The organism is Curtobacterium sp. MCBA15_004, from assembly GCF_001865055.2.
Taxonomy (GTDB): domain Bacteria; phylum Actinomycetota; class Actinomycetes; order Actinomycetales; family Microbacteriaceae; genus Curtobacterium.
The window spans coordinates 3,195,716-3,248,046 of sequence record NZ_CP126266.1 but is presented as its reverse complement, the minus strand read 5'-3'; the positions used below and the strand labels follow the sequence as shown (position 1 = coordinate 3,248,046).

Genomic DNA, 52,331 nt, shown 5'->3' with positions numbered 1-52,331 from the left:
GTCGCCCGGCTCGTCACCGAGGCGGGACTGCGGCTCGCGATGCCGATCGAGCGGTCCGGCGAGGAGTGGTTCCAGCTGGAGTACGGCGACGACTGGGTCGCGCACGTCGACGCGTTCGACCCCGACCTCGTGAAGGTGCTCGTCCGCGACAACCCGGCCTTCGACGCCGAGGAACGCCGCGGTCAGGCCGAGCGGCTCGCCGAGGTGTCCCGCACCCTGCACGACGCCGGACGCACGTTCCTGGTCGAGCTGCTCGTCCCGGGCACCGACGAGCAGCAGGCCGCGACGGACGACTACGACCGCGACGTCCGGCCGGGACTCGTCGTCGCGTCGATCGGGTACCTGCAGGAGCACGGGGTGGAGGCCGACGTCTGGAAGCTCGAGGGTCTCGACCGCACCGAGGACGCCGAGCGCGTCGTCGCAGCCGCCCGCGCCGGCGGTCGCGACCACGTGCAGTGCATCGTGCTCGGCCGCGACGCCCCCGAGGAGCAGGTCGACCACTGGCTCCGGACGGCCGCGCCCGTCGACGGGTTCGTCGGCTTCGCGATCGGTCGGAGCAACTGGCAGGAGGCCCTCGACGAGGTCGTGCAGCAGGGCCTCGACGACGAGGCGGCCGAACGGCAGATCGCCGCGAACTACCGGCACTTCGTCGACATGTGGCTCGAGGCGCGGCCGGACGTCGTGGACGGGCTCGACGCCGGCGGGCGCTGACGCCCTTGCCTGCTGACCCCGATCAGCGCTGACCCCGGCGAGCACGAGCATCGGTCTGCGCGCAGGGGTCGGTGCTGACCCGGTGCTGACCCGGTGCTGCCCCGGTGCGGCTCAGGTGCGGACGAGCGGCTCCACCGCCGCGAGCTCGTCGCCGATGCCCACGTCGACCAACTCGACCCGACCGGCGAGGGTCGCTCCCGGCCCGCGGAGCAGCCCGGCCTTGACCCCGCCGAACGTCACCGTCACGTCGGCGTGCAGCACGTGCTCGTCCGCCACACCGCCGGTGTCCGGGTCGACGCCGCTCGGCAGGTCCACCGCCACCACGAACGGCGCCCGCTGGTCGCGGGCGAGCTCGCGGACGGCGTCGACCACATCGCGCGCGGGCGAGCGCAGGGCCACCGGACCCGACGCCCCGATCCCGAGGATGCCGTCGAGCAGCACGTCGGCCGCCGCAGCGGCCTCGGTCACGACGGCCGCGAGCCGCGGCCCGTCCGGGACCGCTGCGGCGCGGAGCACGTCCGCCGCCCCGGCGTCGGCACGCGACGGACCGGGACCGGCCAGGAGGCGCGCCCCGGCGTCCAGCGCCGCTGCCAGGCCCGCCTCGTGCACGCGTGCGCCGACGCGCACCAGTGCCACGCGCCTCCCGTCCGACGCCAGGCGGGCCGCCGCGAACAGGGCGTCCCCGCCGTTGTCGCCGCTGCCCACCAGCACAAGGACCGACCCCGGACCGTCGACGGGCCGGACCGCCGGGTCGTCGAGCAGGTCGCCGATGATCCGCGCCAACCCGTCCGCCGCGCGCTGCATGAGGGGTTCCCCCGCCTCGAGGTGCGGCCGTTCCGCCGCCCGGACCTGATCGCCGCCGTAACCGTCCATGCCCACCACCCTGCCCCCGGTAGCCTGGTGGCGCCATGTCACTCGTCCCCGAAGCACCCCGTCCCCGTGCCGTGATGTCGCCCGACGGGCTCAAGCTCGCGACCTACGACTTCGGCGACCCGGACGCCCCCGTCGTCGTCGCGGTGCACGGGTTCGCGTCCGGCGCAGTCCTCAACTGGCACGCCTCCGGCTGGACCCGCGACCTCGTCCGCGCCGGACACCGGGTCGTCGCGCTCGACCAGCGCGGCCACGGTGCCTCGTCGAAGCCGCACGACCCCTCCGCGTACTCGATGGACCTGCTCGTCGCGGACGTCACCACGGTCATCGACACCTACCTGCTGTCCGACGTCGTGTTCCTCGGCTACTCGCTCGGCGCCCGCGTCGGCTGGCACACCGCCGAGCGCATCCCGGACCGCATCTCGCGTGCCGTGCTCGGCGGCATCCCGGACGCCGACCCGATGCGCCGCGTGGCCGTCGACCAGGCGAAGGCGTACATCGCCGACGGGACCCCGATCGAGGACCGCGTGACGAACGGGTACCTGCAGATGGCGGGCAGCATCGAGGGCAACGACCTGCAGGCGCTCGTCGCGATGGTCGAGGGGATGCGGGACAGCATCGAGCCGACGCCGCAGAACGCCCCGACGCAGCCGATCCTGATGGCCGCCGGCAGCGAGGACGGGATCAAGGACAGCGCGGTGCGACTGGCGGAGGCGGCGCCGGACGCGTCGTTCTTCGAGATCCCGGGGCGGAACCACTTCAACGCGCCGACGTCGCGGCACTTCCGTGAGGCGGCGATCGCGTTCATCGGGGGCGGGACCACGCAGTGACACCGTTCGGCGCCCCCACGTCGCGGCACTTCCGGGAGGCGGCGATCGGGTTCATCCGGGGCGGGACCACGCAGTGATCGCGTTCATCGAGGGGTGACGCCGGTCCGTCCTGTCCGGACCGCGCTGACAGGTACTCGCGGGTCCTCCTCCGCGCACCGCGCCGGGCGTAGCGTCCGGCGCATGGACTACAGACTCCTCGGCAACAGCGGGACATCGGTGTCGACGCTGACCCTCGGCACCATGACGTTCGGCAGCGAAGCCGACGAACCCACCTCCCACCAGATCCTCGATGCGTTCGTCGCGGCCGGCGGCACCCTCGTCGACACGGCGGACGTGTACTCCGGCAACGAGTCCGAGCGCATCATCGGCCGCTGGCTCGCCGCCCACCCCACCGAGGCGCGCCAGGTCGTCCTCGCGACGAAGGGCCGCTTCCCCCAGGGCGACGGACCGAACGACCTCGGCCTGTCCCGACGGCACCTCCGGGTCGCCCTCGACGCCTCGCTCGAGCGACTCGGCGTCGACCACATCGACCTGTACCAGATGCACGCCTGGGACGCCCTGACGCCGATCGAGGAGACCCTGCGCTTCCTCGACGACGCGGTGTCCGCGGGCAAGATCGGCACCTACGGGTTCTCGAACTACCTCGGCTACCAGGTCACGAAGGCCGTGTACGAGGCGAAGGCGCACGGCTGGGCCCCGCCGGTGACGCTGCAGCCGCAGTACAACCTGCTCGTGCGCGACATCGAGCACGAGGTCGTCCCCGCCTGCCTCGACGCGGGCATCGGCCTGCTGCCCTGGTCCCCGTTGGCCGGCGGGTGGCTCACCGGCAAGTACCAGCGCGACGAGGCACCGACCGGGGCGACCCGCCTCGGCGAGGACCCCGCACGCGGCATGGAGGCGTGGGAGGCCCGGAACGCCGACGAGCGCACCTGGGCCGTGCTCGACGCCGTGTCCGCGGTCGCCGATGCACACGGGGCGTCGCGGTCGCAGGTCGCCCTCGCCTGGCTGCTCGCGCGTCCCGCCGTCACGAGCGTGATCCTCGGCGTGCGGACCCTGTCGCAGCTCGAGGACAACCTCGGCGCGGCCGACCTCGTCCTGACCGACGACGAGTTGCGGACCCTGACCGACGCGAGCGCCCCGCGGGTCGACGACTACCCCTACGGCACCGCGGGCGTCGCGCAGCGTGAGCGGAAGATCACCGGCGGACGCTGAGGCACCGGGCACCGAGCAGCAGGGACCCGGCGCCGGGCGCGGGGCGCCGTGGGCCGCGCGCCCGACGCACCCGGCCGAGCCGGTTCCGGCATGATCGTGCGGGAACCCGCGGAGTCGCCGGAAATCGTGGACACGTCCCCCGGACAGGTGTCATCCTCGGGACACGGCCGGCTGGTTACCGCGTCGAGCGCCCGGAACACACCCTGATCCGTGTTCCACACGCGCCGAGAGGCCCGGACGATCACATCGTCCGGGCCTCTCGTCCGTCCACGGTCCGGGAGCCGGGAGCCGGGAGTCGGGAGACAGCTGCCCTCCCGCGGCGTTGCGGCATCGCCCGTCCGGAGCCGTTCGGCAACATGTCACCGTGCTGCTCTGCTACGTCGACGAATCGTTCAAGGACGACCTGTACGGCTTCGGGGCGGTGGTCGCGAACGCGGCGCAGACACGGGGACTGACACTGGAGCTCAACGACATCGTCGCGTCGCTCCTCGAGTACGGCGTCGCGCCACGCACCGAGATCCACGCCCACCCGGTGTTCCACGGCAAAGGGGTCTGGGATGCCGTTCCACCGCGTGTCCGCGTGAAGGTCTTCACCGACGTGGTCGACGCGGTCCGCGCGTCGGGAGCGACGGTGCTGCTCAGAGGGGTCAGCCCGGACCTGCTCGCGCGACACCAGGACCGGATGCGCTACCCCGATCGACACCCGCCGGAGCAGGTGGCGTTCCTGCACCTCCTGCAGCGTCTCGATCGGATCGCCTCGGCGCGGAGCGAGTACGCCCTCGTGATCGCCGATGAGCGCGCGGACCGGGACCGGCATCGCGAACGCTTCGCGGTGTACCAGGCGTACGGCACGCCGGGCAGCTACATGCACACGCGGCTCGAGCGGATCCTGGACACCGTCCACTTCGCGCCGAGCCACCACTCTCGGATGTTGCAGATCGCCGATCTGCTCGCCTTCGTGTGGGTGCGCTCGCTGACCGTCGCGGAACGGGACGATCGACAGGCTCGGACCATGTCCCGTCTCGTCGACTCGATCCTCGCCTGTTCGCAGGCAGTCGGATCCTGGCCGTGACGGGTGGTGCCGCTGCGTGACGGCCCGCTCCTGACGGCCGCGGATGCACGACAGCCCCGCACGCGGCGGGGCTGAAGGCGGTGCGGGCGGCGACGAGGTCGCGGCCTGCAGGTCCACAGTACAACAGGGCCGGCAGCGGGACTCGAACCCGCAACCCCCGTATTACAAGTACGGTGAAACTTCCCGAATCCGGCTTGCCAGGACTCGGATTGTGGGTGTAGCTTCTCAGATGTGCAAAATCAGCGATGATTGTGCACACACCAATGGCTACACGAATGGCACCACGACATGCAGCACCCACTCAGGAGAAGACCCTCCTGACGAGAGAAGGGCCGGCCCGCGCGCACGGACCAGCCCTGACGCCCCACCAGTGAAGCAAGCACCGGAGGAACACATGCACGCTACGACGTGCCACCGACAGAACAGAAGAGCAGCAGGGGACAACGGAGTCCCCGCCAACGGCAACGACACCAGAAGAACGTAGGGGAGAAGCGATGGCCAACCGGAAGGGCATGGGAGCCCTGTACAAGGACTCCCGCGGCTACTGGACCGGAGCCGTCACGCTCCCCTCACGCGACGGCGTCCGCCGACGCAAGGTCATCCGGGGCAGGGACCGCACCGTCGTCCTGAACCAGCTCGAGGAGCTGAAGCGCGAGCTCCGCGACAACGGCGACATCGACACCCGTGACGTGACCGTGAAGCAGTGGTTCACCTACTGGCTCGACAGCATCGTCACGAACGAGGTGCGTCCGAAGACCGCCGAGCGCTACCGGAACATCACCGAGCACTGGGTCATCCCCATCATCGGGGGCAAGAAGCTCCGCCAGCTCAGCGCCAGCGGTGTCCGCTCCGTCACCGACGCGATGGTCCGCGAAGGGCGCTCGCCGACGACGGCACTCACTGCGCACCGCATCATGTCGGTCGCGCTCGAGTGGGCCGTCCGCGAAGGGCGCATCAGCCGCAACCCCGCCAAGCTCATGGCCGCTCCACGAAAGGCCGTGTCGAACCTCGACGCCCTCAACCTGCAGGAAGCCCTCGACCTCTACGCCCACGTCCGCGACGCGGGCGGCCCCGGCTTCGCGCTCTGGGCAACGACACTCCTCACCGGCGCTCGCCGCGGGGAAGTGCTTGGCCTCGAAGCGGACCGGGTCGCCGGGGACGTCCTCGACATCTCCTGGCAGCTGCAGCGCCTGACCTGGCGGCACGGCTGCAACAAGCCGTGCGGGCGGAAGCGTGGAGCGGACTGCCCAGACCGACGGCTCGAGCTCCCGTCCGACTACGAACACCGGCAGGTCGCCGGCGGGCTGTTCCTCACCCGGCCGAAGTCCCGTAGTGGGTGGCGCACGCCACCGCTCGTGAAGCCGCTCGATGGCATTCTCCGTGCGCACCTCGAGGAGTTCCCGCCCGGCCCCAACGGCTTCGTCTTCACGAACAATGGGAAGCCGATCGACCCGTCTGACCACTCCCGAGCCTGGCGCAAGCTGCTCGTCGAGACGGGCATCGAGAAGAACGTCCGCCTCCACGACCTCCGGCACTCCACCGTCGACCTGCTCACTCTGGCGAACGTGTCCGATGACGTGATCATGCAGATCGTCGGTCACGCGTCCCGGCTGCAGACGAACGACTACCGACGCTGCAACGACGTCGCCCGCATGCGTGTTGGGCTGACGGCCTTCGGCGAGCTATTCACCCAGCCAGACGGTGGGTCAGCAGGAACACTCGAGCGAGGCGCGTAGACACGTCGAGCTCCCGCGCGAGTCGCGCGCAGTCGGGAGTCCACTTCATCAGCTCACGACACTCGTCCAGGTCGATCAGGTTGTTCGCTGCAACCCGGTCGGCCTGGACTTCGTGCTTGGGTCGGTCGTCCTCGTGACCGAGCAGCGCGTGTGCCACGCCGTGCGCGAGGGCCGATCGGTCATGCACCCGCCGCAGCCCTGAGCGCACGACGATCGTGTTCCGTTCCGGTAACCACAGCTCGTGCGCCGTCCGGATCGGTGAGTGCACCACGGCCAGCCCCAGCTGCTCCGCGTGCTCGTACGGGTCGTACATCTTCCCCCAGGTCGGTGGTTAGTCGAACTGCTCGTCGGTGTCCATCTCAGGGTCGATGGTCGCCGCTCGCTTCTTCTCCGCCTCGATCTCGTCGACCGACATGTCCTCGACTCGTCGAAGCGGAGTCACATTCTGACCCTGCACCTCTGACACAAGAGCCTCCATGCCGCCCATCCGACGCACGGCGCGATCTGAGAGCTCCGAGGGAGTGAGCCCTAGGCCGGACGCGATCTGAGCCATCTGGCTGAACGTGAAGTCCTGCGCGCCCGGGAGGAGCCGGTTCAGCGTCCCGTAGGGGACGCCGGAGCGGAGTGCGAGTTCCTTCACCGTGATGCCGAGTGCTGCGCGCTCGGCACGGATCTCGGCCGCGAGGGCTCGGTAGGCCGCTGATTTCGGGTCGTTGTTCTCCACGGCTGAGAGTCTAGAGCTCGGATCAGCAGCGAATAACGCAAATTTGGCAACTTTCATGTTGCGCTACCCGGATCTGGGTAGTAGCTTCTCACTCATGGAAACCAGAGCAGCAGCCGCAGCAACCGGAAGCGTCATCGACGCCCTCGGTCGTTCGGGCAACACGCTCGACACTCTTGCACAGGCCACCGGCATATCCGGCTCGGCCCTGCGTGCACGCCTCGACGAAACGTCGGAGCTCACGTGGGGGGAGCTGGTCATCGCCGGTGGCCTTTCGTGCGTCCACCCCTCCGACTTCGTGAGAGCAGCAGCATGACCGACAACATCGCCGCGGCCGAAGCCGCCGCTCCGGTCCTCCCGCAGGGCCGGCTCCTCTACACCACCCGCACCCTCGCCGAGGCGATCGACCGCTCGACGCAGTACGTCCGCACCGACGTCCGCAACGGACACCTCGTCGGCAAGCGTGAGAACGAGAAGAGCTCCTACTTCTTCACTCCCGAGGAGGCCGAGCGCTACGCCCGTTGGCTGGCCTCGGGCAGACCGGCCGCGTAGCAGCCGACCCCACATCTTCCGAACCGCGCGCCTCACGGAGGGCGCTGTTCGGCGCGCCCGGAAACGGCCCGAGAGGGCACGCCCCCGCCGCACCTGCTCGTTCAAAACTCCACAGCGTGAAGCAACACCGCGAGGCGTACACGGCACCCGTCGCTGGATAACCCGTCGCCTCGCACCCAGCACTACCCCGTCTCCACGGAGCGACGTAAGTGGGTCCCACGCCGGGACCCCAGCGCTGACGAGACAGCCCTGACAGCGGTTCAATCCCGCGGCACCCGTGACTCGGCAGCCACGGCAGGACACGACAGCGACGGAGCTGACCCGAACCTCCGCCGTCGCTGCTCCCTTCATCAGTCCAACGAGTCCAGGAGACGAACGCCATGACCTCGAACTATCCCAAGTCCTACGTCCTCGACCGCATCGGCGCTCGCCGCGTCAGCCTGCAGGCCAAGCAGAAGATCGAGACGGCGACGATCGCTGCTGCCGAGAAGGTCATCACCGACGACTACGCGGAGACGCTGCCGGAGCTGACCAACCGCATCAAGGACCTCCTCGCCTTCGCGAACAAGTCGAAGCTCACCGGCGAGATGCCGAAGGACCAGCAGGTGATCGCTCGCATCCGCGAAGAGGCACAGAAGATCGGCAACCCGCCGTACCGCATGCGCCACAACGAGCGGCCCGCTGACGTGGCGCAGCGTGACCGCACCGCCGCCAAGAGCCGACTCGCGGACATCACTCGCGAGCTCGACGCACTCGAGCACACCGAAGCGTACCTCCGCGGCACTCCGGTGGACGAGTTCTCCCTGACCAGCCTCAAGCGCCTCGGCCTCCTCGAGGCCATCAAGTTCAACCTCGACGACGCGATGAAGGCCGGAAGCAAATGAGCCCCGCAGCCCGCAGACACGACGTCGAGACCAGCCACGACGCGGCCGCAAGCGTCTACGAACCCACCGAGGTCCAGCAGCGAATCCTCGACATCCTCAAGCCGGCCGACTTCTTCGCCCGCTCGAGGGGCATGACCGATCAGGAGATCGTCGCCGAGTACCAGTCACGTGGCGGAGTGATCCCCACCGAGCAGTCGATCCGATCGCGACGAGCCGAGCTCGTGCGCCGCGGAGACGTCGTCTGGACTGGCGAGAAGAAGAAGATGCAGGGCACGCGCCGCGAGGCGCGCCTCTGGAAGGCCGTCCGATGAAGACCGCCCTCACCCTCGTCTACCTGTCCTTCATCGCGGGCCTGTTCGCCTCCATCACCGACCGGTACACGCCCCTCTGGACGGCGCTCGCCGCAGCGGTCGTCGTCCTGCTCGTCGCAGCGCTCCTCCGGGTCCACGCCGTCGTCAACGCGCCGCGGGCCGACGAGTGAGCGACGACAACCAGGCTGCCGCGAACCTCGCACCGCGCGGCTGGCGGAACTGGACCCGCTCCCGCCGCGGGAACGAGCTGCGTCGTGACCTCGCTGCGGTCGACGAGAGCCTCGTCGTGACCGACTGGTGGGAGACGGACGAGCCGGACGACGCATCGTGAGCCGTGCCCGCGGCCGCGAGCGTCGCCGCATCCTGGCGCAGCTCGAGCAGCAGCCCGTCCGCTACGCCGAGGAGCTCTCGCCCGCCCGGCTGCTGCAGACCACCGACGTCGGCCTCGTCGTCGCGTTCCGCACCGCCGGGCACCGCCTCTCACGCGAACCCCAGCACCGCACCATCGGCACGCTCATCGGCGTCCGCCCACCCGACACCAGCTCGCCGAACCGCATGCAGCTCGTCGTCCAGCAGGGCGTCGACCAGGCGACGTTCCTCGTGGACGTCGGCGAGCCGGTCACTATCCGGAGATCACCATGACCAGAGCGATGGGGTCGCACCAGTCGGCCCGCGCCAAGACCACCACCTGGCTCACCCCGCCCGACCTCGTCCACGCACTCGGCCCCTTCGACCTGGACCCTTGCGCAGCACCATCGCCGCGCCCGTGGTCCACCGCCGCGCGGCACATCGAACTTCCCGAAGACGGCCTCACCGCCGAGTGGGCCGGACACGTCTGGCTCAACCCTCCCTACTCGCACGAAGCATGGCGCTGGCTCGCCAAGCTCGCGGACCACGGAGACGGCATCGCCCTCGTCTTCGCCCGCACCGAGACCGCAGGATTCGTCGCCGAGGTCTGGGGCAAAGCCACCGCGCTCCTGTTCCTCCACGGCCGCCTCCACTTCCACCACGCCGACGGCACCCGCGCAGCCGCCAACAGCGGCGCACCATCCGTCCTCGTCGCCTACGGAGAACGCGCCGCCCAGCAACTCGAGCAGACGGCGCTCGCCGGATCGTTCGTGCGGCTACGAGGAGGGGTGCTGTGAGCCGGCGTGGAGGCGGCAGTGCCGCCGTCGGCTTCGGGCTCGAGCTCTACAAGCAGATCCGAGCCGAGTTCGAGGAGCACCGCACCGCAGCCTACGAAGCCGCACTCGAAGCGTGCAGGGGTCACCTCCTCAACGAGCGCGGGCGGAAGGCAGGCATCGACGCCTGGGACCTCTTCATCGGGAACGAAGCCCGAGCCCGCGCCTACGCGTCGGAAGAGCTACTCGAGCACTGGACCAAGCACCCCCGAGTGACCGTCGCCGCGTACGAGCGCCAGGTCCTCGACCGACACCTCTACGAATCAGGAGTAGCCGCATGATCGCCCTCGACCTCTTCGCCGGAACTGGCTGGGGTGTCGCCTGCGAACGTCTCGGGATCGAGGAGCACGGCGTGGAGATCATGCCGGAGGCCCTCGCCACCCGCACGGCCGCAGGCATGCGCACCACGTACACGGATGTCTGGGCCGGCCTCGCCGACACCACCCTCATCCCCGACCACCAGCTGCTCATCGCCTCGCCGCCATGCCAGACGTTCAGCATGGCCGGCAAGGGATCCGGCCGTGCCGCCCTCGACGACGTTCTCCGACTCATCGACACCAGAGCGTGGACACAGAAGGGCACCGCGCTCAGAGACGCGGCGAGCGCGGCGGGTCTCGACGATCGCACCGCGCTCGTCCTGTCGCCGCTGGCGTACGTCGCTCACTGCGGTCCGATGCATGTGGTGCTCGAGCAGGTGCCGACGGTTCTGCCCGTGTGGGAGGCCGTCGCGGTGCAGATGCGGGCGCTCGGCTACTCGGTCGTGACTGGGGTGCTGAACTCGGAGCAGTACGGGGTGCCGCAGACGAGGCGTCGGGCGTTCCTGATCGCTCGGCGTGACGGGGTCGAGGCGCGGTTGCCCGAGCCGACGCACTCGCGGTTCCACGTCAAGGACCCTGCCCGTCAGGATCCAGGGGTTCTCCCGTGGGTGAGCATGGCGGCAGCTCTCGGCTGGGGGATGACCGGTCGTCCGTCGCCGACGATCACCGGCGGCGGGACGGAGACCGGCGGCGCGGAACCGATCGCGAAGCTCAGCCGGTACACGGACCGCGACGACTGGGTGATGAGGTCGAACTACAGCACCAACGGCCGGGCCGGTGCCACCGCCGAGGAACGCGGCCGCACCATCCGCCACCTCGAGCAGCCCGCCGTCACCATCACCAGCAAGGTCCCGCAGTGGGACACCCCAACCTCCCGAGTGCGACTCACGCCATCCGAGGCGGCAGTCCTCCAGTCCTACCCGGCCGACTTCCCGTTCCAGGGCAAACAGGGGCAGCAGTACCTGCAGATCGGCAACGCCGTCCCACCCCTCCTCGGCCAGGCCGTCATCACCGCGGCGCTCGCCGGAGCCGTCCAGGCGACCGAGGAGGTGGCGGCGTGATCTGCACTACCGCACTCCTCGACGGCGGCCCCTCCGACGGCGAGAGAGTCCCCATCACCGGCGCGACCGAACTCCACGCCCCGGAGGTCATCACGACCCACGAGGGGCAAAGGCACCGCTACGTCGCGGCGGTCGGCCCCATCGCGGACCGGTGGCGGCAGACCGGCGTCGCGCTCTACAGCTGGAAGGGCGCGCTGTGATCGGACCCAAGACGGCGAAGCCCAGCGCGGCCGAGGAGAAGCAGGCGTACGCGATCGCCGCCGGTCGCGACGACCTCACTTGCCAGCGCTGTCTCGGCTGGTGTGGTGCGCCGCAGCAGGACCACCGGCAGAACCGGCAGCCCGGGAACACCGTGGCGTCGAACCTGCAGACACTCGGGCTCGTCTGCCACCAGTGGAAGACCGAGCACCCGGCCGACGCGCTTGCGGACGGCTGGGCGGTGCCCCGCTGGGCGGACCCGCGCGAGTGGCCTGCCCGCCGGTGGTTCCGCAACACGAACGGCGTCACCGTCCGCAAGGGCTGGTGCCTGTACACGAACACCGGCGCAGTCCTCGAGATCACGGAGGAGGAAGCCCGACAACGAATGGAAGGAGTGACGTGACATGCCGAAGGACAAGCGCCTGTGGATGACGTTCCCCATCGACTTCTGGCAGCACCCCAAGATCGCGCCGCTGTCGGACCTCGCGTTCCGCACGTTCGTGGAGATGAACGGCTACTCCCGGATGCAGGACCTCGACGGCCGCATCCCAGCGACCATCGCGCGGCGCATGTGGAAGACCAGAGCACTCAGCGAACTCACCAGAAACGATCACTCGAAGCCGTCTGTGAGCTTGGTGGATGACGTGTACGTGATCTGGAACTACGCCGAGCACCAAGAGACCCGAGCTGACCGAGAAGCGCGAGAAGCCCGGAATCGCGCCAATGGCGCGAAGGGCGGACGCCCACCCAAGAACCGAGGAAGAACCGACTCGGTTACCGACTCGGTTTCCGATGGGAACCCAGACGAAACCGAGCACAAACCAGAGTCAGAGTCAGAGTCAGAGATAGACCTGACTGACGTGACTTACCTACCTGAGTCAAGTCACGTAGGTGACCGTGCGAGCCCGAGGACTGACTTGTCCGAAGAGGTCATCAGCGAAGCGAAGCGGGTGGGTCTGAACGACCTGAGCGCTGTCCTCGACCTCCTCGAGCCGATCGTCGGCGAGCTCAACCCACGCCACGGCATCGAGATCGCGCAGATCATCCTCCGCCGCGCCCGCACCCCGGTGCTGCAACCCGTCGCGTACATCGCCCGGGCCTGCGAGAAGCGCGACGAGATCCGACACATCGCCATCGACGTCCTCGACATCCCGGGCGTCGCGTAGGCACACACCACTGACACCCGAGGAACACCATGACCACCACGACCACCGAGAGGTACACGTGCCCGCCGGACCACGGGCACGGCCAGAAGAACACCTGCCGCACGAAGCACGGCTGCCGGTGCGACGACTGCCGGCTCGCTCACCGCGAGTACTCGCGCACCGTCCGCCGGGCGAAGGCGTACGGCCGCTACGAATCGAACCTGATCCCCGCCGTCGGCGCGCAGCGTCGGCTGCAGGCGCTCGTCCGGCAGGGCTGGTCGCAGAAGAGACTCGGCGTGCACCTCGGCTGGGCGCAGCAGCGCGTGAACCAGGTGCTCGCCTGCCAGCGGGTCACGAAGGACGTGCACCAGCAGATCGACCGGCTGTTCCGCGACCTCTGGGACAAGGAACCGCCCCGCACCACGAAGTGGGAGCTCGCCGCGTACCACCGTGCGATCCGGTTCGCCGAGCAGCGCCGATGGCCGCGCCCGCTCGACTGGGACGACATCGACCACGACGCCGGCCCGGCCGCGGTCGAGCGCGCGAACGACGACCTCGACGAGTCCAACGTCGACCTCGCCGTCACCGGCGTCACGGTCCCCCTCACCCCCGCCGAGAAGCGTGCCGCGGTCGCAGCTCTCCACCCCCAGGGCCTCAACGACCAGGAGATCGCCGCCCGCATCGGCTGCTCCGACCGCACCGTGCTCCGCATCCGCAAGCACCAGCTCGGCCTGCCCCACAACGACACCCTCCACAACGCACGCACCGCCGCCTGACCCGCACCCAGCACCCACCAGCGCCGGCCCCGAACGAACGGGGCCGGCGCTTCGCACATCAACCCGCGGCACACGCCGCAGACAGGAGATCAGCATGAGCACCACGTTCCGCAAGAAGCCCGTCGAGATCGAGGCCATGCAGACCGCACTGATCGACCCGCTGGTCGCAGCGAAGGACCGCGAGGAGCAGAACCGGCTCGTCGCCCGGTGGATCTCGAACGAGGGTGGAGAGGTCGTCGACTTCGGTCGGAACTTCATCGAAATCGAGACCCTCGAGGGGGTCATGACCGCGAGCCCCGGCGACTGGGTCATCCGCGGAGTGCAGGGCGAGTTCTACCCGTGCAAGCCCGACATCTTCGCCGAGACGTACGAGGCGGTCGCCTGATGCGCCGCACGCTGATCACGAACCTGCAGTGGTGGCTGTTCCTGGTCCTGAACGCCGTCACCTGGACGATCGTGCCTCACCTGCGTGACTTCGCCTGGTGGGGGCTGATCCTCTTCGGTGCCGGCTACTACACCGCCATCATCGCCATCTTCCGACTGAACTGGGAGAGCAGCTACGAGGCAGCCCGGCGCAGAGCGGACGCACGCCAGAGCCGCTGGTACCGGAAGTTCCTCCGCGACGAGGCCCGCCGCAAGCAGGCAGACCGCGACGCATGGCTTCGGGAGCAGTGACCGTGACCGTCGACACCACCGAGCTCCGTACCCGGGCCCGCAACATCGACGCGCTGGGACTCCCCGGCACGTCCGGAGCGCTCACCGCGGCCGCGGACGAGATCGACGCGCTCCGCGGCGCTCTCGACAGGGTTCCGCACGGCACGCTCTGCGGCTTCATGATGTCGCTGTACCAGGAGCCGTGCAGCTGCCCGAAGGCGATCATGTCCGGCCTGCCGCCAGCACCGCCTTCACCGTCGCTGGACCCGTTGGTCCTGATCCCCGACGCGACGACGGTCACGTACCTCGGCGTCACCCGGCTCGACGTGCATGGCCCCGCTGGCCGTGTCTTCGGTGTCCTCGGCCTGGACGGGGTGCACGTCGAGCAGACGGACGGCGGTCGTTCCCTGGTCGTCGTCTTCGAGCAGAACGGAGCCGACCGTGGCTGAGCCGACCGGCCTTCCGCAGCCGATGAACCTGACGAAGGCGGAACAGGAGTCGTTCCTCGCCGCCATGCAGGACCAGCAGCCGACCGTGCAGGTGCCCGTGTCGCTGATCGAGGCGTTACTTGGCAATGCCGAGCCGAGTCGTCGGATGGCCGCGAGGCGTGAGGTTCGCGCCCTGCTCTCGCAGCCGACCCCGGCTGAGGTGGAGGTCGAGGGATCGTTCTTCGCGGTGGCTGACTTGCCCGCGATCCTCGCTCGGCACATGCGGGCACTCGACGAGGCGAACCGCCGCGAGAAGCAGCACTGGATCGAGCAGCACGAACAGCCGACCCCGGCCGCCGAGCCGATGAGCGGTCTGGACGCGAAGATCGACGCGCTTGGCCTGCGCGACTCGGACGAGCCTGCACGGCCCGACTCGCTGCTGTTCCCGCACGCCAAGGCGGACCGGATGCTGGCCGAGCCGCCCCGGATCGAGGATATGGCACCGGGGACGCTGTTCTGGGCGAAGGACGGGAAGGGTGTCTGGCGGCGGCTGTCAAAGACCAACGCATCCGTCACCTCAGTTGTGGACTTGTCGACGGGACGGCACTTCCCCGCCATCCACATCGACCCGTCCACGATCCGCGACGTGACCCCGCCGGCGGTGACCGAGTGACCGCCCTCTGGCTCACCATCGACGTCGTCGGCTGCCTCATCGCCGCCGCCGCTGTCCGTGTCACCCAGCTCTGCCTCGACGACACCTGGCGAAACCGCTGGCACTAACCACCCACCACCCCACAACCGAACACCACACGGCGAGCGCCACCCCAACCCCGGGGCACGGCGCTCGCCGCGTCTTCACTACCAGGAGGTCACAGACCATGGAGCAGATCACGAAGCGCCTGATGAACTGGGCGAGCATCCTCGAGCCGAACACCCGGGAGCAGGCGGAGCGCCTGTCGCGGATGCCGTTCGTGCACCCGCACGTCGCGCTGATGCCGGACGCGCACCTCGGGAAGGGCGCGACGGTCGGGTCGGTCATCCCGACCGCCGGCGCGATCATCCCCGCCGCGGTCGGCGTCGACATCGGCTGCGGGATGATCGCGGTCCGGACGCAGTGGACCGAGAGCGACTTCCGCGACACCCTCGGTCCGGACGGGCTCAAGGACCTGCGGGAGCGGATCGAGCGCGCCGTGCCGCTGTCGGCGGGCAAGTACAACCAGCGGGTCGAGTACTCCGCCGTCCCGCGCCTGATCGACCTCGAGCTCCTCGCCGACAACGCAGGCTTCGACCCCGCCGCCTACGCGCCGAACTGGCAGCTGCAGCTCGGGACGCTGGGGTCCGGGAACCACTTCATCGAGGTCAGCGTCGACGAGGAGGGCCGGGTCTGGCTGTTCCTTCACTCCGGCAGCCGCGGCATCGGCAACAAGATCGCCCAGCACCACATCAGCGTCGCCCAGCAGCTCGCCGAGCGGTACTTCATCCCCCTCGAGGACCCCGACCTCGCCTACCTCGTCGACGGGACCCCGGAGTTCGACCGGTACATCGCCGAGCTCGGGTGGGCGCAGCAGTTCGCGCTCCTCAACCGGGAGGAGATGATGCACCGCGTCATCGCGCAGGTCGAGCTCGTCACCGGCGTCGCGGTCGTCGAGTCGGAGCGGGTGAACTGCCACCACAACTACACGACGCAGGAGCGGCACTTCGGCAAGACGGTGTGGCTGTCCCGGAAGGGCGCGATCGACGCGTCCGAGGGCACCCTCGGGCTGATCCCCGGGAGCATGGGCGACCTGTCCTACGTCGTCCGCGGCCGCGGCAACCGCCTCGCGCTGAACAGCAGCCCGCACGGTGCCGGCCGGAACTACTCCCGCTCGGCCGCCCGCCGCACCTTCACGCACGAGCAGCTCCGCGAGGCGATGGCCGGCATCGAGTACCGCGACACCGACGCGTTCCTCGACGAGATCCCCGCGGCGTACAAACCGATCGACGTCGTCATGCAGGACGCCGCCGACCTCGTCGACGTTGTGCACACCCTCCACCAGATCGTGAACGTGAAGGGCGACTGATGCCGATCCTGAACTACACCACGACGATCCCGGTCGGAAAGACCATGGGCGAGGTCCAGTACGCCCTCGCGCGGCGAGGCGTGAAGAGCATCTCGACCCTCTTCGACGACGAGGGGCACCCGTCCGGACTCGGCTTCACGATGAAGACCGACTACGGCCTCCGCGACTTCGAGCTCCCGGTCCGCACCGAGGGTGTCCTCCCGGCGATGACGGCCGACAAGTCCGTGCCTCGAGCGAAGTGCACGCCTGAGCAGGCCGCACGAGTCGCCTGGCGCATCGCGAAGGACTGGCTCGAAGCGCAGGCCGCGCTGATCGACGCCGGCCTCGCGTCGCTGGACGAGGTCATGCTGCCCTACATGCTCACCGACAGCGGCCGCACGGTCTACGTCGAGACCCGGCGGGGCCTGCTCGCCCTCGAGTCAGGTGAGCGCTGATGGCGGATCCGATCACCAGCACCGGCGGGATGCCCTTCACCGCTACCCACGAGGTCGACGCGGTCCTGCTCGAGGTCGGCCGAGGCACCACGGTCCGGTTCGAGCCGGCCGCCGCGGCCGCCCTCGGGCAGCAGCTCATCGACGAAGCACAGAACGCGATCCACGCCGAGCGCGTGGGGAGGAGGAAGACGTGAGCACGATCGCGCCGGCGCAGCTGGACGCGCACGCTGCGAAGCAGGCCTGGACGAAGGGAGAGACCGAGCGTTGGACGACCGACGCCCGGGTCCTGCTCCGCGGGGCAGCCGTCCAGCTCGCTGCCCTCGAGGCCGCCCACGCCGAGTACCAGCGCACCAGCGACCTCCACGAGCTGGCCCGGGCGATGAACACGCTGCTGGGCCCGTGATGCTCGAGCCGAACCACCCACCGGGTGAGCACTGCTCCCCGTCCTGCAAGCACAACCCCGACTACTGCCCGAACAACCAACCGACCCCTCCACGGCGAGCCCTCCGACAGCGGAGTGCTCGCCGTGGTCGTTCACCCAGGAGGAACACGAGATGACGGAACCGATGACCATCGACCAGCGGGTAGCGCTGGCCCTCACGACCACCATGCAGGCCGCCGCGGCCGTCTCCCAGACGTTCGCGGCCCTCACCGGCATCGGCGGCGACGCCCCCGAGCTCGCGCGCCTCGCAGAACGGCAGGTGGAGTCCCAGACAGACATCGCCGGCCGCATCCTCGAGCTCTCCGAAGCGCTGGCTGCAGGGACCGTCCGGATCGTCGACGAGGCTGCCCTCGTGCACGAGGTCGCTCGCGCGCTCACCCCGGCGGGCGGGGACTGGGAGCAGCAGATCTCGTCGGCGCAGGGTCTGGTGCTGCGCCTCTGGAAGACGACGGGGGTGCTCCGATGACGGACATCAGCACGCTCGACGTTGAGGGCTTCTCCGCAGTCGATCCGATCGAGAACGAGGACGACTGGGAGGACTGCATCGGCTGGCAGGTTCGTGTCTGGTGGATGGACCGTCGAGACCACGACCAGGATGGGTACCTCTGCGAGATGGCCGGCAGCCCCGAGTGCCTCGCGCTTGGGCATGCCCCGGACGCTGACGACGGCTGGTACGGCGACCCGGACCTACACCCGCTCGGCTGGGACGGCAGCGAGCCGATCTGCCCCGCGACCCGCTACGGCACCGCTTGCACGCAGTGCGAGTCCGACGACTGCGGCGGCTGGACTCCGTTCGACCCGGGGGCTCTCTGGGCGGCTGTGCGTGACCGCGCCGCCGCGAGTATGACCAGCGGCGAGCGCCGCGGGAAGGAACACCCATGACCGACACCATCGCGACACCGCGCCGCACGAAGCGTCGCTACGCCCACGAGCTCTACCCGCTCGCCGAAGCGGGCGAAGTGCGCCCCCTTGCTGTCGAGGTGCCGGCGCTGTACGCCCAGGCGCTGGGGAACGAGGTGTGGGAGACCGGCTGGTTCGACGGCATCCGTGACGACCAGTACCGGCAGGAGGCGGCGGACCGCACCGTCTTCCTCGTCCAGACGCGTCAGATCGCGTTCCTCGCCGACGCACTCGCCCAGGGACTCACGGGCGACGCCGCCTGGGAGTGGGCAGCCGAGTACGCCGAGGAGGAGTCCGGCGAGCTCGTGTGGGAGCGGGCAGAGCGCTACGGCGTCCGCCCGCAGGCGATCAAGCCGTACCCGTGCGGACCCGAACAGACCTCCCATCGGCACTTCGCCGACCAGGAGGACCGCTCCGGCATCGTCACCCGAGCCGAGGGGCCGGAAGACACCTGCATCGTCTGCACTGAGCCCGTGCCCCTGGAAGGAGCCACCCAGTGACCGCCGCGACTCCGGAGATGCTCCGTCGGATCGATGCCGCGATCGACTCCGCAGGCGTATCCCGAGCGGAGGTGTACCTCGAACTGCCCGAGTGCCACAAGAACAAGTGCCAGGCACGGCATCCGGACGGCACCGCAGCACTCGGGCTGATGAAGCGACAGATCTCCGCATCGATCCACTCCGAGCTGCTGTACCGCACGACAACCCGCCCCGACCTCGGCGTCAACGCCGAACCGGACGCGGCTGCGATCACTCTCGCGCACCTGCTCCGCACGTACAACGTCCACGACACCGGCACGTACATCCGAGCCGCCGAGCTCCTCATCGAGGCATACCCGGCTATCGGAGACGCGCTCACCACCCCTGAACCCCCACAGGAGACCCCATGACCCCAACCACCACACAGCCAGAGCGCTCGCCGCAGGTCACCGACGACGTCGAGCTCGATCCGGTCGTCGAGGCCCTCACCGCGGCTCACGCTCGAGCGAAGCTGACGAACGCCGCAGACCAGGTCGCCTACGTGCGAGGGCTCGTCGTGCCGTCCGGTTCGCAGCCGTCGGACGGGCAACCCCGCTCGTCGAGCACCGAAGCATCGTTCCCGCTCCGAGTCGACCCGCTCGAAGCATCCGATCGCGTCTACGCGCACCTGCTCAACTGGGTCCGGTTCTGGTACGCCGAGCTGCTCATCCAGCCGCCTGTCGCCGCGGTCTACGCCTGGGCCACCGACGGCGGCCCGCAGGGCTTCCGGTCCACCGTGACGCCGCTCGGAGCATGGGGTCTCACCTCGACCCTCACGACGTGGCTGCTGCTCCACCACGACAGCATCCGCCGGCACGCCAGGTCGCGGGAGTACTTCGCTCAGATCGACTCGGTGCTGTGGCAGCTGCAGTCCCGGTTCCCGACGAAGGCACCGAAGGCGCGTCCGGTGCTGCCGCGACCCTGCCCGGTGTGCTCGGCTGACACGATGACGATCGAGCGCCGCGGGGTCGACGTCACCGACATCGGGCTCGTGTGCTCCTACTGCGGCTTCGAGGGCGACGCCGTAGCTCTCGTGAAGGACCGGGCGGTTCGTGCCCTGCTCACCGACATCCGCTTCGAGGAAGCACCGCCGGCGGCCGAGTGGTGGACGAAGGCGCAGGCCGTCGACGAGATGAGGCTCACGCCGCGGACTCTCAACCGGTACATCCAGGACGAAGGCCTCGAGACGCACACGAAGGACGGGGTCGTCTGGGTCAAGGCCGACGACGTCCGCGACCTGTGGAGAGCGAAGCAGGTTCGGCGGCTGCGGAGCATGCGACGACCCGTGGGTGCCGAACCGAACCCCGAGGGCTAGAAGCGGCGGGCGGCGCGGCGGGCAACCGCCGCCGCCGTCGCCTCCACCACGCGCCGCGTGACGATCGGGAACTCGGCGACGACGTCCTGCCGCCCCACCAGGCCGAGCAGCACCTGCCGGTACCGGACCCACGACATCGACAGCTCCGAGCGGATGTCGCCCTCCTTGCGGCGGTCGTACCGCGGGTGGCTCTCCTCGAACTCGAGGATCCTGCGCTCGTCGTCCGTCATGCCCGCATCATCGTCTGAACCACCGACACACCGAAGCCGCATGGTTGCTGGTCTGTCCGATCGTCCGTTAGTGTGTCCGTGACATCGCATGCCCGCCAGGAGAACTCCGGCGGGCATCTGTCGTTCCGGGAGAACACGCCAAGAGCGACCCCGGAACCTGAGCGAGGCAGGCAAGCGCCGCCCGCAACAATCAGCTCGACCGTCCACCGCGACGGCTACGAACGCGTCCCATCACGCGCGAGCGAAACGATGGCGGTTCGCCACCGACATCGGGCGTCAGCTTCCCCATGCCCGCCGACACGCACCGCTACCGCATCGGCCGCCGGTACCGCCCTCGCATGGAACGCCGGCCGCCCCGCGACTTCACGACGGCGGCGCGAGCATGGGGACCCACACTTCGCCGCGCACCCCGAGCACGCCAGCTGACCACCCGCTGCAGCCCGGCCGGAACGGCACCAACCTGGGGGCGTCAACGAGGACCAACAGTCAACCTCGAAGGACGTCCATGATGGCCCCGCCTCCGGGACCGAGACGCACCTGCGCCCCCAGCACCACCACCGAGGAGCGTCACCGTGGACGAACCCGACCTCACCGCCCACCGGACCCGCAGCAACCGCCGCCCGGACCGCGCGCCGGACGCGCCACCCGCCCTCGTCGCAGCAGTCGACGAGGTCTACGACGCGCTCGAGGACAGGAGCTGAGATGGACGACGACGCACCTCTCTCCGGCGGCTACATGTCGTGGGACGACGACCGCCGAGCACGCTTCGACGAGGCGCGCGAGCGAGCAGGCAAGGCCATCGCGGACATGTGCCGCATCCACACCGAAGACGGTCACCCCGACGACCCGCCGTACGTGCAGGGATGGGTCGCTGCAGCCGAGTGGACGAACGTGGAGTTCGAGCGCAACAACTCAGGCGGGCGGTTCATCTTCGCGCCGTACGGGCAGATGCTCTCGGTCGGAGCTGGCCTGGCCGACTGGGCCCGCACGCGCCACCTCTGATCGGCAGCCAGCATGAGCATGCGCGTGTGTGCAGTGCACGGCTGCCCCGCCGTCTTCGACGGAGCCACAGGCACCCGGTGCCCCCAGCACCGACGCAGCGCCGACCGGTACCGCGGCACCGCCACCGAGCGCGGCTACACCAGCGCCGGACACCAGCGCTTTCGCCGGGCAGTCCTTGACCGCGACCCCATCTGCATCCGCTGTGGTACCGCGCAGTCCACCGTCGCCGACCACTACCCGCGCTCACGCCGGGAGCTGCAGGCGCTGTCCCTGGACCCAGACGATCCGCAGTACGGCCGCGGCCTCTGCTCCCCATGTCACAACACCGAGACCGCACGGAACCAACCTGGCGGCTGGAACGACCGAGGGTGAGCAGGCAGGTCCGCGACGACGACGGCGACGACGTCGACGGGGTGGGGAGGGGGCCCCGACGACGGGGGGCGTCGGAACCGCCGGAGAGGTGATCAAGAAGTCCGTCAAGTTCAAAACGCCCCGGATACCCCCGGGCTGACCCTCATTCGGGGGTCACCAGCGCCGCGCAATGCGGCAAGAGGTGGTCGCCATGCCCAGCGGAGGAGCCCGCACACGATCCGGTCCCGCACCGGACCCGAACGCACTGCGCCGGGACCGGAAGACCGACGCCGAGTGGGTGTCGCTGCCCGCCGAGGGCTACCAGGGCCCCATCCCCGAGCACCCGCTGCCGGCGAACCCGATCTACGACATCTACTGGGTCGACAAGCAGCGCGTCAAGGAGCTCGACGAGGACGCCACCAACGCGTTCCGTGACCGCGAGGTCGCGCTCTGGGACAAGCTCTGGCGGCGACCGCAAGCAGTCATGTGGGCGCGGCTCGGCCTCGAGTACGAAGTCGCGGCGTACGTCCGCGCCTACCTCGAGTCGAACCTCCCTGACGCGGTGTCCGGCATGAAGACCGCAACGCTGCGGATGGCCGCCGAGCTCGGTCTCTCCCTGCCGGGCATGCACTCGCTCCGCTGGAAGATCGTCGAAGACGACCTCGCCGCCAAGCGCGCCGAGACCCCGACTGCGACGAAGCCGCCGGTGAAGCGACAGAGCGCCCGCGATCGACTCAAGGCGGTTGGCGATGCCTAGACCGATGATGGTCGTCCCCGAGTGGATCGAAGCGCACTGCGTCATCCCGGACCAGGAGAGCCGCGGCGAGCCGTTCATCCTCGGCTCCGAGCAGCTGCAGTTCGTCGCGAACCACTACACGGTCAGCGACGCCGCGAAGGTCGGGCAGAAGAGCACCGCGTTCGTCTACCGCCGGTCGCTGCTGGTCCGCTCGCAGAAGTGGGGCAAGTCCCCCCTGATCGGCGCGTTCGTGTGCGTCGAAGGTGTCGGCCCGGTCCTCTTCGACGGGTGGGCGCTCGGCGGCGAGATCTACGACTGCCGGGACTTCGGCTGCGGCTGCGGCTGGTTCTACGAGTACGAGCCCGGCGAGCCGATGGGCCGCCCGTGGGCGACGCCGCTCATCCAGATCACCGCGACCAGCGAAGACCAGACCGACAACACCTACGACGCCCTCCGGCCCATGATCGAGCTCGGCCCGCTCGCCGAGGTCATCCCGAAGACCGGCGAGGAGTTCATCCGGCTCCCGAACGACGGGCGCATCGACGTCGTCACGAGCAAGGCCACCTCCCGCCTCGGGCAGCGCGTCACGTTCGTCCCGCAGGACGAGACCGGCCTCTGGGTCGCCTCGAACGGTGGCCACAACCTCGCGAAGAAGCAGCGACAGGGCCTGGCCGGCATGGGCGGGCGCGCGATCGAGACGACGAACGCGTGGGACCCCGCCGAAGACTCCGTCGCGCAGCGCACCTTCGCGTCCACCGCGAAGGACCTGAACCGAGACTTCCGCCAGCCGCCCGCGCACCTGAACTTCAACGTCAAGCGCGAGCGACGGAAGATCTTCCAGTTCAACTACGCCGGTGCACCGTGGGTCGACATCGACGCGATCGAAGGCCAGGCCTTCGAGATGCTCGAGAAGGACCCCGCCGACGCGGAGCGCTTCTTCGGCAACCGCATCGTCCCCGGACAGGGCCGCTGGCTCGACTCGGCGAAGTGGGACAAGAAGAGCGAGCAGCGCGACGTGCCCGCCGGCACTCGCGTGTGCCTCGGCTTCGACGGCTCCGACAACGACGACTACACCGGCATCCGCCTCGAGACCCTCGACTACTACCAGTTCACGCCCACCTACGGCGACGCGGAACGCCCCACCCAGTGGCGGCCGCAGGACTGGGGCGGCCGCATCCCCCGCGCGGAGGTGCGCTCCGCCGTCGAGGAGCTCTGCAAGCGCTACGACGTCGTCCGCGCCTACCTCGACCCGAAGATGTGGGAGACCGAGATCGACGAGTGGGGCTCCCTCTTCGGGGAGAAGACCTTCATCAAGTGGCCGACGAACCAGATCGGCCGCATGTGGCCCTCGCTCGAGCGGTTCCGGACCGACGTCTACAACCCCGACTCGGCCTTCCGTCACGACGGCGACCCGGAGCTCGACGACCACACCCGCAACGCCGTCGTCCGCTCCCGCGGCCTCGACGCCGCGACCGGTGAACGCCGCTACATCCTCGGCAAGGCGTCCGAGCACCAGAAGTTCGACTACCTCATGTCCGCCACCCTGGCCCACGAGGCCACCTGCGACGCGATCGCCGCCGGCGCGAACACCACGCCCGACGACGACTACGTCTACTTATAGCCGGTTGGAGGCCGTATGGACGCCGAAGCGGCCCTGTCCCTCACGAACACCATCTACGCCCGCCTCGCGGCCCGTCGCGGCGGGTTCGTGACCCTCGAGGACTACTACGCCGGCAAGCAGCCGCTCTCGTTCGCGACCGAGGAGTGGAAGAAGGCGAACGCGTCCCGCTACGCCGACTTCTCCGACAACTGGTGCGGCCCGGTTGCCGACGCGATGGGCGAGCGGATCCGGCACACCGGCATCAAGCTCGGCGACGACCGCGCCGGCGCACGGAAGCTGTGGTCCGAGTGGGGCCGCAACGAGATGGACATGCAGGCCTCGCAGGGCGTGCTCTCCACCCTCATCACGTCCCGCTCGTACGTGATCGTCTGGGGCGACAAGAACGACAAGCCCGTCATCTCGTGGGAGCACGGCGCGAACGTCGAGATCGAGTACGACTGGTCGAACCTCCGCCGCCCCGTCGCCGCGCTCAAGGCGTGGGTCGACGGCGACTTCGAGTACGCGATCCTCTACACCGACGACAAGCTGTGGAAGTACCGCAAGCCGCGCATCCAGCCGCAGGACTCCCGCCGGTCGCAGGCGCAGCAGGCCAAGCTCGGCCGCGCCGAGCAGGGCACCTGGCAGCAGTGGCAGCCCGCTTCCGACGACACCTGGCCGCTGAACAACCCGCTCGGCGAGGTGCCGGTGGTCGAGATGCCGAACCGGCCCATGCTCGCCGGCGACCCGAAGTCCGAGATCGCCGGCGTGATGGCGATGCAGGACGCGATCAACCTGCTCTGGGCGTACCTGTTCCTCTCCGCCGACTACGCCTCCATGCCCGCCCGGGTCGTCCTGCACCAGGGGCCCCCGATGACGCCGATCCTCGACGCCAACGGCGTGAAGATCGGCGAGAAGCCCGTCGACATGCGCGAGCTTGCCGAGAAGCGGCTGCTGTACCTGTCGGGCAAGGACACCTCGATCGACTCGTGGGAGGCGGCGAAGCTCGACGTCTTCACGGACGTCATCGAGACCGCCGTCGGTCACATCGCCGCGCAGACCCGGACCCCGCCGACGTACCTGGTCACCAAGACCGGCATGTCGAACGTGAACGGTGAGGGCCTCAAGGCCTCGGAGATCGGCCTGGTCAAGAAGACTCTCGAGTTCCAGACGTTCGCCGCGCCCGCGCTTCGCCGCATGTACCGGCTGATCGCCCTGGTCCTCAACGACCAGGGCCTCGCCGATGCCGCGTCCCTGGCGACGATCTCGTGGATGAACCCCGAGATCCGGTCCGAGTCGCAGCTCGCCGACGCCCTGGTCAAGAAGAAGCAGATGGGCTACCCGCTCGAGTACCTCATGGAGCTCGACGGGCTGCCCCCGGAGGAAGTCACCCGCGTCATGGCGATGGTCGAGCAGGAAGCGTTCGACCCGCAGCTCGAGCGCGCGACGAGGGAGCTGAGTGAGCTTGGCGACACCGGCGGCAGCGGAGACGTACTACCGAACGCAACAGCAGATCGCGGCCACGACGGCCTCAGCAGCTAACCGGCTGCTGCGCCGACGCTTCACGGGCGACTTCGACTCGTCGTGGTCGCGGCTCCGGCCGGACCTGCTGTCGCTGATCGCCACCGGCCGCGCCGCGGCCGCGGCGTCCGCGGTGTCGTACATCCCCGCGGTGCTCGACGAGACCGGGCAGCGCGGGGACCCGGTGGGTGTCATCGACACCGCCGGGTTCCTCGCTACCGCACCCGACGGCCGCGACGTGGGCACCCTCTTCGACCAGACCACCATCCGGGCGAAGCAGGCCGTCGCCCGCGGCCTGACCGTCGCGCAGGCGCTCACCGCGGCGCAGTCCTGGGTCACGGGGACCACCCTCACCGTGATGGCCGACACCGGCCGCGGCGTCGTCGCCGCCGACATCGCACAGCGCCCCGCGATTACGGGCTACGTCCGCATGCTCAACCCGCCCTCGTGCGACCGTTGCGTCATCCTCGCCGGCAAGTGGTTCCGGTGGAACCAGGGCTTCCAGCGGCACCCCCGCTGCGACTGCCGGCACATCCCCGCCAGCGAGGACACCGCCGGTGACTACCGCACCGACCCGTACGAGTACTTCCACTCCCTCAGCACCGAGGAGCAGTACCGGATCTTCGGGAAGTCCAACGCCCGAGCGATCACCGAGGGTGCCGACATCTACCGCGTGGTGAACATCAACACCCGCGGCCTCGCGACTGCGAAGTCGGCCCGGAAGTTCGGCACCCCGCACCGGATGACACCCGACGACATCTTCCGCGTCGCCGGCACCCGCACGAACGCGATCAAGCTGCTCGAGCGGGAGGGCTACATCACCGGCCCGCAGGTCCGCGGCGGCAACATCCTCGGCCAGCGCGAGGGCTTCGGGCAGTTCGGCAAGGGCGGCAAGGCACGCGCCGCGTCCGACGCCGTCGTCGCCGCCCGCCAGTCCGGCGTCCGCGACCCGCTGAACCGGTACACGATGACCGCCGCCGAGCGCCGCCTCTACGACGCGAAGGTCCGCTACGACGTCGCCAAGACCGGCGTCTTCCCCCGGTCAATCGGCGCGAACTCCGCCGACAAGTACGTCCGCCCCGAGCAGATCACCGACCGGCAGCTGCAGAGCATCCGCGAGCAGTACGAGGCCGAGGTCAACAAGCTCCGCGCGAACCGCGACCGCACCCCCGAGTCGATCCGCACCCTCGCGCGGCTGCTCGACATCCACATCTGATCTTCCCGCCGCCGGCGGGACGCACAGCCGCGCACGGCGGCCACCACCACCAGGGAGCAACTCCTATGACGGATTCGACCGACACCACCACGGACACCACCACCGACACGACGGCGACGGACACCACCACGACGACCACCACCGAGGTCATCGACGGTGCTGACCAGCTCGGCGACGCGGGCAAGAAGGCCCTCGACAGCATGAAGGGGCAGCGCAACGCCGCCCGTCAGGAGCTGCAGAGCCTCAAGGACCAGCTGGCGACCCTGCAGGCCGAACGCGACAACGCGGGCAAGACCGCGGAGGAGCAGGAGCTGGACAAGGCCCGCAAGGACGGCGAGACGGCAGCCACGAAGCGGTTCAACGAGCTCCTCGTCGGCGCGGAACTCCGCGCCGCAGCGAAGGGCAAGCTCGCCGACCCCTCCGACGCCTCGCTGTACCTCAAGCTGTCCGACTTCCAGGTGTCCGAGGACGGAACGGTCGACGCCGAAGCGCTCGGCGAGGCGATCGACGACCTCCTCACCCGCAAGCCGCATCTCGCGGCTGAACCGCAGTCGCGGTTCCAGGGCGACGCCGGCCAGGGCAACCGCGGCGAGAAGCCCAAGCCCCAGGTCACCGAGACCGAGCTCAAGTCCATGTCCCCCGCCCAGATCAACGAGGCCCGCCGCGACGGCCGCCTCAACAAGGTCCTGGGCGTCTCTTCCTGAAAGGGGTACCCACCATGGGTATCAGCCACTTCATCCCCGAGGTGTGGTCCGCGTCGCTGCTCGAGCAGTGGTCCGACCAGACCATCCTCGCCAACCTGCTCAACCGTCAGTACGAGGGCGAGCTCCGCTCCGGCAACACGGTCCACATCACCGGCATCGTCCCGCCGTCGATCAAGACTACAAGGCCAACAACCGCACCACGTCGGCCGACCCGATCTCGGACACCGGCCTCGACCTCGCCGTCGACCAGGAGAAGAACTTCGACTTCTACGTCGACGACATCGACCGCGCCCAGGCGGCCGGCTCCCTCGAGGCCTACACCGGCGCTGCGGGGACCGCGCTGAACGAGGACACCGAGAAGTTCCTCTTCGCGCTCCTCGTCGCCCAGGGCACCGCCGCGAGCGGCATCACCCGGGTCAACGACCCGGCGACCGCGTTCAACGCCGTCCGCGACCTGCGGAAGGGCCTGAACAAGGCCAAGGCCCCTGCCGGCAACCGCATCCTCGTCGTGAACGCCGAGTTCGAGGCGCTCCTGCTCTCGAACGACTCGAAGCTCACCTCGGTCGACACCAGCGGCGACAACCAGGGTCTGCGCAACGCGACCATCGGTGGTCTCCTCGGGTTCCGCTCGGTCGTGTCGAACTTCGCGCCGGAGCAGAACTACCCGCAGGCGATCGCGTTCCACCAGGACGCCGCCGCGTTCGTCTCCCAGATCCAGGAGACCGAGGGCATGCGGGCCACCGACCGGTTCGCCGACCGCGTCCGCGGTCTGCACGTCTACGGCGGCAAGGTCGTGCGTCCGAAGGGCGTGCAGGTCTACACCGGGACGGCGACCGCCTGATGCGCGTCGTCGGAGACTCCGGAACGGAGTTCGAGCTCGAGGACACCGTCGCGACGAGCATGATCGCCGCCGGCCACCTCGCGCCCGTCGACCCGGACGACGTCGAGGCCACGGCCACCGGCGTCGCCGCGAGCGACGAGGACCGCCTCGGGCTGCTCGAGGACCGCGTCACCGCGCTTGAGGCCCTGATCGCCTTCGAGCTGGTCCCGCCCGGCCCCTCCGAGGGCGAGGGCGAGGGTGACGGCGAGCCCGACCCGGAGGGCGGCACCGAGCCCGCCTCCGGCGAGCAGTCCGGCCCCGTCAAGGAGGGGGAGCCCGAGACGGGCCCCGCCACCGACGAGGCGCAGGACATCCTGCACGACACCAAGCCGCCGGCGAAGCGCACCCGCGCCCGCCAGACGGACACCGACAAGTCCTAGGAGGACAGGTGGACGCGTTCGCATCAGTCGAGGATCTCGGCATCCGGCTCGGCCGCGTCTTCACCGACGAGCAGAAGCCGCAGATCAAGCAGCTGCTCGAGGACGCGTCCACCTACCTCCGGGACGACGTGATCGGCCAGCAGATCTACCCACCCCGCACGACCACGTTCACCGCGTGGCCGGACAACGGGTGGGTGGACCTGCCCCAGCAGCCCGTCACCGCCGTCACCACCGTCACCCGCGGCGGGAAGCCGGTGCCGTACGACTGGCGGCCTGGAATCGTCCGGGTCGACGGTGACGGCCCCGTGGAGATCACCTTCACCTACGGGTACGCCACCGCCCCGGACAGCCTCGCCCGCTGGGCGTGCGTGCTCGTGTCCCAGACCCTCACCACCATCGAGATGAACCTCGGCCTCACCGCCGGCGGCCTGTCCTCGGTCGGGATCGACGACTTCCGTGCGGCGTTCGCCGACGGCGGGGCCTCGACCGGCATGGAGCTCACCGCCGCGAACAAGGACCGGCTCCGCGAGCAGTGGGGCAACACGGTGAACGTCGGAGGGACCCGATGACGCTCACCGCCGGCATCCTCGCGATGGGACGCCGGCAGGCCGAACGGCTGATGACCGACCGCTGCCAGGTCGGCACCGTCACGCGCGGCCCGATCGACCCGGACACCGACGACTACCCGACGGTCTTCGAACCCGTCTACGACGGCCCCTGCCGGTACAAGGCGGGCAACGTCCAGGCGCACGACGCCGAGGTCGCCGGCCAGCTCCTCGTCAGCCAGCTCGCCACCCTCTCGCTCCCGATCGACACCTCTACCGCCGTCCGGGCGGGCATGCAGGTCCGCATCACCAGCTCCGCCACGGACCCGGCACTGCCCGGCACCGTGGCGACCGTGAAGGCCCCGTTCCGCTCGGCGGACGCGACCGCCCGACGATTCCCCGTGGAGGTCACCGATGGCTGACGATGACCTCTTCCGCCTCGCCCGCAATCTCGGGCAGGTGCCCGGCGGCACCGGCCCGAAACTCCGCCAGGCGATCGAGATCACCTCGCGGAAGATCAAGGACCAGATCAAGTCCGACTACGACGGCTCCCGCAACCTGCCGCACGCCGGCGGGTCGATCTCCTACGACATCAAGGGCACCGGCTCGAACCAGTACGGCGGCCAGCTTGAGGCCGAGATCGGTCCGGTCCTCGGCGGGCAGGGCTCCGTCGTCGGCCTCGTCGACGAGGGAACCAGCAAGACGCCCGGGAAGAAGCGCATCCCGAAGGCGCTGGCCGACAACGCCGACGACTTCGAGCTCGGCATCCAGCGCGCGATCGACGACGCACTTGGGGAGGCCGGCCTGTGAGCCTCGCTGACGACGCCGCCCTGCTCGAGCTCCTCCGGAGCGACGTCGAGCTGGCGAAGCCGGACCGGCTCTTCGACAGCATCGCTGAGCGCGCGGACGACAAGCCGATCTCGGCGACCTGGTACGTCGTCGTGCAGCCCGGTGCGGACGTGGACACGGTCCAGCGCCTCGCGGGCCCGCAGGTGCACCGGCAGCCCTCGACCACGTTCCAGTGCGTCGGCTCCACCCCCGAGCAGGCTCGCCGCGCCGCGGAGCGCGTCGATCGCATGCTCCGGCCGCGCGGCTTCGGCGTCGTCCTCACCGTTTCCGACCGGGTCACGACGCCGCTGATGCGGGACTACGTCGGCCCGGTGCAGCGCGACCCCGACTCGAGCCCACCGATGTGGTTCCAGACCCTCGAGTACTCGTTCCACTCCGACCCCGCCTGACCCCCACCAGCCGCGCCGCGGCACTGACACCAAGGAGCCCACATGGGTATCAACACCACGGTCCAGCCGTCCGTCGGCATGGACTCCAACCTGCTCATCCTCTGCTCGCTCGCGAGCAACCTCCCGACGGACCTCACCACCGTCAAGGTCTCGGACCTCGCCAAGGCGACCGCTGTCGACGTCACCTACGCGCTCACGACCGACGGCTTCAAGGAGGGCGTGAAGGAGGACACCGTCACCGACGACCGCCTCGCGCTCGTCGGCGTTCTCGCGCAGCCCGGACGTGTCACCGAAGACCTCACCGTCCGGTACGTCTTCGGCTCCGCGAACGACGTCGCCGACCCGCTGCTCGTCCCCGGCGCGACCGTCGTCTACGCCGTCCGCCGAGCCGTGCCGCACGACCAGGCCCTCGCCGCCGGCGACAAGTTCGACTACTTCCCCGTCAAGTGCGGCCAGAAGCAGAACGACGCCTACAGCGCGAACGCGAAGTTCACCCGCACCCAGGCCATGTACCCGCAGGCGCTCGCCAAGCGGAACGTGCCGCTGCTCGCCGCGTAGCCCACTCCCGGCCGGACGCTTCCCCCATCGGCGTCCGGCCGGGTCACCACCGATGGGGAAGAGATGGGACTCTCATGGCCTTCACCGACAAGCTCGCCGCCGCGAAGAGCGCACCGCGGCCCACCCGCGACGTCACCGTCGCCCTCGACTCCGCCGTCGAAGCGCGCCGCAAGGAGCTCTCCGACGAGCTCGACGCCGCACGCGACAACGACGACCCGCGCCTCGCGGCCGGCAGGGACCCCGCCGAGCTGCAGCAGCAGATCGACGCGCTCGAGGCCGAGTACGCCGCGGCGCTGATCGTCATCCGCTTCACCCGCCTCCCCGGACAGGAGTGGGCCGAGCTCACCCTCCGGAACCCGGCCCGTCCGAACGTCATCGCCGACACGATCGTCGGGGGCTACAACGTCCACGCCGTCACCCGCGCCGCCGCCATCGTCTCGGGCGTGATCGTCGACGGCGACGAGGAGTACTCGCCCACCGAGGCCGAGTGGAACGACCTCTTCGACACGATCTCGGGCTACGAGTTCGGCAACGTCGTCGACACCGTCTACGCGCTGAACCAGTCGGACGCCCAGCAGGCGATCGAGCTCGCGGGAAAAGCATTGGCAGCAATCCACGACTCCGGGCGGATGTCGCTGCCGCAGTAATGCTCGGCATCTCCCCCCGGAGATTCTGGGGTTGGGAGCCCCGCGAGACCCACCGCATCATCCGCACGGGGAACCGCACCGTCGGCCACGAGGTCGAGCGCGAGGCCGAGTGGAACGACGCCGACCGTGCGCTCGTCCTCGCGCTGCAGCGGTACACCGACAGCCTCGGACCGCACGGCTTCCCGATGGAAGACGTCGTGTCGGAGCTCGCCGACCCGACCAACCCGGAGGCCGAGTACGGCTACGTCGCGGGCGTCCCGACCCGGATGCCCGACGGCTCGCTCCGCGACATGCCGGTCATCGACCAGGCCCGCAAGGCGCAGCAGGACGCCGAGGACGCGTACCGCGAGCTCGTCGGCCCGGACGCACCCATGAACGGCGTCTTCTTCCCCGTCAGACGCGTCGCACGGACACCACCGAAGACCTGACGCCACCACCACAACTCAACAGCGCTCGACGGGAGACCCGCCATGGCCGATCGCATCGTCCGCGTAGTCCTGCAGACCCTGTCCTCGAACTACGTGCAGGGCATGCACGACGCCGAGAACGCCACCAACGACACCGCCAACGCCGCGCACCAGCAGGCCGAGGCCATGGAGAAGCTCGGCAAGGTCTTCCTCGGCGTCGGCGCGGCCGCGGCCGGGTTCGTCGTCCTCGCCGTGAAGTCGTTCGCCGACTTCGACGCGCAGATGTCGCAGGTGAAGTCCCTCTCCCACGCGACCGCGTACGAGATGGACCAGCTCCGCAACGCCGCCCTCACCATGGGGCAGGGCATCGGCTTCTCGGCCACCGAGGTCGCGGAGGCTGAGACCGAGCTCGTCAAGGCCGGCGTCAGCGTCAAGGACATCCTCGGCGGTGGCCTCAAGGGTGCGCTCAACCTCGCCGCCGCCGGCCAGCTCGACGTCGCGAAGGCAACCGAGATCGCCGCGATCGCGATGACCCAGTTCGGCCTCAAGGGCTCCGAGGTGCCGCACATCGCCGACCTCCTCGCCGCCGGCGCGGACAAGGCGCTCGGTTCCGTCGAAGACCTCGGCATGGCCCTGAACCAGTCCGGCCTCGTCGCCGCGCAGTTCGGCCTCTCGGTCGACGACACCGTCGGCACCCTGTCCGCCTTCGCGCAGGCAGGTCTCCTCGGCTCCGACGCCGGTACCTCGTTCAAGACGATGCTCACCCAGCTCGCGAACCCCTCCCAGCAGTCCGCCGAGCTCATGCAGAAGCTCGGCATCGTCACGAACGACGCGAACGGCCAGTTCATCGGCATCACGAAGCTCGCCGGCGTCCTGCACGACCAGCTCGGGTCCCTCACCCAGGCGCAGCGGAACCAGGCGCTCGCGCAGATCTTCGGCAACGACGCGATCCGCGCCGCCAACGTCCTGTACCAGAACGGCGCGTCCGGGATCCAGGGGTGGATCACCAGCGTCGACGACACCGGCTTCGCCGCCGTGCAGGCGTCCGGCAAGATGGACAACCTCAACGGCGACGTCAAGAAGCTCGGGTCCGCCTTCGAGGCCGGCCTGATCAAGTCGGGCTCCGCGGCCAACGTGCAGCTCCGCGGCATGGTGCAGGGCCTCTCCGACCTGATCAACGCGTTCGTGAACGCGCCCGGCTGGGTGCAGGCGACCGTCCTCGCCATCGCGGCGCTCACCGCCGGGATCGGCCTCCTTGGCGGCGGCATCCTCACCATCGTCCCGAAGGTCGCCGCCGCTCGAGCGGCCATGGCCGCGATGCAGCTCTCCGCGGGCAACCTAGCGCTCACCATCGGCAAGGGTGGCGCGGTCCTCATCGGGATCGCCGCGATCGTCAGCGGCCTCACGAACCTCGGCAGCCAGACCGACCTGACCGTCGACCAGCTCGCGAGCCTGAACGCCGCCCTCAAGACGAGCTCGCCGGCCGCCATCGACAAGGAGTTCACCGGCGGCGGCGGTGCGTTCGACGCGATCGGCGTGAAGGCCAACGGGCTCAAGGACGCCCTCGCCGCGCTGAACGGCGGCGCGAACCAGACCAGCATCGGCATGGGGAAGTTCCTCGACGGGGCGACATTCGGTCTCGCTCACGTGTCCGACACCGCGAAGCGATTCGAGGCGTCCTTCCGCGCGATCGGCCAGGGCCTCGCGCAGATGGCGGACTCCGACCTCAAGGGGGCCACGGCCCAGTTCCGTGAGTTCGTGAAGGAAGCTGGCGGCGGGAAGGACGCCGTCGAGCAGCTGCTCGAGCAGATGCCCGACTACAAGGCGAAGCTCATCGACCTCGCCGGCGCGCAGGGGAAGAACCTCTCCGACCAGGAGCTCTACAACCTCGCCCAGGGCAAGGGCGCGCTCGCGACGAAGCTGATGTCCGAAGCAACCGACGAGCAGCAGAAGAAGCTCGCCGAGCTCTCCGGCAAGGCGCAGCAGGGCACGCAGGACATCGGCTCCCTCGCCGACGCGATCCGCAACTTCGGCAAGGGGCAGCTCGACGTCAACGACGCCGAGCGGCAGTTCCAGCAGGCGATCGACGACGCGACTGCCTCCGTGAAGGAGAACACGGGCGCGGTCGACGCGGCGAGGACCAGCTTCGACCTCGGCTCCGAGGCCGGCCGCAACGCGTCCGGAGCGATCGACGGCATCGCCTCCGCCGCGAAGACCTCCGCCGCGGCCCTCTTCGAGCAGTCCGGCTCGCAGGACGTCGCGACCGCCAAGCTCGCCGAGGGGCGTCAGGCTCTGATCAACGCGCTCGGCGCGTACGGCATCACCGGGCAGGCAGCCGAGGACTACGCGAACAAGGTGATGGGCACCCCGCAGCAGTGGGCGACCAACTTCACCAACTCCGCGCCGCAGGCGGGCCAGAAGGTCACCGAGTACCAGGCGAAGCTCAACGCGCTCCCGGCCGACAGGCAGACCCAGGTCAACGCAGCCACCGACGTCGCTCGCCGCGGTGTGCAGTCGGTCCTCGACACCCTGAACGCGATCCCGAACGAGAAGCGGATCACGATCACCACGAACCGGGTGAACGTCGGAGACGGCACGCCCGGCAACGGCCTCGGCGTCATGAAGGCTGCCGGCGGCGCGATCCACGGTCCCGGCACCGGCACGTCGGACTCGATCCCGGCGTGGCTGTCGAACGGCGAGCACGTCCTCACCGCGAGCGACGTGCAGAAGCTCGGCGGCCAGGCGGCGGTCTACGGCCTCCGTGCGGCGATCCAGCGCGGGCAGGCTCCCCGCTACGCCGTCGGCGGGGCCGTCTCGTACGCACCGCAGGTGCAGCGGTTCGCCGCGCCCCCGCAGGCCACGGAGGTGGGGCCCCGCATCGGGACCGTGCAGAACAACATCGTCAGCCCTGACCCCACCGCCGCGGCCATGTCCGTCGTGCGCCGCCTCAACGCACTAGGAGCGTGACCATGCCGATCCTCCCCGACCAGGTGACCGCGAGTCTCAACGGCATCGTGTTCGGAGGGATCGACCAGTACGGCGTCGACTGGTCACTGCAGGCGCTCGACGGGTGGTCGGCGACATCGTCGACCACCCGGGCGACGCAGCGCGCCCGCCGGTCCGGCTCGCTGCTCGGCACCCCATTCGCGACGGGTCGGTCCGTGTCGCTCTCGGGTCGCATCTTCGCCCCTACCGCGGACCTCCTCTCCGACGCGATCGACCGACTCAACGCCGCAGTGACGCTCTCCGACTCGCAGCTGTTCGTCACCGAAGCGAGCCGCACGCGATACGCGTGGCTGCGGCAGTCCGACGACGTCATCACGAAGCACCTGATGCCGACGATCGCGACCTACTCGATCCAGCTGATCGGTGCGGACTGGCGGAAGTTCGGCGCTGATGTCTCCAACCGGACGCGTCTGCCATCCACCACCGGCGGGCTCATCATCAACAGCGCCGGCCCGGCCACGGCGGACTACGCCTCGCCCGATCAGGCGCAGGCCGCAGCCATGAGCGCAGGACTCAGGATCAGCCCGACCTCCGATCCGGCGTACTACGACCTCCAGAACGCAGACGGCACGCCGGCGACCGCGACCTACCTCGCCGTTCCCACTACGGCGACCGGGCTCGTCATCTCGCCCGCCGGTCTCACGATCGACGCCGTCACCGTCACCGGGCAAGTGTCGCTGACCAACCCTGGCAACGACACCGGCCCGCTTCGGCTTCGCATCGACGGGCCCTGCACCGGCCCAGTCGTGACGCACGTCGGTACCGGCGATCGGCTCGTGTTCTCGAGCTCGCTCGTGCTGGCCGCCGGCGAGTGGCTCGACATCGACATGGAGAAGCGACAGGTCTACGCCAACGGCCAGTCCTCGCGTGCCGGCTACATCACCTCTCGCGGGTGGTTCGGCTTCGACCCGGGACCCAACACCTTCGCCTTCACCGCCGCGCAGTACAACGCGGCGTCCCAACTGACCGTCGCCGGCACCCCGGCGTGGAGATAGGAGCGCCTCGTGGCGATCACCATCTGGCCCGCGAACGCGACCAACGGCGTCCCGGCGGTCGCGGGTCGCGGCCTCCGGCAGACGAGCGTCGGCGTTCCCCTCGGCGGTGCGACGGCCGCTCGTCCGCTGGGGCTGTACTCCGGTGTCCGGCCCGGCACCCCGACCTCGACGGTGACCGTCGGGAACAACACGGTCACGGTCGCCCCGCATGCGGGCGCGATCGACGCGCAGACGGCCGCCGAGGCCGGCGGGTACGAGTACTCGTCCGACTCGGCCGTCGCCGTGAAGACCGGCCTCACCCAGGACCAGTCGAACCCGCGGGTCGACCTGGTCTCGGTGCAGGTGTCTGACCCGTCCGAGAGCGACGGTTCCGCGGTGCCGCAGGTGCAGTTCGTCTACACCCAGGGTGCGCCGGCGTCGACTCCGCTCGCCCCCGGCGACAGCGGTTCCTCCGTTGCGGCTCCGGGGCGCTCGTTCCCCATCGCACGCGTCAACGTCCCGAAGTCCGGAGGTGGTAACCCGACCGTGACGTGGGTCGCGCCGTACTGCCTGGCCGCCGGTGGCACCCTCGTTGTGAACCAGCTCGCCGACCTGACCGACGCTCTCGCCGCGTTGTTCCCGCCGCGGCAGCGCGCCGTCGTCCTCGCCACCGAGCAGACCTTCGAGGTGCGCACCGTGTCGGGGACGAAGAAGTGGGTCGCCGGCGCGGGGGAGTCCCGCGCCGCGACCTACACGACCCTCTCCGCAGGCGTCCCGGATGGCGGCCCGTACGGCATCGGAACGATCACCCCAGTCGCAGCGCAGACGGTGAACAACGACTTCGCCACCGTGGCGGGGTCGGCGTTCACGCTCACCAGCGGGACCTACGTCGCTTCCGCGTCGGGCACGCACTCGCCGACGACGACCCCCGGGTCTGGACGTGACTCGTTCATCCAGCTGAACCTCACACTCTCGGGCGCGGGCGGCGTCAACATCGGCCGGAACTCGTTCGGCCCGGGGGAGGACTCCGGCAACACCGCAGCGACGTTCGTGGTGCCCCCCGGCGCGACTGCGACGCTCTCGCCGGTCTACTTCAAGCAGGGCGGCGGCATCCCGAACTTCACCAGCATCATCACGATCACGAAGATCGGCGGCTGATGGCGTACACGTGGGTCGCCTGCGAAGCGCGCACGGGCCTCGTCATCGCGGACCTGCCGGACCTGAGCTGCGGGAAGGTGTCCGCGTCGATCGGCGCGTTCACCACCACCTCCGCGGCACTGCCGTACCCGGGCCCGGACAACGCGTCGCCGGAGAACTGGGAGCGGGCCACCCAGGGCGGCGCGTCCTACCTCGTTCTCCTCGACGACGTCACCGACCAGCCCGTGCAGGGGTACCTCATCGGCAAGCGCGTCGCCGACGAGACGCCGATGCTCTCCCTGCAGAACCTCGTCTCCCTCGAGGCGTACTTCGATCGACGGTTCATCGGCGACAAGACATTCACCCAGACCGGGCAGAACGCGATCGTCGCAGCGATCGTCGCCGCGTACGTCGCCGCCGGCAGCAACGGTGGCATCCCGTTCCGGGTGCTGAACCTCGACGGGGGCCCCGGGGCGCTGCGCGACCGGACCTACACCGACATCAGCGACAAGACGGTCTACTCGGTCCTGACCGAGATCATGGGCGTCATCGGTGGTCCGGAGTGGACGGTGACGTGGGAGTCGAAGTACGTCGGCGGCCAGCGTTTCATCACGCCCGTGCTGCAGGTCGGGGCCCGCATCGGCGTCGACCCGCTCGCTGGGCTCGCCCCTGCCGCCACGTTCGACATGCCGGGGAACCTCACCGAGTTCACCTACTCGGAGGACTGGACCGCCCAGGGCGGCGCGACCGACATCCTCGCCACCTCCACCGCCAGCGCCGACAGCCGACCCCAGTCGACACACGTCGTCGTCGCGGACTCGTCACGGCCCACGCTCGAGTGGCGGTTCACCCCGTCCACGTCGATCACCGACGTCGCGACGTTGCAGCAGCACGCAACCAGTGAGGCGGCGATCATCGGCGGCGGCGTGAACGCGCTGACCCTCACCGCCGACGTCGAGGACGCACCACGGCTCGGCGTCGACTGGTCGATCGGCGACACGATCGGGTGGGACATCACCACCCCCCGGTTCTCGAACGGCTTCCGCGGCACCGCCCGCGCCGTCGGCTGGGAGCTCACCCTCGCCGACGTCGACCTCATCGCGCCGATCATCGCGCAGTAAGGAGCCCGCATGCCGTTCCGGTCCCCGCAGTCCGACGAGCAGAACCTCGGACTCACCCTCACCGCCCCGGTGCGCGCCGCGATCCGCGAGTTCGTCGCCAGCATCGTCCCGACCGTCATCCCGATCGTGCAGGGCTCCGCGGACCGCATCACCGCACTCCTCGGCTCGTACCTGCTCAAGACCGACGCGACGGCGACGTACTCGCCCCTCGGACACAAGCACGCAGCGTCCGACATCACCGCCGGCGGCACCACCGCCAGCGGCTTCACCGTCGGTGGCGACCTCGAAGTCAGCGGTGGCGTCACCGCGACAGGAGCAGTGACCGGCGACGCCGGCACCTTCCCCTCCGCACTCAACTCCACCGGCGTCTACGGCCGACAGCTGACCTCCTCCTACAAGGCCGTCTACATCGACGCCGGCGGGAACTTCGGCTTCTCCCCATCACCCCGAGCCGTGAAGACCAACATCCGCCCCTGGCAGCCCGACACCGACGTGCTCCTCCGCATCGTCCCCTCTCTCTACCAGTACAAGGCCGAGTTCACCGAACGCGACCGCCGAGCAGCACTCCCAGAAGACGACCCCGACCACGACGACGACTACCAAGTCGCCACCATGCTCGGTGTCATCGCCGACGACCTCGACGAACTCGGCCTCGAAGAGTTCATCTTCCGCGACGAAACCGGCGCGCTCGCCGGCGTGCACTACGAGCTGCTCGCCCTCGCGCTGCTGCCCGTCATCCAGGCCCAAGAAGCGCGCCTGTCCACCATCGAGCAGCACCTCGGCCTGCCGGGGAAGGAGCAGCCATGAGCGCCAACGGTCAACTGACCAGCGCCGAGCTCGTCATTGTCCCGAACACCGCGGACATCACCACGATCGGGGTGCAGCGCGTCGCCGTCGCGGTGCTGCCGTACCTCCTCGCCTCGGCGGCGGAGTTCCGGCAGGAGACCGGGCAGCGGCTCGTCCTCGCCGAGGGGTACCGACCGCTCGCGACGCAGATCGACTACTTCAACGCCCGCTACCACGTCGTCTCCTCCGGCGGCGTCTGGTGGAACGGCAAGCGGTGGGCGAAGAACGCCGGGGCCGCGACCGCCGCGGTGCCGGGCACGAGCCCGCACGGGAGCGCGGTCGCGGTCGACCTCTGGTCCGGCATCGACACGTCGTTCACCTCGAGCAACCACGAGGTGTGGGTTCGCGTGTCCGCGAAGTACGGGTGGAAGAACACCGGTACCGGCTTCGGGGAGCCCTGGCACCAGGAGTGGGCCGCCGCCCGCGTCACGAAGCGCGTCACCCTCACCGCGGCGCTCGTGCGCCCGGCCGCCTCGTCCGGGGCGATCACGAACACCATCACCGGCCGCCCGGCGGCCTCGAGCGTCCAGGAGGACGACATGCCCATCATCGAGCTCGTCAAGCAGGACGGGGACACGTCCGGCACGGTGTGGATGGCCCGGGACCGGATGGAGCGCCGTCCCCTGTCGGCGGCGGACTTCGCGGACGTCGCGTACTGGGTCGGGAAGCAGTTCGGCGAGGCTGCCGCACAGGTGCAGGTCGTGCGCAGCCTCACCGCGTTCGGCATCGACGTCTCGGCCCGCCCGGACACGTACGAGCTCGTGAAGGACGCTCACGGTGACGGCACCGTCTACCTCTCGTTCAACCGGGTGCTCCTCGTCCCGCTGACCGCGGAGGGACTCGCGGCGCAGGTGTGGAAGCTCGGCAAGCGCGGCTACGACACCACCGTCTCCCTCACCGACAACCTGGCCGCGTTCGGCGCGGCCCTGCACGCCTAGGAGGCCTGCCATGTTCCAGCGCTACACCACCGCCCTGCTCCCGCTCGGCATCGCGATCCTCGGCGTCCTCGACGCCGCCCGCGCATCCGGAGCCGCCCTGCTCGGCTGGCAGACCATCCTGCAGCTCGTCATCCTCGTCGCGACGACCGGAGCCGCGTTCTGGCTGCCGCTCGTCGACGGTCGGTGGGCGGGCCGATGGAAGACCGGAGCCGCGATCGTCGGCGCGATCGCGTCCGCGCTGATCGCGACGATCCCCGACGGACACTTCACCACGGCGACGCTGATCCTGTTCCTCACCGCCGCGCTCAAGGCGGTCGCGACGGAGGTCGGCGTGCAGATCCGCGTCGACGCCGCGAAGGTAGCCGCGATCACCACAAGCTCGAGCGTCCTGTCGACGGTCACTGTCGTCGACCCGCGCAAGGTGTCCGACGGTGACCCCGCGATCCTCCGCACCGAACCCGCGAACGTGCCCGCCAGCTGAGGTCCTGATCCGTGACGAACTCCCCGGGGGTGGGCCTCATGCACTGGCTCCTCGCATCGACCGTGTCCACCCCCGACACCACCCCCGACGGCTTCTGGAGCTGGGTGTCCGGCACCCTGTCCGTGTCCGACATCATCCAGGGCTCCGGGCTCGCACTGATCGTCGCCCTGTTCGCGACCAGGCGCATCCTCACGATCGCCGATCACCGCGCCCGCATCGAAGACCTGCAGACCTACCACGCCGCCGTCCTCCGCGAGAAGGACGACCGCTACGCCGCGATGACCGCCTCCCGCGACGAGTGGAAGCAGACCGCCGCCGAAGAACGCGACGCCCGCGAGAAGGCGGAAGAGGGCTACCGCGAGTTCGCCGTCGAAGTTGGCGGACTCACCACACACCTGCTGGGATCCATCGACGCAGCTGCGGAGACCACCCCATGAACGAGCAGACCGCCGGGCGGGAAGAGGCCCGCCGCGCCCGCGAGGAAGCACGCTCCGCCTCGAAGCGGATCGACGCCCTCCTCGACTACGTCCGGACCGGCCCCCTCGCCGCGATCCGTGAGAGCCGCCAGCAGAACCACTACACCGACAAGGTGCGCCGCATCGTACGAGGAGAACACTGATGGACGCGGTCCTCAACACCTGGGCCAACCTGCCGGCCTACATCGCCGCGGCGCTCGCGCTGCTGACGTTCGCGATCTACGGGTTCGGCTCGCCGTGGTACCGATCGCTGCTCGGGGTGTCGTTCTTCCTGAACTTCGGCTCCCTGCCCGCGGTCGTGCTCTTCGCATCCCTGCGCCGCATCGTCGCCTCGCTCAACACGAACCCCGCACCGAGCTCCGGCGACGGTCTCGGCTGGCTCGCCCTGACCCTCTACACGGCCATCGCACTCGTCCAGGCTCTCCAGCTCACCGTCCTCCTCATCGAACGCCGCCGAGGTCCGGAAGTCACCGTCCGAATCGGCCGCAAGCGTCGCTGAACCGCCCTCCGAGAAAGGCTCCTGATGGGTACACCCCAGATCCCCCTAGTCGACTCTGAATCTCACCAGCTCCCGCTTGCTGAGCGGCAGCGGATCGCAGCGAACATCGCTGACCCGGAAACGCCCGAGGGCGCAGCCGTTGGTGCCTCTACGGGTCTCCTTGCGGAACGCTCGCTGCTTAGCCACAGCACCGCCTTCCTCGGGGACTCGATCACCATCGGCGCAGTGTCGACCGAAGGTACCGGCATCCAGAACCAGGGCCGCGCCTGGCCGACGCACATGATGCTCGCCTCGCAAGGGCGGATCCGCATCGCACGGAACGCAGGCGTCGGCGGCAACACCACCGCCGGCATGCTGGCCCGGTTCGACACCGACGTCACGCCGTACGCCCCGTCCGTCGTCGTGATCGTCGGGGGCACGAACGACGTCGGTCAGGGTGTCGCGATCGCAACGTGGCAGGCGAACATCAAGGCGCTCGTCGCGAAGGTGCGCGGCATCGGCGCTGTGCCCGTGCTGGGCACGATCTACCCGAACGGGGAGAGCGTTCCGGCGGGCCGCGCGGCAACAGGCGAGGCCTGGAACAACTGGCTCCGCGAGTACTGCAGGGTGAACCGGATCCGCCTGATCCCGTTCGACCGGCTCGCTGACCCCGCGACCGGCGGATGGCCGGCAGCGTGGGTGTCGGGCGACCTCACGCATCCCGTGGCCGGCGGCGCGACAGGCATCATCGGGGCGTTCGCCTGGGCGGCCCTCGCAGACGAGTACGGGGCTCCTGTGGTCGCTCGAGCAGCATTCAACGGAGCCGACCTGCTGCCGAACGGATTCATGACGACGCTCGGATCGGCGTCCTCGGCACCATCACCGTCAGCCGCGGCGACGGCCGGGACCGGGGCGCTCGCCGCGGGGGCATACTCCTACAAGGTCTCCACGGTGTCCGTCTACGGCGAGTCCACACCGTCCGCCGCCGCATCTGCAACGCTCTCGGCGGCAGGTCAAATCGTCCTCACCTGGACGAACGTCGCGAACCGTTGCTACCGCGTGTACCGCAAGGGCCCCGCGGACTCGAACTGGTTCCTCATCAACGAGACCGCGAACAGCGCGACGTCCTTCACCGACGACGGTTCGTTCGTCTCGAGCACCGGCACACCGGAGATCACGAACCGGGCTGTCGCTCCGACCGGGTTCGCGACCGGCACCAATGCGGTACCGGCGAAGGACGCGGGCGTGTTCACTGACCCCGCTGTCCGCGGAAACGCGTACCGTTTCCAGCCCAACTCGGCCGGCGGCTCGAACATCATGTACGTGACGCCGTCACAGCCCGTGACGGCGGGGAGCACCGTGGAATTCACGGCGCTCGTGAGGTCATCGAGCGCGCTGTCGCACGGCATCGAGATCGCCCTGACCGGTTCGGGGATCAACTACAAGGCGAAGCCGCTGGACTCGGTGGTCGCCGCGCAGCCCGACTGGCAGCTCGTGAGCATGCGGTTCGTCGTGCCGACCGGGGTGACCGCCGCGCAGGTGTACACCGTGACGTCGGGACCGATGGACGTCGCGGAGTTCGGGTTCAGGGTAGTGCCCGTCGTCAGTTGACGATGGCGTCGTGCAGTGCACCGCCGAGGGCCTTCGCGCCCTCGGCGGTGGGGTGGATGCCATCGGCGGTGAATCCGTCGCGGTAGGTGTCTCCTTCGCGGAGCGCAGCGGCAGCGTCGACGAACGTCCAACCCGCGCTCTCGGAGAGCTGCTTGAGCTTCGTGTTGTAGGCGGCGGCCGTCGCGGGAGCGGCGTTCCGCGGCGGGATCGAGGACACGATGACGCGGTCAATTCCGGCCTTGTCGACGATGCTGCGGAGGTTCGCCGCGGTCGTGTCGAAAGGCACGCCCTGTCCGCTGTCGTTCGTCCCGGCGAGGATCACGAGAGTGTCTGCCTGGTAGGGCTTCACCGCGGCGTTCATGGCTTCGGTGGTGGCTCCTCCGAGCGCCCAACCGCCGACGAGGCGTGCTCCGTCTCGGTTCGCGTAGTAGGCCCAGGATGCGTCGCCTGCCTGGCCGTTGTCGATGTCGGGGCTGTTCGCTGCGGTGACGCTGTCCCCGACCACCGCGAAGCGCTCGACGGTGGCGGTGGATGAGAACGTTGGGGCGGGGCGGGGTGCTCGACCGGAGGCGGCTTGCGAGGAGCTCACGTGCTGCATGGCGAGCGCGACGAGCGCGGCGGCCATGATGGCGAGCAACACGACGATGATGCCCTTGTACGACCGGCTGAACCAGGCTACGAATCCGTTCCCCATGATCTGCTGATCCTAAGCGACGCTCACGATGCGCCCCGCCCCCTCATCCGAGGGTGGCGGGGCGCTATTCGTCGTTCACGGGGGTCAGAGCTCCCAACGCGACGGCGGCTCGAACTCGGCGCGGACGTCCGCGGCATGCTGCTCCGCGCCTTCGATCGAGTCGAACCACTGCCCGCTGTGCCACCCAGGACCTACGTAGTCGTGCGTCACCTCCCAGATTCCAGGGCCAGCGGGAACGACTCGTACGTACGTGGGTACCTTCATGCCCCCGATGCTGACACGGCGACGGGTCCCGCGCACCGTACTAAATCGGGCTCGCTGCTCGCGGCCGGACAGCGTCGCGCCACACCCACGCGGCGTCAGCGCCCTGCCCGTGGCCCCACTCGACGAGCACCGCGCGCTCCGTGTACGCGAGCACGCGACCCTCGACCTCGAGGAGCCGGTCGGCGAACTGCACCCAGGCCAGCACAGGGTCCGGCTGTGGGAGGTCGACCTCGGGACCGCCGCGCGCTGCCTCGGGCAGCGAGTACGCGTCGACGAGCCGCCACAGGTCGCGCCGCCGGCCGGCCATCAGGCGCGCGGCTTGAGCTTGCGGACGGTGACGGTGTCGCGCGGCACCCAGGCACGCTGCAACCGGCCCTGCCAGGCGATCTCCACGAACACGGCGACGTCAGACCGGGCGACCGCGAACGCCTTCACCTCGGCGAGCGCTCCGATCTCCTCGAAGGTGAGGTCGTGGACGGTGACGGGTTGGGGTGGGTCGACGGTCTCGGGGTCGCCGATGGCGTCGAGGGGGAGGGACTCGGCGGCGTAGATCGGGACGTCCTGGTGTTCGGGTGGGGCCCACCGGTGCTCGCTCACCCGGACACGGTACGTGCGAGCACTGACGAAGCCGACACGCGGGCCGGGCGGCCGGCGCATCGCGGCGAGCGCCGCGGGGGCTCAAGTGCCCCCGATGTAGGGTGGCACGACCGACGGCTACACCTTGGGCTACACAGGAAGCCCTGATCTGGGGCCGGCAGCGGGACTCGAACCCGCAACCCCCGTATTACAAGTACGGTGCGCTACCAATTGCGCCATGCCGGCTGACGCGCCCACTCTACCGGGGCACGTCCGGGGTCACTCCGCAGCCGAGAAGTTCAGCGAGATCGAGTTCATGCAGTAGCGGTCACCGGTCGGGGTGCCGAAGCCGTCCGGGAAGACGTGGCCCAGGTGGCCGCCGCAGTTCGCGCAGCGCACCTCGGTGCGGACCATGCCGAGGGACTTGTCCTCGATGAGCTGCACGGCCTCCGGGCGGACCGACTCGTAGAACGACGGCCAGCCGCAGCCGGAGTCGAACTTCGTGCCGCTCTGGAACAGCTCCGCGCCGCACGCCGCACACGTGTAGACGCCGGCGCGCTCCTCGTCGAGCAGCTCGCCCGTCCACGGACGCTCGGTCCCGGCCTGCCGGAGGACGGCGTACTGGTCCGGGGAGAGCTCCTCGCGCCACTGGGCATCGGACTTGTCGACGTTGTACGCCATGTGTTCCTCCTCGTTCCGGTCGCCGTCGTGGGTCCTGGCGACCACCTCAGTAAACTCGCGACGGTGTCCGAGCATTCCGTACGCCGCGCCCACTGGAGCCGCCTGACGACGGACGAACTGTACGGGATCGTGCGGCTCCGGAACCGGGTCTTCGCGCTCGAGCAGCGGGTCACCGCCGAGGACCTCGACGGGCGTGACCGCGCTGCGGACACCGAGCACTGGTGGTTCGGAGCGGACGCCGGTGCGGAGGGGCACGAGGTGCTCGGCTACCTCCGCCTGGTCCGGCCCGCGGTCGACGAGCAGCACCCGGACGGGTCGGCTCCGCCCGCGTGGGTGATCGGCCGCGTCGCCACGCACCCCGACCACCGCGGTCGGGGCATCGCGGGCAGCCTGGTCGCCGCGGTCCTCGCCGAGCACGGGCACGAGCCGTTCGTGCTGCACGCCCAGGAGTACGTGGCCGGTCTCTACGAGCGGCACGGCTTCCGTCGGTTCGGGACGCCCTACGACGAGGCCGGCATCCGTCACGTCGGGATGCACCGCCCGTGAACGGGACCAGCAGCAGCACCGGCACGAGCAGCAGCACGGGCACCCGCGAGCGGTTCGCCGCGTACGCCGACCGGATCGCCGGCACCTCGCCGTCCTACGCCGCCTGGGCGCGGTCGGTGGACGACGCGCTCGTCGCGCTGCTCGACGCGGTCCCGCCGCAGCAGCGGCAGCCGGAGCTCGTCTTCGCGGTCGCGCGGCGGCTCGGCGCCGCCCCGTCGGACCCCGGTGCGCTGCGCGCGCTCGGACGGGAGGCCCGCCACGCGTTCGTCGCGGCCCTCACCACCGCCACGGTGCAGGCCAACGACCCGCGGCGGCTCGGTCCCGTCGTCCCGGTCCTCCAGGCGCTCGCCGCCGCGTCCGCGCGACCGCTCGGGCTCGTCGACGCGGGGGCCGCGGCGGGCCTGTGCTCGATCCCGGACCGCGTCACGCTCGACCACCGCGTCCTGGACGGTGCGGGGGAGCCGGGCGCACCGGTCCGCGCGCACACCGCCGTCGCCGACCCCGCGGTGCACCTCACCGTGACGGTCTCCGGTGCCGTGCCCGCCCCGCGGTCGACCCCGATCCGCATCGGCGCACGGGTCGCACTCGACCCGAACCCGATCGACCTCGCGGAGCCGCACGCGTTCGACCGGCTCGTCGAGGCCGTCCCGCCCGAGGCGACGGACCGGACCGCCCTGATGCGCGAGGCGGCCCGCGCGGCGCTCGCCGTGCCTCCCGTCCGGGTCCGGGGCACGCTGCCCGGTGACCTGGACCGCGCACTGGACGCCCTGCCGGACGGCTGTGAACCGGTGGTGCTGACCACCGGGACCCTCGTGTACGTCCCGGGCGCGGGTCGGCAGCGGGTGGTCGACCGGCTCCGGGAGCGCGGCGTGCACTGGGTGGCGCTCGAACGCACCGGGATCCTCGACGGGGTGGCGGCGACGCTGCCGCACGACGTCGACCCGGAGGACCCCGACGCCTTCGCGACCCTCTCGCTCGACGGCGTCGCGCTGGGTGTCTCCGACCCGTTCGGCGTCCGCGTGCGGTGGTTCCGCCCACCCGGTGCCTGAACGCAGCCTCCGCGACAGTCCAGGGTGGTGCCAGGGTCGGCGCGCCGGTCACCCCTACGATGTGCGAGACCCGTTGCCCGACCGTGATCGGAAGTGCCGTGACCGCCCTCCCCGCCGACGAGCTCAGCGAGCTCGACAAGCACGTGCTCGCGTTCGAGCACGACCGGGCACGGCACGACCGCACGAAGGAAGCGGAGATCCGGGTCGAGTTCGACATGTCGCCGGCGCGCTACTACCAGGTGCTCAACCGCGTGATCGACCACCCCGCAGCCCTCGCGTACGACCCGCAGCTGGTCGGACGCCTGCAGCGGCTCCGGCACGCGCGCACCCGTGCGCGGGCCACGCGGTCCTTCGTCGCCGCCGCCACGACGCCCGATCCCCGTGAAGAGGAACGATGAGCCAGAGATTCCCGCGAGACCGCTTCGACGAGGTCCACGACGGACCCCGTGTCGGCGCCCACCGCGGCGCCCAGCGACGTGGACGCGGGTGGATCGCCTTCGCGTGGGCGGCGCTCGCGACCGGCGTGCTCGTGCTCCTCGGGGTGCTGGCGCTCGCGCTCGTGAACGGCAGCTACTCCTTCGGCGGCTCGACCTCGTCGCCGGCCCCGGCCGCGTCGTCCTCCGCCCCCGCGAGCTCGGAGGCGTCGCCGTCCGAGTCGCCCTCGGAGTCCGCCTCCCAGGAGCCCGAGGCCGCGGAGCCCGCCGCACAGGGGACGACCAAGGTCGTCGTCCTGAACGGCACGTCGACCGGCGGTCTCGCGGCCCGCGGTGCCACGGCGCTGCGGGGCGCCGGGTGGAAGGTCGCCTCGACGGGTGACGCCGGCACGACCGGTACGGCGTCGACGATCGTCTACTACCAGGAGGAGTCGCAGGCCGCGGTGGCACGCGGCATCGCGAAGACGCTCGGGGTGACCGCGGTGCAGCAGTCCGACGCGTTCCCGAACGCCGGGGTGTCCGTCGTCCTGGGTGCCGACTACCGCGGCTGAGCGGCCTCGACGGCCCGGTTCGTGACCGCCGTGTTTCCGGCGCGTTGCGTTCTGGGTGAATCGAGGCGGAAGAGCGTCACACCTCTTGCCCTGGTGCGTGGCTTCCGCAAGAGTCATCGCCAGACGACGGCTCGTCGTCCGCAACAACGACGACCCGTCGTTCGCACCGGCACCACCAGGGAGCAAGAGATCATGGCCAACGGAACCGTGAAGTGGTTCAACGCCGAGAAGGGCTTCGGCTTCATCACCGTCGATGGAGGGGGCCAGGACGTGTTCGTGCACTACTCGGCGATCGACATGTCGGGCTACAAGGTCCTCGAGGAGGGGCAGGCGGTCACGTTCGACGTCGGCACCGGCTCGAAGGGGCCGCAGGCCGAGTCGGTCCGCCCCGCCTGAACCGGCACCACCACGGAACGCGTCGTCCCTTCGGGGGCGGCGCGTTCCGTCGTGGCGGGGTGGTGGTCCGCGTGCTCGCGCCGGGCCGTCCACCTGCTCACGCCGGGGTCGTCCGCCTGCTCGCGCCGGTGTCGTCCGCGTGCTCGCGACGCAACGTGTCCTGGGAAGTCGGCCCGCGCCTCCCGACTGTGTTGCACTCGACCAACGCGAGTGCCAGAATCGGCGTTGGCACTCGCTCACGCTGAGTGCCAGCACGACCCCCATGCACGACGTCCGGGAGGGACGAGAAACTCACATGGCAAAGATCATTGCTTTCGACGAGGAGGCCCGTCGCGGCCTCGAGCGCGGCCTCAACATCCTGGCCGACGCCGTGAAGGTGACGCTCGGCCCGCGCGGCCGCAACGTCGTCCTCGAGAAGAAGTGGGGCGCCCCCACGATCACGAACGACGGTGTCTCCATCGCCAAGGAGATCGAGCTCGACGACCCGTACGAGAAGATCGGCGCGGAGCTCGTCAAGGAGGTCGCCAAGAAGACCGACGACGTCGCCGGTGACGGAACCACCACCGCGACCGTGCTCGCCCAGGCGCTCGTCCGCGAGGGCCTCCGCAACGTCGCCGCCGGTGCCGACCCCGTGTCGCTCAAGCGCGGCATCGAGAAGGCCGTCGCCGCCGTCTCCGACCAGCTCCTCGCCAACGCGAAGGACATCGAGACCAAGGACCAGATCGCCGCGACCGCGTCGATCTCGGCCGCCGACCCCACCATCGGTGCGCTCATCGCCGAGGCGATCGACAAGGTCGGCAAGGAGGGTGTCGTCACCGTCGAGGAGTCGAACACCTTCGGCACCGAGCTCGAGCTGACCGAGGGCATGCGCTTCGACAAGGGCTACCTGTCGCAGTACTTCGTCACGGACCCGGAGCGCCAGGAAGCCGTCTTCGAGGACCCGTACATCCTCATCGTCAACTCGAAGATCTCCAACATCAAGGACCTGCTCCCGGTCGTCGACAAGGTGATCCAGGCGGGCAAGCAGCTCCTCATCATCGCCGAGGACGTCGACGGCGAAGCGCTCGCGACCCTCGTCGTGAACAAGATCCGTGGCATCTTCAAGTCGGTCGCCGTCAAGGCCCCGGGCTTCGGTGACCGCCGCAAGGCCATGCTGCAGGACATCGCGATCCTGACCGGTGGCCAGGTCATCTCCGAGGAGGTCGGTCTCAAGCTCGAGAACGCGACCCTCGACCTGCTGGGCAAGGCCCGCAAGGTGATCATCACCAAGGACGAGACGACCATCATCGAGGGCGCCGGCGACGACGAGCAGATCGCGGGCCGCGTCCGTCAGATCCGCTCCGAGATCGAGGCGACCGACTCCGACTACGACCGCGAGAAGCTCCAGGAGCGTCTCGCCAAGCTCGCCGGCGGCGTCGCCGTCATCAAGGCGGGTGCGGCGACCGAGGTCGAGCTCAAGGAGCGCAAGCACCGCATCGAGGACGCCGTCCGCAACGCGAAGGCCGCCGTCGAGGAGGGCATCGTCGCCGGTGGTGGCGTCGCCCTCATCCAGGCGTCCGTCGTGCTCGACACCCTCGAGCTCCAGGGCGACGAGGCGACCGGCGCGAACATCGTCCGCGTCGCGATCGACGCACCGCTCAAGCAGATCGCGCTGAACGCCGGTCTCGAGCCGGGCGTCGTCGCCGCCAAGGTCCGCGAGCTCGAGTCGGGCCACGGCCTGAACGCTGCGACCGGCGAGTACGTCGACCTCGTCGCCGCGGGCATCATCGACCCGGCCAAGGTCACGCGCTCGGCGCTGCAGAACGCTGCGTCGATCGCCGGTCTGTTCCTCACGACCGAGGCCGTCGTCGCCGACAAGCCCGAGAAGGCATCGGCCATGCCGGCCGGCGACCCCTCGGGTGGCATGGACTTCTAGTCCGTCCGACAGAAGGGCCCCGCACGCTGCGCGTGCGGGGCCCTTCTGTGTGCGGGGGTCGGGGGCGCGGGGCGGGGCGCGAGCGAGCCGTCTTCGTCACGTTCGACGCTCCGGTGCGACGAGTCGCGCCCGGACCGCGCCGCACGTGCGGCATGTCCCGCTCGCCCAGTGCTCCGGGTTCTTCCCCCACAGGAGGCCCGCGGTGCGCCCTCCTCCACAGTCCCGGCTCGGGATGGTCGGCGTTGTCGGCGCTCCACGGACGATCATCGGCATGCCGAACCCCACCCCGCTCCCCGTTCCCTTCCGCCAGAGTGCGTTCACCGTCGGTGCGGCCCTGCGGGCCGGCATCGGCGCGGAGCGCCTCCGCCGGAAGGACCTCGTCTCGCCGGTCCACGGCGTCCGGGCTCCAGCGGGAGCAGACGTCGGACGTGTCGAAGCGCTCTCGGTCGTGCTGCGCGAGGGACAGCGGTTCAGCCACGTCACGGCCGCACGCATCTGGGGTGCGCCGTTGCCGCACCGGATGGCGTCGGACGAGACGGTACACGTGTCGTCGGACGCCGATGTCGCGATGCGACGGCAGGGGGTGGTCGGACACCGTTCGCCGTCGCGGGCCGTCCGAGCGACCGCGTACGGACCGACCAGCAGCCCGGCTCAGGCCTGGTTCGAGTGTGCGGGCATGCTCTCCGTGGAGGATCTCGTCGTGCTCGGCGACCACATGGTGAGCCGGGAGCGAGGCCTCGCCACCCTCGATGACCTCGCAGCGGCGATCCGCCCCGGGGCGCGTGGCGTGCGGAACGCCCGCGCCGCGCTGGAGCGGATCCGGGTCGGCTCGGAATCGGCCATGGAGAGCCGCCTCCGCCTGGCGGTCGTCGATGCCGGGTTCCCGGAGCCCGAGCTGAACGCCGACGCGCACGACGCCCAGGGACGCTTCCTCGGGCGGGTCGACATGGCGTGGCCCGAGTACCGGATCGCGCTCGAGTACGACGGCGACCACCACCGCGAGCGCGAGACGTTCCGGCACGACCAACGGCGGCGGAACGGGTTCACGGTGAACGGCTGGCTCGTGATCCACGCGACTGCGGTCGATCTTGCTCGCCCGGCGGTCCTGTTCGAGCGGCTGCGGCTGGCGTTCGCCGAACGAGCGGACAGGACACGCCGTGCATGATGCGCCGGCAGCGCACGAGCTGTCGGCCGGGTGCGACGAGCGTGACGGATCCGGCCCGGCGGACGACGGCGCGGTTGGGGCGGGTGCGGGCGCGGGGTGCGTGTCAGGCCGCGGCGGGCGCGGGGGTGGGCGTGTAGTCGCGGGGGATGAGCGGGAGCCAGACGCGGAAGGTCGCGCCGCCGCCCTCGGTGTCGAAGACCTCGACCGAGCCGTTGTGCGCGTGCACGATGCCGGACACGATCGCGAGCCCCAGCCCGGAGCCGCCGGTGTCCCGTGCCCGCGAGGTGTCCGCACGCCAGAACCGCTGGAAGATCTTCTCGCGCAGCTGCGGGGGGATGCCCTCGCCGTGATCGATCACGTCGATGTGCGCCATGCCACGGTCGTCGTCCACGCCGATGCCGATCTCGATCGGGTCGTCGTGCGCGGTGAACCGCATCGCGTTGCCCATCAGGTTCGTGATGACCTGCCGCACCTTGTTCTCCTCGGCGAGGACGATCGGCGGACGGGCCGGGAGCACGACGGTCGGCAGCGGGGACGTGTCGTCGGACGGCACGCCGCCCTCGACCCCCATCGCACGGGTCCGGCGGGCACGCAGTCGCGCGAGGGTCTGCCGCGAGAACGCGATCGGCCCCGTGGTGTTCGCAGAGGACGG

75 protein-coding genes and 2 tRNA genes (2 of these 77 running past the window's edge) are annotated in these 52,331 nt (G+C 70.0%); 66 read left to right on the top strand and 11 right to left on the bottom strand.

Features of this window, described 5'->3' with window-relative positions:
- Positions 1-711, top strand: partial view of a 2-deoxy-5-keto-D-gluconate 6-phosphate aldolase domain-containing protein gene (locus QOL16_RS15385; protein ID WP_071285016.1) — the 3' portion only. Its footprint begins 231 nt before the window's first position; 711 of the gene's 942 nt are visible here — the last part of the coding sequence; the start codon falls outside the window, past its left edge; the stop codon is at positions 709-711.
- Between the two features lie 111 nt (positions 712-822).
- Here QOL16_RS15385 and QOL16_RS15380 read toward each other — a convergent pair whose 3' ends face one another.
- On the bottom strand, positions 823-1,584 hold the full coding sequence (locus QOL16_RS15380) for an NAD(P)H-hydrate epimerase (RefSeq protein WP_071285000.1): 762 nt from the start codon (positions 1,582-1,584) through the stop codon (positions 823-825).
- Between the two features lie 35 nt (positions 1,585-1,619).
- On the opposite strand from QOL16_RS15380, the gene QOL16_RS15375 reads away from it, so the two are divergent.
- The 3 genes from QOL16_RS15375 (at position 1,620) to QOL16_RS15365 (ending at position 4,695) form a co-directional block, all read left to right on the top strand.
- The gene (locus QOL16_RS15375) at positions 1,620-2,411 is read left to right on the top strand and encodes an alpha/beta fold hydrolase (RefSeq protein WP_071284999.1); all 792 of its coding nucleotides are present in this window, start codon (positions 1,620-1,622) and stop codon (positions 2,409-2,411) included.
- A gap of 180 nt (positions 2,412-2,591) precedes the next feature.
- Entirely contained in the window at positions 2,592-3,623 is a 1,032-nt protein-coding gene (locus QOL16_RS15370; protein ID WP_065962431.1) for an aldo/keto reductase, read from the top strand.
- A 322-nt stretch (positions 3,624-3,945) separates the two neighbouring features.
- Entirely contained in the window at positions 3,946-4,695 is a 750-nt protein-coding gene (locus QOL16_RS15365) for a DUF3800 domain-containing protein (RefSeq protein WP_083395091.1), read from the top strand.
- Positions 4,696-4,822: 127 nt separating this feature from the next.
- On the opposite strand, the gene QOL16_RS15360 is transcribed toward QOL16_RS15365, so the two are convergent.
- Positions 4,823-4,889 (bottom strand) — tRNA-Ser (locus QOL16_RS15360).
- A gap of 300 nt (positions 4,890-5,189) precedes the next feature.
- Between QOL16_RS15360 and QOL16_RS15355 the strand changes: the two genes are divergently transcribed.
- Positions 5,190-6,431, top strand: coding sequence for a tyrosine-type recombinase/integrase (locus QOL16_RS15355; protein WP_071284997.1), 1,242 nt, complete (start codon positions 5,190-5,192; stop codon positions 6,429-6,431).
- Here QOL16_RS15355 and QOL16_RS15350 read toward each other — a convergent pair.
- Both QOL16_RS15350 and QOL16_RS15345 read right to left on the bottom strand, forming a co-directional pair.
- Entirely contained in the window at positions 6,382-6,744 is a 363-nt protein-coding gene (locus tag QOL16_RS15350) for an ImmA/IrrE family metallo-endopeptidase (protein WP_083395090.1), read from the bottom strand. The two genes, QOL16_RS15355 and QOL16_RS15350, sit on opposite strands and share 50 nt — an antisense overlap.
- Positions 6,745-6,762: 18 nt before the next feature.
- Positions 6,763-7,155 (bottom strand): helix-turn-helix transcriptional regulator, encoded by a 393-nt coding sequence (locus tag QOL16_RS15345; protein ID WP_071284996.1) that lies wholly within the window; start codon positions 7,153-7,155, stop codon positions 6,763-6,765.
- A 94-nt stretch (positions 7,156-7,249) separates the two neighbouring features.
- Between QOL16_RS15345 and QOL16_RS15340 the strand changes: the two genes are divergently transcribed.
- The 27 genes from QOL16_RS15340 to QOL16_RS15210 all read left to right on the top strand — a co-directional run bounded on the left by QOL16_RS15340 (position 7,250) and on the right by QOL16_RS15210 (position 20,328).
- Entirely contained in the window at positions 7,250-7,468 is a 219-nt protein-coding gene (locus tag QOL16_RS15340; protein WP_139266466.1) for a hypothetical protein, read from the top strand.
- Complete coding sequence (locus tag QOL16_RS15335) at positions 7,465-7,704, top strand: hypothetical protein (RefSeq protein WP_071284995.1); 240 nt, start codon at positions 7,465-7,467, stop codon at positions 7,702-7,704. The genes QOL16_RS15340 and QOL16_RS15335 overlap by 4 nt, the downstream gene beginning before the upstream one ends.
- A 380-nt stretch (positions 7,705-8,084) precedes the next feature.
- Positions 8,085-8,588, top strand: a complete 504-nt coding sequence (locus QOL16_RS15330; RefSeq protein ID WP_071284994.1) for a hypothetical protein — start codon at positions 8,085-8,087, stop codon at positions 8,586-8,588.
- The gene (locus QOL16_RS15325) at positions 8,585-8,899 is read left to right on the top strand and encodes a hypothetical protein (protein WP_071284993.1); all 315 of its coding nucleotides are present in this window, start codon (positions 8,585-8,587) and stop codon (positions 8,897-8,899) included. Before QOL16_RS15330 ends, QOL16_RS15325 begins: the two co-directional genes overlap by 4 nt.
- Entirely contained in the window at positions 8,896-9,069 is a 174-nt protein-coding gene (locus tag QOL16_RS15320) for a hypothetical protein (protein WP_175473115.1), read from the top strand. Before QOL16_RS15325 ends, QOL16_RS15320 begins: the two co-directional genes overlap by 4 nt.
- A complete protein-coding gene (locus QOL16_RS15315; protein ID WP_175473114.1) occupies positions 9,066-9,230 on the top strand; it encodes a hypothetical protein in 165 nt (54 codons plus the stop codon). The genes QOL16_RS15320 and QOL16_RS15315 overlap by 4 nt, the downstream gene beginning before the upstream one ends.
- On the top strand, positions 9,227-9,541 hold the full coding sequence (locus QOL16_RS15310; RefSeq protein ID WP_071284992.1) for a hypothetical protein: 315 nt from the start codon (positions 9,227-9,229) through the stop codon (positions 9,539-9,541). Before QOL16_RS15315 ends, QOL16_RS15310 begins: the two co-directional genes overlap by 4 nt.
- Positions 9,538-10,044: a phage N-6-adenine-methyltransferase gene (locus QOL16_RS15305; RefSeq protein WP_254780296.1), complete on the top strand. Its 507-nt coding sequence runs from the start codon at positions 9,538-9,540 to the stop codon at positions 10,042-10,044. Before QOL16_RS15310 ends, QOL16_RS15305 begins: the two co-directional genes overlap by 4 nt.
- The gene (locus QOL16_RS15300) at positions 10,041-10,361 is read left to right on the top strand and encodes a hypothetical protein (RefSeq protein ID WP_071284990.1); all 321 of its coding nucleotides are present in this window, start codon (positions 10,041-10,043) and stop codon (positions 10,359-10,361) included. The genes QOL16_RS15305 and QOL16_RS15300 overlap by 4 nt, the downstream gene beginning before the upstream one ends.
- Positions 10,358-11,458 carry a DNA cytosine methyltransferase gene (locus QOL16_RS15295; RefSeq protein ID WP_071284989.1) on the top strand — a complete coding sequence of 367 codons (1,101 nt, stop codon included), beginning with the start codon at positions 10,358-10,360 and terminating at the stop codon, positions 11,456-11,458. The genes QOL16_RS15300 and QOL16_RS15295 overlap by 4 nt, the downstream gene beginning before the upstream one ends.
- Positions 11,455-11,658, top strand: coding sequence for a hypothetical protein (locus QOL16_RS15290; RefSeq protein ID WP_071284988.1), 204 nt, complete (start codon positions 11,455-11,457; stop codon positions 11,656-11,658). The genes QOL16_RS15295 and QOL16_RS15290 overlap by 4 nt, the downstream gene beginning before the upstream one ends.
- The gene (locus QOL16_RS15285; protein WP_071284987.1) at positions 11,655-12,059 is read left to right on the top strand and encodes an HNH endonuclease signature motif containing protein; all 405 of its coding nucleotides are present in this window, start codon (positions 11,655-11,657) and stop codon (positions 12,057-12,059) included. Before QOL16_RS15290 ends, QOL16_RS15285 begins: the two co-directional genes overlap by 4 nt.
- A gap of 1 nt (position 12,060) precedes the next feature.
- Complete coding sequence (locus QOL16_RS15280) at positions 12,061-12,822, top strand: hypothetical protein (protein WP_139266465.1); 762 nt, start codon at positions 12,061-12,063, stop codon at positions 12,820-12,822.
- Between the two features lie 29 nt (positions 12,823-12,851).
- Positions 12,852-13,577, top strand: coding sequence for a helix-turn-helix domain-containing protein (locus QOL16_RS15275; protein ID WP_071284985.1), 726 nt, complete (start codon positions 12,852-12,854; stop codon positions 13,575-13,577).
- A gap of 94 nt (positions 13,578-13,671) precedes the next feature.
- On the top strand, positions 13,672-13,962 hold the full coding sequence (locus QOL16_RS15270; RefSeq protein WP_071284984.1) for a hypothetical protein: 291 nt from the start codon (positions 13,672-13,674) through the stop codon (positions 13,960-13,962).
- Positions 13,962-14,252, top strand: coding sequence for a hypothetical protein (locus QOL16_RS15265; protein ID WP_071284983.1), 291 nt, complete (start codon positions 13,962-13,964; stop codon positions 14,250-14,252). The genes QOL16_RS15270 and QOL16_RS15265 overlap by 1 nt, the downstream gene beginning before the upstream one ends.
- A 2-nt stretch (positions 14,253-14,254) precedes the next feature.
- On the top strand, positions 14,255-14,680 hold the full coding sequence (locus tag QOL16_RS15260; protein WP_139266464.1) for a hypothetical protein: 426 nt from the start codon (positions 14,255-14,257) through the stop codon (positions 14,678-14,680).
- Positions 14,673-15,332, top strand: a complete 660-nt coding sequence (locus QOL16_RS15255) for a hypothetical protein (protein WP_071284981.1) — start codon at positions 14,673-14,675, stop codon at positions 15,330-15,332. Before QOL16_RS15260 ends, QOL16_RS15255 begins: the two co-directional genes overlap by 8 nt.
- A gap of 205 nt (positions 15,333-15,537) precedes the next feature.
- Positions 15,538-16,719: an RtcB family protein gene (locus tag QOL16_RS15250; protein WP_305411070.1), complete on the top strand. Its 1,182-nt coding sequence runs from the start codon at positions 15,538-15,540 to the stop codon at positions 16,717-16,719.
- Positions 16,719-17,153, top strand: a complete 435-nt coding sequence (locus tag QOL16_RS15245) for a hypothetical protein (RefSeq protein WP_071285244.1) — start codon at positions 16,719-16,721, stop codon at positions 17,151-17,153. The genes QOL16_RS15250 and QOL16_RS15245 overlap by 1 nt, the downstream gene beginning before the upstream one ends.
- Positions 17,153-17,347 (top strand): hypothetical protein, encoded by a 195-nt coding sequence (locus tag QOL16_RS15240; protein ID WP_071285246.1) that lies wholly within the window; start codon positions 17,153-17,155, stop codon positions 17,345-17,347. The genes QOL16_RS15245 and QOL16_RS15240 overlap by 1 nt, the downstream gene beginning before the upstream one ends.
- Complete coding sequence (locus tag QOL16_RS15235; RefSeq protein WP_071285248.1) at positions 17,344-17,556, top strand: hypothetical protein; 213 nt, start codon at positions 17,344-17,346, stop codon at positions 17,554-17,556. The genes QOL16_RS15240 and QOL16_RS15235 overlap by 4 nt, the downstream gene beginning before the upstream one ends.
- Before the next feature lie 151 nt (positions 17,557-17,707).
- Positions 17,708-18,061, top strand: coding sequence for a hypothetical protein (locus QOL16_RS15230; protein ID WP_071285250.1), 354 nt, complete (start codon positions 17,708-17,710; stop codon positions 18,059-18,061).
- Complete coding sequence (locus tag QOL16_RS15225; RefSeq protein WP_071285252.1) at positions 18,058-18,477, top strand: hypothetical protein; 420 nt, start codon at positions 18,058-18,060, stop codon at positions 18,475-18,477. The genes QOL16_RS15230 and QOL16_RS15225 overlap by 4 nt, the downstream gene beginning before the upstream one ends.
- A complete protein-coding gene (locus tag QOL16_RS15220; protein WP_071285254.1) occupies positions 18,474-18,995 on the top strand; it encodes a hypothetical protein in 522 nt (173 codons plus the stop codon). The genes QOL16_RS15225 and QOL16_RS15220 overlap by 4 nt, the downstream gene beginning before the upstream one ends.
- Positions 18,992-19,384 carry a hypothetical protein gene (locus QOL16_RS15215; RefSeq protein ID WP_071285256.1) on the top strand — a complete coding sequence of 131 codons (393 nt, stop codon included), beginning with the start codon at positions 18,992-18,994 and terminating at the stop codon, positions 19,382-19,384. The genes QOL16_RS15220 and QOL16_RS15215 overlap by 4 nt, the downstream gene beginning before the upstream one ends.
- On the top strand, positions 19,381-20,328 hold the full coding sequence (locus QOL16_RS15210; RefSeq protein ID WP_071285258.1) for a hypothetical protein: 948 nt from the start codon (positions 19,381-19,383) through the stop codon (positions 20,326-20,328). The genes QOL16_RS15215 and QOL16_RS15210 overlap by 4 nt, the downstream gene beginning before the upstream one ends.
- Here QOL16_RS15210 and QOL16_RS15205 read toward each other — a convergent pair.
- Positions 20,325-20,558, bottom strand: a complete 234-nt coding sequence (locus QOL16_RS15205; protein WP_071285260.1) for a DUF3263 domain-containing protein — start codon at positions 20,556-20,558, stop codon at positions 20,325-20,327. The genes QOL16_RS15210 and QOL16_RS15205 overlap by 4 nt on opposite strands.
- Before the next feature lie 572 nt (positions 20,559-21,130).
- Between QOL16_RS15205 and QOL16_RS15200 the strand changes: the two genes are divergently transcribed.
- The 27 genes from QOL16_RS15200 to QOL16_RS15070 all read left to right on the top strand — a co-directional run bounded on the left by QOL16_RS15200 (position 21,131) and on the right by QOL16_RS15070 (position 43,408).
- A complete protein-coding gene (locus tag QOL16_RS15200; protein WP_302847184.1) occupies positions 21,131-21,259 on the top strand; it encodes a hypothetical protein in 129 nt (42 codons plus the stop codon).
- 1 nt (position 21,260) lies between these two features.
- Positions 21,261-21,560 carry a hypothetical protein gene (locus QOL16_RS15195; protein ID WP_305411065.1) on the top strand — a complete coding sequence of 100 codons (300 nt, stop codon included), beginning with the start codon at positions 21,261-21,263 and terminating at the stop codon, positions 21,558-21,560.
- 562 nt (positions 21,561-22,122) lie between these two features.
- Positions 22,123-22,668 (top strand): hypothetical protein, encoded by a 546-nt coding sequence (locus tag QOL16_RS15190; RefSeq protein WP_071284870.1) that lies wholly within the window; start codon positions 22,123-22,125, stop codon positions 22,666-22,668.
- Complete coding sequence (locus QOL16_RS15185) at positions 22,661-24,268, top strand: hypothetical protein (RefSeq protein ID WP_071284871.1); 1,608 nt, start codon at positions 22,661-22,663, stop codon at positions 24,266-24,268. The genes QOL16_RS15190 and QOL16_RS15185 overlap by 8 nt, the downstream gene beginning before the upstream one ends.
- Positions 24,269-24,283: 15 nt before the next feature.
- Complete coding sequence (locus QOL16_RS15180; RefSeq protein ID WP_071284872.1) at positions 24,284-25,786, top strand: phage portal protein; 1,503 nt, start codon at positions 24,284-24,286, stop codon at positions 25,784-25,786.
- Entirely contained in the window at positions 25,704-26,981 is a 1,278-nt protein-coding gene (locus tag QOL16_RS15175) for a hypothetical protein (RefSeq protein WP_139266443.1), read from the top strand. The genes QOL16_RS15180 and QOL16_RS15175 overlap by 83 nt, the downstream gene beginning before the upstream one ends.
- 65 nt (positions 26,982-27,046) lie before the next feature.
- Complete coding sequence (locus QOL16_RS15170; protein WP_071284874.1) at positions 27,047-27,685, top strand: hypothetical protein; 639 nt, start codon at positions 27,047-27,049, stop codon at positions 27,683-27,685.
- Positions 27,686-27,752: 67 nt separating this feature from the next.
- A complete protein-coding gene (locus tag QOL16_RS15165; protein ID WP_217637636.1) occupies positions 27,753-28,526 on the top strand; it encodes a P22 phage major capsid protein family protein in 774 nt (257 codons plus the stop codon).
- Positions 28,526-28,945, top strand: a complete 420-nt coding sequence (locus tag QOL16_RS15160; protein WP_071284875.1) for a hypothetical protein — start codon at positions 28,526-28,528, stop codon at positions 28,943-28,945. The genes QOL16_RS15165 and QOL16_RS15160 overlap by 1 nt, the downstream gene beginning before the upstream one ends.
- A gap of 8 nt (positions 28,946-28,953) precedes the next feature.
- A complete protein-coding gene (locus QOL16_RS15155) occupies positions 28,954-29,514 on the top strand; it encodes a hypothetical protein (protein ID WP_071284876.1) in 561 nt (186 codons plus the stop codon).
- Positions 29,511-29,912, top strand: a complete 402-nt coding sequence (locus QOL16_RS15150; RefSeq protein WP_071284877.1) for a DUF6093 family protein — start codon at positions 29,511-29,513, stop codon at positions 29,910-29,912. Before QOL16_RS15155 ends, QOL16_RS15150 begins: the two co-directional genes overlap by 4 nt.
- Positions 29,905-30,300 carry a hypothetical protein gene (locus QOL16_RS15145; RefSeq protein ID WP_071284878.1) on the top strand — a complete coding sequence of 132 codons (396 nt, stop codon included), beginning with the start codon at positions 29,905-29,907 and terminating at the stop codon, positions 30,298-30,300. Before QOL16_RS15150 ends, QOL16_RS15145 begins: the two co-directional genes overlap by 8 nt.
- Positions 30,297-30,728, top strand: coding sequence for a hypothetical protein (locus QOL16_RS15140; protein WP_071284879.1), 432 nt, complete (start codon positions 30,297-30,299; stop codon positions 30,726-30,728). Before QOL16_RS15145 ends, QOL16_RS15140 begins: the two co-directional genes overlap by 4 nt.
- 42 nt (positions 30,729-30,770) lie before the next feature.
- Complete coding sequence (locus QOL16_RS15135) at positions 30,771-31,286, top strand: hypothetical protein (RefSeq protein ID WP_071284880.1); 516 nt, start codon at positions 30,771-30,773, stop codon at positions 31,284-31,286.
- A 74-nt stretch (positions 31,287-31,360) separates the two neighbouring features.
- Positions 31,361-31,933, top strand: a complete 573-nt coding sequence (locus QOL16_RS15130) for a hypothetical protein (RefSeq protein ID WP_071284881.1) — start codon at positions 31,361-31,363, stop codon at positions 31,931-31,933.
- Positions 31,933-32,361, top strand: a complete 429-nt coding sequence (locus tag QOL16_RS15125; protein ID WP_071284882.1) for a hypothetical protein — start codon at positions 31,933-31,935, stop codon at positions 32,359-32,361. Before QOL16_RS15130 ends, QOL16_RS15125 begins: the two co-directional genes overlap by 1 nt.
- Positions 32,362-32,403: 42 nt before the next feature.
- Positions 32,404-35,307, top strand: coding sequence for a phage tail tape measure protein (locus QOL16_RS15120; RefSeq protein WP_071284883.1), 2,904 nt, complete (start codon positions 32,404-32,406; stop codon positions 35,305-35,307).
- Positions 35,308-35,309: 2 nt separating this feature from the next.
- Positions 35,310-36,341 (top strand): phage tail family protein, encoded by a 1,032-nt coding sequence (locus tag QOL16_RS15115; protein ID WP_071284787.1) that lies wholly within the window; start codon positions 35,310-35,312, stop codon positions 36,339-36,341.
- 9 nt (positions 36,342-36,350) lie between these two features.
- Positions 36,351-37,478: a hypothetical protein gene (locus tag QOL16_RS15110; protein WP_071284786.1), complete on the top strand. Its 1,128-nt coding sequence runs from the start codon at positions 36,351-36,353 to the stop codon at positions 37,476-37,478.
- Complete coding sequence (locus tag QOL16_RS15105) at positions 37,478-38,578, top strand: hypothetical protein (protein ID WP_071284785.1); 1,101 nt, start codon at positions 37,478-37,480, stop codon at positions 38,576-38,578. The genes QOL16_RS15110 and QOL16_RS15105 overlap by 1 nt, the downstream gene beginning before the upstream one ends.
- Positions 38,579-38,587: 9 nt before the next feature.
- Positions 38,588-39,385 carry a hypothetical protein gene (locus tag QOL16_RS15100; RefSeq protein ID WP_071284784.1) on the top strand — a complete coding sequence of 266 codons (798 nt, stop codon included), beginning with the start codon at positions 38,588-38,590 and terminating at the stop codon, positions 39,383-39,385.
- Positions 39,382-40,362 carry a D-alanyl-D-alanine carboxypeptidase family protein gene (locus QOL16_RS15095; protein ID WP_071284783.1) on the top strand — a complete coding sequence of 327 codons (981 nt, stop codon included), beginning with the start codon at positions 39,382-39,384 and terminating at the stop codon, positions 40,360-40,362. The genes QOL16_RS15100 and QOL16_RS15095 overlap by 4 nt, the downstream gene beginning before the upstream one ends.
- 10 nt (positions 40,363-40,372) lie before the next feature.
- Positions 40,373-40,843, top strand: a complete 471-nt coding sequence (locus QOL16_RS15090; protein ID WP_071284782.1) for a hypothetical protein — start codon at positions 40,373-40,375, stop codon at positions 40,841-40,843.
- Between the two features lie 11 nt (positions 40,844-40,854).
- Entirely contained in the window at positions 40,855-41,280 is a 426-nt protein-coding gene (locus QOL16_RS15085) for a hypothetical protein (RefSeq protein ID WP_139266426.1), read from the top strand.
- Positions 41,277-41,462 carry a hypothetical protein gene (locus tag QOL16_RS15080; protein ID WP_071284780.1) on the top strand — a complete coding sequence of 62 codons (186 nt, stop codon included), beginning with the start codon at positions 41,277-41,279 and terminating at the stop codon, positions 41,460-41,462. The genes QOL16_RS15085 and QOL16_RS15080 overlap by 4 nt, the downstream gene beginning before the upstream one ends.
- Positions 41,462-41,818 (top strand): hypothetical protein, encoded by a 357-nt coding sequence (locus QOL16_RS15075; RefSeq protein WP_071284779.1) that lies wholly within the window; start codon positions 41,462-41,464, stop codon positions 41,816-41,818. The genes QOL16_RS15080 and QOL16_RS15075 overlap by 1 nt, the downstream gene beginning before the upstream one ends.
- Positions 41,819-41,842: 24 nt before the next feature.
- Positions 41,843-43,408, top strand: coding sequence for an SGNH/GDSL hydrolase family protein (locus QOL16_RS15070; RefSeq protein WP_083395043.1), 1,566 nt, complete (start codon positions 41,843-41,845; stop codon positions 43,406-43,408).
- On the opposite strand, the gene QOL16_RS15065 is transcribed toward QOL16_RS15070, so the two are convergent.
- The 5 genes from QOL16_RS15065 to msrB all read right to left on the bottom strand — a co-directional run bounded on the left by QOL16_RS15065 (position 43,401) and on the right by msrB (position 45,623).
- A complete protein-coding gene (locus QOL16_RS15065; protein WP_071284777.1) occupies positions 43,401-44,102 on the bottom strand; it encodes an SGNH/GDSL hydrolase family protein in 702 nt (233 codons plus the stop codon). The genes QOL16_RS15070 and QOL16_RS15065 overlap by 8 nt on opposite strands.
- Positions 44,103-44,406: 304 nt before the next feature.
- Positions 44,407-44,673 (bottom strand): hypothetical protein, encoded by a 267-nt coding sequence (locus QOL16_RS15060; protein WP_071284776.1) that lies wholly within the window; start codon positions 44,671-44,673, stop codon positions 44,407-44,409.
- On the bottom strand, positions 44,673-44,963 hold the full coding sequence (locus QOL16_RS15055) for a hypothetical protein (protein WP_071284775.1): 291 nt from the start codon (positions 44,961-44,963) through the stop codon (positions 44,673-44,675). The genes QOL16_RS15060 and QOL16_RS15055 overlap by 1 nt, the downstream gene beginning before the upstream one ends.
- A 149-nt stretch (positions 44,964-45,112) precedes the next feature.
- Positions 45,113-45,188, bottom strand: a tRNA-Thr gene (locus QOL16_RS15050).
- 33 nt (positions 45,189-45,221) lie between these two features.
- Positions 45,222-45,623 carry a peptide-methionine (R)-S-oxide reductase MsrB gene (gene msrB, locus QOL16_RS15045; RefSeq protein ID WP_065962868.1) on the bottom strand — a complete coding sequence of 134 codons (402 nt, stop codon included), beginning with the start codon at positions 45,621-45,623 and terminating at the stop codon, positions 45,222-45,224.
- Between the two features lie 63 nt (positions 45,624-45,686).
- Here msrB and QOL16_RS15040 point away from each other — a divergent pair, with 63 nt between their 5' ends.
- From QOL16_RS15040 to QOL16_RS15010, 7 genes are all read left to right on the top strand, one after another.
- Positions 45,687-46,169, top strand: a complete 483-nt coding sequence (locus tag QOL16_RS15040; RefSeq protein ID WP_065962801.1) for a GNAT family N-acetyltransferase — start codon at positions 45,687-45,689, stop codon at positions 46,167-46,169.
- Positions 46,166-47,218: a DUF2332 family protein gene (locus QOL16_RS15035; protein ID WP_071284774.1), complete on the top strand. Its 1,053-nt coding sequence runs from the start codon at positions 46,166-46,168 to the stop codon at positions 47,216-47,218. Before QOL16_RS15040 ends, QOL16_RS15035 begins: the two co-directional genes overlap by 4 nt.
- A 98-nt stretch (positions 47,219-47,316) precedes the next feature.
- Positions 47,317-47,616: a DUF3263 domain-containing protein gene (locus QOL16_RS15030; protein WP_253181649.1), complete on the top strand. Its 300-nt coding sequence runs from the start codon at positions 47,317-47,319 to the stop codon at positions 47,614-47,616.
- The gene (locus QOL16_RS15025; RefSeq protein ID WP_065962794.1) at positions 47,613-48,203 is read left to right on the top strand and encodes a LytR C-terminal domain-containing protein; all 591 of its coding nucleotides are present in this window, start codon (positions 47,613-47,615) and stop codon (positions 48,201-48,203) included. Before QOL16_RS15030 ends, QOL16_RS15025 begins: the two co-directional genes overlap by 4 nt.
- Before the next feature lie 192 nt (positions 48,204-48,395).
- Positions 48,396-48,599, top strand: a complete 204-nt coding sequence (locus QOL16_RS15020) for a cold-shock protein (protein WP_022903461.1) — start codon at positions 48,396-48,398, stop codon at positions 48,597-48,599.
- Between the two features lie 295 nt (positions 48,600-48,894).
- Positions 48,895-50,514: a chaperonin GroEL gene (gene groL / locus QOL16_RS15015; protein ID WP_065962791.1), complete on the top strand. Its 1,620-nt coding sequence runs from the start codon at positions 48,895-48,897 to the stop codon at positions 50,512-50,514.
- Between the two features lie 271 nt (positions 50,515-50,785).
- Positions 50,786-51,679, top strand: coding sequence for a hypothetical protein (locus QOL16_RS15010; protein ID WP_071245263.1), 894 nt, complete (start codon positions 50,786-50,788; stop codon positions 51,677-51,679).
- Positions 51,680-51,782: 103 nt separating this feature from the next.
- On the opposite strand, the gene QOL16_RS15005 is transcribed toward QOL16_RS15010, so the two are convergent.
- Positions 51,783-52,331, bottom strand: partial view of a cell wall metabolism sensor histidine kinase WalK gene (locus QOL16_RS15005; RefSeq protein ID WP_065963640.1) — the 3' end only. Its footprint extends 1,152 nt past the window's final position; only the last 549 of its 1,701 coding nucleotides appear in the window; the start codon falls outside the window, past its right edge; the stop codon is at positions 51,783-51,785.

What these genes read in the sequence shown, in the direction of transcription:
- QOL16_RS15380 (WP_071285000.1), bottom strand. Translation starts at nt 1,584, where the DNA reads ATGGACGGTTACGGCGGCGATCAGGTCCGGGCGGCGGAACGGCCGCAC.
- QOL16_RS15375 (WP_071284999.1), top strand. Translation starts at nt 1,620, where the DNA reads ATGTCACTCGTCCCCGAAGCACCCCGTCCCCGTGCCGTGATGTCGCCC.
- QOL16_RS15370 (WP_065962431.1), top strand. Translation starts at nt 2,592, where the DNA reads ATGGACTACAGACTCCTCGGCAACAGCGGGACATCGGTGTCGACGCTG.
- QOL16_RS15355 (WP_071284997.1), top strand. Translation starts at nt 5,190, where the DNA reads ATGGCCAACCGGAAGGGCATGGGAGCCCTGTACAAGGACTCCCGCGGC.
- QOL16_RS15350 (WP_083395090.1), bottom strand. Translation starts at nt 6,744, where the DNA reads ATGTACGACCCGTACGAGCACGCGGAGCAGCTGGGGCTGGCCGTGGTG.
- QOL16_RS15340 (WP_139266466.1), top strand. Translation starts at nt 7,250, where the DNA reads ATGGAAACCAGAGCAGCAGCCGCAGCAACCGGAAGCGTCATCGACGCC.
- QOL16_RS15335 (WP_071284995.1), top strand. Translation starts at nt 7,465, where the DNA reads ATGACCGACAACATCGCCGCGGCCGAAGCCGCCGCTCCGGTCCTCCCG.
- QOL16_RS15330 (WP_071284994.1), top strand. Translation starts at nt 8,085, where the DNA reads ATGACCTCGAACTATCCCAAGTCCTACGTCCTCGACCGCATCGGCGCT.
- QOL16_RS15325 (WP_071284993.1), top strand. Translation starts at nt 8,585, where the DNA reads ATGAGCCCCGCAGCCCGCAGACACGACGTCGAGACCAGCCACGACGCG.
- QOL16_RS15320 (WP_175473115.1), top strand. Translation starts at nt 8,896, where the DNA reads ATGAAGACCGCCCTCACCCTCGTCTACCTGTCCTTCATCGCGGGCCTG.
- QOL16_RS15305 (WP_254780296.1), top strand. Translation starts at nt 9,538, where the DNA reads ATGACCAGAGCGATGGGGTCGCACCAGTCGGCCCGCGCCAAGACCACC.
- QOL16_RS15295 (WP_071284989.1), top strand. Translation starts at nt 10,358, where the DNA reads ATGATCGCCCTCGACCTCTTCGCCGGAACTGGCTGGGGTGTCGCCTGC.
- QOL16_RS15280 (WP_139266465.1), top strand. Translation starts at nt 12,061, where the DNA reads ATGCCGAAGGACAAGCGCCTGTGGATGACGTTCCCCATCGACTTCTGG.
- QOL16_RS15275 (WP_071284985.1), top strand. Translation starts at nt 12,852, where the DNA reads ATGACCACCACGACCACCGAGAGGTACACGTGCCCGCCGGACCACGGG.
- QOL16_RS15270 (WP_071284984.1), top strand. Translation starts at nt 13,672, where the DNA reads ATGAGCACCACGTTCCGCAAGAAGCCCGTCGAGATCGAGGCCATGCAG.
- QOL16_RS15265 (WP_071284983.1), top strand. Translation starts at nt 13,962, where the DNA reads ATGCGCCGCACGCTGATCACGAACCTGCAGTGGTGGCTGTTCCTGGTC.
- QOL16_RS15250 (WP_305411070.1), top strand. Translation starts at nt 15,538, where the DNA reads ATGGAGCAGATCACGAAGCGCCTGATGAACTGGGCGAGCATCCTCGAG.
- QOL16_RS15245 (WP_071285244.1), top strand. Translation starts at nt 16,719, where the DNA reads ATGCCGATCCTGAACTACACCACGACGATCCCGGTCGGAAAGACCATG.
- QOL16_RS15240 (WP_071285246.1), top strand. Translation starts at nt 17,153, where the DNA reads ATGGCGGATCCGATCACCAGCACCGGCGGGATGCCCTTCACCGCTACC.
- QOL16_RS15230 (WP_071285250.1), top strand. Translation starts at nt 17,708, where the DNA reads ATGACGGAACCGATGACCATCGACCAGCGGGTAGCGCTGGCCCTCACG.
- QOL16_RS15225 (WP_071285252.1), top strand. Translation starts at nt 18,058, where the DNA reads ATGACGGACATCAGCACGCTCGACGTTGAGGGCTTCTCCGCAGTCGAT.
- QOL16_RS15220 (WP_071285254.1), top strand. Translation starts at nt 18,474, where the DNA reads ATGACCGACACCATCGCGACACCGCGCCGCACGAAGCGTCGCTACGCC.
- QOL16_RS15210 (WP_071285258.1), top strand. Translation starts at nt 19,381, where the DNA reads ATGACCCCAACCACCACACAGCCAGAGCGCTCGCCGCAGGTCACCGAC.
- QOL16_RS15205 (WP_071285260.1), bottom strand. Translation starts at nt 20,558, where the DNA reads ATGACGGACGACGAGCGCAGGATCCTCGAGTTCGAGGAGAGCCACCCG.
- QOL16_RS15195 (WP_305411065.1), top strand. Translation starts at nt 21,261, where the DNA reads ATGGACGACGACGCACCTCTCTCCGGCGGCTACATGTCGTGGGACGAC.
- QOL16_RS15190 (WP_071284870.1), top strand. Translation starts at nt 22,123, where the DNA reads ATGCCCAGCGGAGGAGCCCGCACACGATCCGGTCCCGCACCGGACCCG.
- QOL16_RS15185 (WP_071284871.1), top strand. Translation starts at nt 22,661, where the DNA reads ATGCCTAGACCGATGATGGTCGTCCCCGAGTGGATCGAAGCGCACTGC.
- QOL16_RS15180 (WP_071284872.1), top strand. Translation starts at nt 24,284, where the DNA reads ATGGACGCCGAAGCGGCCCTGTCCCTCACGAACACCATCTACGCCCGC.
- QOL16_RS15170 (WP_071284874.1), top strand. Translation starts at nt 27,047, where the DNA reads ATGACGGATTCGACCGACACCACCACGGACACCACCACCGACACGACG.
- QOL16_RS15160 (WP_071284875.1), top strand. Translation starts at nt 28,526, where the DNA reads ATGCGCGTCGTCGGAGACTCCGGAACGGAGTTCGAGCTCGAGGACACC.
- QOL16_RS15150 (WP_071284877.1), top strand. Translation starts at nt 29,511, where the DNA reads ATGACGCTCACCGCCGGCATCCTCGCGATGGGACGCCGGCAGGCCGAA.
- QOL16_RS15145 (WP_071284878.1), top strand. Translation starts at nt 29,905, where the DNA reads ATGGCTGACGATGACCTCTTCCGCCTCGCCCGCAATCTCGGGCAGGTG.
- QOL16_RS15135 (WP_071284880.1), top strand. Translation starts at nt 30,771, where the DNA reads ATGGGTATCAACACCACGGTCCAGCCGTCCGTCGGCATGGACTCCAAC.
- QOL16_RS15130 (WP_071284881.1), top strand. Translation starts at nt 31,361, where the DNA reads ATGGCCTTCACCGACAAGCTCGCCGCCGCGAAGAGCGCACCGCGGCCC.
- QOL16_RS15125 (WP_071284882.1), top strand. Translation starts at nt 31,933, where the DNA reads ATGCTCGGCATCTCCCCCCGGAGATTCTGGGGTTGGGAGCCCCGCGAG.
- QOL16_RS15120 (WP_071284883.1), top strand. Translation starts at nt 32,404, where the DNA reads ATGGCCGATCGCATCGTCCGCGTAGTCCTGCAGACCCTGTCCTCGAAC.
- QOL16_RS15115 (WP_071284787.1), top strand. Translation starts at nt 35,310, where the DNA reads ATGCCGATCCTCCCCGACCAGGTGACCGCGAGTCTCAACGGCATCGTG.
- QOL16_RS15105 (WP_071284785.1), top strand. Translation starts at nt 37,478, where the DNA reads ATGGCGTACACGTGGGTCGCCTGCGAAGCGCGCACGGGCCTCGTCATC.
- QOL16_RS15100 (WP_071284784.1), top strand. Translation starts at nt 38,588, where the DNA reads ATGCCGTTCCGGTCCCCGCAGTCCGACGAGCAGAACCTCGGACTCACC.
- QOL16_RS15095 (WP_071284783.1), top strand. Translation starts at nt 39,382, where the DNA reads ATGAGCGCCAACGGTCAACTGACCAGCGCCGAGCTCGTCATTGTCCCG.
- QOL16_RS15090 (WP_071284782.1), top strand. Translation starts at nt 40,373, where the DNA reads ATGTTCCAGCGCTACACCACCGCCCTGCTCCCGCTCGGCATCGCGATC.
- QOL16_RS15080 (WP_071284780.1), top strand. Translation starts at nt 41,277, where the DNA reads ATGAACGAGCAGACCGCCGGGCGGGAAGAGGCCCGCCGCGCCCGCGAG.
- QOL16_RS15075 (WP_071284779.1), top strand. Translation starts at nt 41,462, where the DNA reads ATGGACGCGGTCCTCAACACCTGGGCCAACCTGCCGGCCTACATCGCC.
- QOL16_RS15070 (WP_083395043.1), top strand. Translation starts at nt 41,843, where the DNA reads ATGGGTACACCCCAGATCCCCCTAGTCGACTCTGAATCTCACCAGCTC.
- QOL16_RS15065 (WP_071284777.1), bottom strand. Translation starts at nt 44,102, where the DNA reads ATGGGGAACGGATTCGTAGCCTGGTTCAGCCGGTCGTACAAGGGCATC.
- QOL16_RS15060 (WP_071284776.1), bottom strand. Translation starts at nt 44,673, where the DNA reads ATGGCCGGCCGGCGGCGCGACCTGTGGCGGCTCGTCGACGCGTACTCG.
- msrB (WP_065962868.1), bottom strand. Translation starts at nt 45,623, where the DNA reads ATGGCGTACAACGTCGACAAGTCCGATGCCCAGTGGCGCGAGGAGCTC.
- QOL16_RS15025 (WP_065962794.1), top strand. Translation starts at nt 47,613, where the DNA reads ATGAGCCAGAGATTCCCGCGAGACCGCTTCGACGAGGTCCACGACGGA.
- QOL16_RS15020 (WP_022903461.1), top strand. Translation starts at nt 48,396, where the DNA reads ATGGCCAACGGAACCGTGAAGTGGTTCAACGCCGAGAAGGGCTTCGGC.
- groL (WP_065962791.1), top strand. Translation starts at nt 48,895, where the DNA reads ATGGCAAAGATCATTGCTTTCGACGAGGAGGCCCGTCGCGGCCTCGAG.
- QOL16_RS15010 (WP_071245263.1), top strand. Translation starts at nt 50,786, where the DNA reads ATGCCGAACCCCACCCCGCTCCCCGTTCCCTTCCGCCAGAGTGCGTTC.